The organism is Ochrobactrum sp. AP1BH01-1 (assembly GCF_018066705.1).
Taxonomy (GTDB): domain Bacteria; phylum Pseudomonadota; class Alphaproteobacteria; order Rhizobiales; family Rhizobiaceae; genus Brucella.
Genome location: NZ_JAGPOU010000006.1, coordinates 170,389 through 228,059, shown reverse-complemented (window position 1 = coordinate 228,059; position 57,671 = coordinate 170,389). Strand labels below are relative to the sequence as shown.

The following is a 57,671-nucleotide window of genomic DNA, read 5'->3' as shown; positions in this document are numbered from 1 at the left end:
TTCTGGTGCGGCCCGACGATGCGCTCGCATCGGTGCGCAGCGCCGTGCTTCTCGGCGCCGTCGTGCCCGAAATGCGCGAGCAGGTGGAAGAGCTGACCGGCGATCTGAAAGACATGCAGCAGGTCACGGCTTCCATCCACCAGGAGCAGGAAAAGCTGAAGACGACGCGCACCGACCAGGCCGAAGAACAGAAACGGCAATCACTTCTTCTTGAGGAGAAGAAGAAATTGCAGGCGCAATCGGAACAGGAAATCGAGGCGCAGCGCAAGCGTTCGGAAGAACTGGCGGCCAAGGCAGGCAGCCTGAAAGACCTTATCGACGGGCTCGACAAGCAGATGGCAGGCGTGCGCGACGCTGCCGAAGCGGCCCGCAAGGCGGAAGCCGATCGCCTTGCCGCAGCACGGGAAAAGGCCGGGGAAACCACGCCCGACGACAATCACCTGCGCCCGCAGATCGACTTTGCCGCCTTGCAGGGCAAGCTCGCCCTGCCCGCGCCGGGCAGGACGGTGCGCCGCTACGGCGAGAAGGACGGCATTGGCGGTTCGATGATGGGGCAGGTGGTCGAAACCTTGCCCTCTGCCACGATTACGTCACCTTCCGATGGCGTGATACTTTACGCGGGCACATTCCGTTCCTACGGGCAGCTCTTGATACTCGATGCGGGCAATGGATATCATGTCGTGATGGCTGGCATGGGTCGAATCGACGTATCGCAAGGCCAATTTGTACTTGCGGGAGAGCCGGTCGGCGCAATGGGAGAAAAACTTCTCGCAAGTGTTGCACCGATAGAGGTGGGCAATGGCGCGCCATTGCTTTACATTGAATTTCGAAAGGATGGAAAACCCGTCGATCCCGCTCCGTGGTGGACCGAACGGCTTTCTGGAAGGACGTGAAAATGATGCGTAAACTGTCGCTGCTGTTCGCCGGGGCCCTTCTGGGGGCGTCAGCCATGGTGATGGTCCAGGGCGCGCCGGCTTCCACTGCTTTCGCGGCAGGGAAAGATAGCGATGTCTACAAGGAACTGGCCCTTTTCGGCGATATTTTCGAGCGTGTGCGCGCACAATATGTGACGCCGCCCGACGACAAGAAGCTGACCGAAAGCGCGATCAACGGCATGTTGACCTCGCTCGATCCCCATTCGTCCTATCTCAATCCGGAAGCCGCGCAGGACATGCGCGCGCAGACCAAGGGCGAGTTCGGCGGTCTCGGCATCGAAGTGACGATGGACAACGATCTCGTCAAGGTCATCGCGCCGATCGACGATACGCCCGCTTCCAAGGCCGGTGTGCTGGCAGGCGACCTCATCACCAAGATCGACGGGCAGGAAGTTCGCGGCCTTTCGCTGAACGACGCCGTGGACAAGATGCGCGGTGAAGTGGGTTCGCAGATCGAACTGACAATTGAGCGTCAGGGCGCCGACAAGCCGATCACGCTGAAGATCGCCCGCGCGGTCATCAAGGTGAAGGCCGTTCGCTACCGCGTCGAGAACGATGTGGGTTATCTGCGCGTTATCTCGTTTACCGAACAGACGTCCGATGACCTGAAGAAGGCGATCAAGGATATTCAGGACAAGATTCCCGGCGACAAGCTCAAGGGCTTCGTGCTGGATCTGCGCCTCAACCCGGGTGGCCTGCTCGATCAGGCGGTCGCTGTTTCCGATGCCTTCCTCGACAAGGGCGAGGTCGTCTCGACCCGGGGCCGCGATCCGCAGGACGTGACCCGCTTCGATGCGCGCAAGGGCGACCTGACCGACGGCAAGCCGGTTATCGTCCTGATCAACGGCGGCTCGGCCAGCGCGTCGGAAATCGTTGCCGGTGCCCTGCAGGATCATCGCCGCGCCACGGTGCTCGGTACGCAGTCCTTCGGCAAGGGGTCGGTGCAGACGATCATCCCGCTTGGCGAAAACGGCTCGCTGCGTCTGACGACGGCGCTTTATTACACGCCGTCGGGCAAGTCGATCCAGGGCAAGGGCATCACGCCTGACATCAAGGTCGACCAGCCCTTGCCGCCGGAACTGAAGGGTGAGGACGTCGTTCGCGGCGAATCCGAACTCAAGGGCCACATCAAGGGTAATGCCGAGGATGATAATGGCTCCGGTTCGTCGGCCTATGTCCCGGCCGATCCGAAGGACGACATCCAGCTCAACGAAGCCATCAAGCTCTTGCGCGGCGAGGTGGCCAATGCCGCCTTCCCGCCGGACCCGAAGAAGGGCGTGTTGAACTGATCGCTCCATGCTGGATCTGAACAGCCCGTTAGGACTGGACAAGAAACCGCAAGAGCGCGGGGGCTTACGCTCCCGCGCTTTTCGTTCGTCCGTGAAGGGTCTGGCCGTGGTGGCCGGGCTATGCCTTGCCGGGGGCGCGGTTTTCGCCATCTGGCAGACCAATCAGGCAGGTTTCCGCAAGACGGAAACCGCCGCGCTGGAACCGGTGCAACCCGAAGCGTCCGCCGTCAAGCCTGACGTGAAGCCCGCGACCGGCAACACGCCGCCGCCCGGCAGTGCGCTGCGCGGGGCGAGCGGCCAGCCGGGACCGGCCATCATCAAGGTCACGCCGGACATGCCGCCCGGCATGCCAAATGTCTCTGCGGGTGCGGAAGGCAATGTGGTCGTGGTGCAGAACACGCATCGTTCTGGGCAGGATCAGCGCGTCGCGCATTTGCCGGAACCGGCGCTGGTCGAGCAGGGCCCGACCGGGCCGCTGCCTGTACGCGGCGCGGATGGCCTGCGTCCGATGGATGCCTATGCGGTCGGATGGTCCGGTGCGCGCGGCGCGCGGATCGCGCTTGTCATTGGCGGTCTTGGGCTGTCGCAGACCGGCAGCATGGAGGCGGTCGACAAGCTGCCGCCGGAAGTCACGCTCGGTTTTGCGCCGCAGGGCAACAGTTTGCAGCGCTGGATGCAGGCAGCCCGGCAAAACGGTCATGAACTTGTGCTGCAATTGCCGATGGAGCCTTTCGATTATCCGCGCGTCAATCCCGGCCGCAATACGCTGACGGTGGATGACGGGGCGAAGAAGAATGAGGCTTCCTTGCTGTGGGCGCTGTCGCGCATGACGAATTATGCCGGGGTGATGAACTATATGGGTGCGCGTTTCACATCCGAGACGGAAGCCTTTTCGCCGGTGCTGGGCGAGATCGGCAGGCGCGGCCTCTATTATCTCGATGACGGCACCTCGGCGCGCAGCCAGGCCGACCGGATCGCCGAAAGCGACGCGGTGCCTTTCGCGGCAGCCGATGTGCTGATCGATGCGGCGCAGGAGCGCGGCGCGATCCTCGACCGTCTCGATGAACTGGAGCGGATAGCGCGCGCCAATGGCAGCGCCATCGGCACCGGTTCGGCTTTCGCCGTGACCGTCGATGCAGTTGCCGAATGGGCCGATGAGGTCAAGAAGCGCGGCATTGAAATCGTGCCGGTTTCGGCGCTGGTGCGCGATCCCGAGCGGCAATAGAGCATTTCCAGCAAAAGTGCGAAGCGATTTTGCGTAGGATAATGCGTAAAAACAAAGAGATAGAGCATTTCCAATGGTTCGGTTTAAACTGGAAATGCTTTATGTTTGCATATCAAGGAGAATGTCATGTCGAAGCATAATGCTTCAGCCGGTCATCCGGTCGATCCTGAAAGCCTGCCTTACCGCCCCTGCGTCGGGCTGATGGTGTTGAACAGGGCCGGTCTGGTCTGGGCAGGGCGGCGCATCGTCATTCCGGGCGATGAGATGGATGGCGCAACGCAGCTCTGGCAGATGCCGCAGGGCGGCATCGACAAGGGCGAGGATCCAGTCGAAGCGGCGGTGCGCGAGCTTTACGAGGAAACCGGCATGAAGTCGGTCTCGCTGCTTGAGGAAGCATCGGACTGGATCAATTACGATCTGCCGCCGCATCTGGTCGGCATCGCGCTCAAGGGCAAGTATCGCGGCCAGACGCAAAAGTGGTTTGCCTATCGTTTCGAGGGCGACGAGAGCGAAATCGCCATCAATCCACCGCCGGGCGGACATACCGCCGAATTCGACCGCTGGGAATGGAAGCCGATGGCCGAGCTGCCGGGCCTGATCGTTCCCTTCAAGCGCAAGGTCTATGAGGAAGTGGTTGCGGCCTTCAGGCATCTGGCACCCTGATTCAACGGGGGAGGTGTTCGCGCCCCCTTGTGCCTTCCGCCAACATATAGTCAACTCGGATCAGGCGCGCCGGACGGCGCGTTTTGAGAGGGAGAAAAACGCATGGATGTTGGAAGTCTTCTCGTATTTCTTTTTGTGGGTCTTATCGCCGGCTGGCTGGCTGGCAAGGTCGTGCAGGGCGGCGGTTTTGGCCTGATCGGCAATATTATCGTCGGCGTGATCGGCGCTTTTTTTGCGGGCTGGCTGCTGCCGCGTCTCGGATTTTCCATCGGCGGAGGAATTATCGCCGCAATCGTCAACGCCTTTATCGGCGCGGCCATCCTTCTGGTCATCCTGCGCATCATAAAACGCGCCTGACCGGGAGCTTGAGGCCCGGCCGTTCAAGCCGGGCTGTCTGCTGTCTCGAAATCCAATGAAATGACACCGAATTCCAAACTGTCTCTCGGTCTGATTCTCACCGCATCGGCCGGTTTCGTCGATGCGATCGCCTTTCTGCAGCTCGGCGGTTTCTTCGCCTCCTTCATGAGCGGCAACACCACCCAGCTCGGCGTCGGGCTGGCGGGACAGCCCGGCGTGCAGGGCATGGTGCTGGTCTGGTTTCCCGCAATCCTGATCGTTTTGTTCTTTGCCGGTGCCTTTTTCGGCACGCTGACGGTGCGGGCTTACGGGCGCTGGGGCAGTCTCTATGTGATGGCAAGCGTGGTGGCGATATTGCTGATGGTTGGCGTGCTGCGGCGCGAGGGTGCGATGCTCATTCAGCCGGTTCTGCTGCTTGCCGCTGCCATGGGCGCGCAGAATGCGGCGGTTCAGCCGATCGGTGCCGCGCGTCTCGGCGTGACCTATGTGACCGGCACGCTTTTCAACGCTGCCGCCGATCTTGCCTGTTCGTTGCGTGGCGAAACCCCGAAATGGCGCTGGCTGCAGCATGTCGCCGTCTGGCTGTCCTTGATGCTGGGCGCTGTCGGCGGCGGTCTCAGCCACTATTTCATCGGCCTCGATGCCCTGTTCGTTCCGGCTGCGATGATTGTGGGCGTCATGATCGCCTATCTACGGGTTAGCTAAACAGCGATTTTTCGCTTTCCACCAGTTCGGAAATCAGCGCCGAAACTGCCGTCACGCGCCGCAATGTGCGAGCGGATTCGTGATAGGCGAGCCAGTAGGCGCGGCGAATGATCCGGTCCGGCAGGACAGGCACGAGATCAGGATCGGCGCGGGCGATGAATGCGTGAAGAATGCCGATGCCCGCACCGGCCCGCACGGCCTCGACCTGTCCGAGAGCGCTCGACACCTCGAAAGCCGGTTTCCAGTCGCGGGAAATTTCCGGCGCATAGGCGAGCGACGGGTTGATGACGAGATCCTCGACATAGCCGATGAGCCGATGCCGGGCGAGGTCTTCCGGGCTTTCCGGCGTGCCGTTTTCTTGCAGATAGCGGCGGTGCGCATAGAGGCCCAGCGTATAATCGACGAGCCTGCGCGCAATCAGCCTGCCTTGTTCCGGGCGTTCGACCGTGATGGCGATATCCGCCTCGCGTCGTGACAGCGAAAAGGAGCGCGGCACCGGCACGAGCTGGATGGTGAGGTCGGGATATTTCTGTGTCAGCCGTGCCAGCCGGGGCGCCAGGAAATTGACGCCGAACCCGTCGGGCGCGCCGATTCGCACCGTGCCCGACACAGCGATGTCGGCATTGCCGACCTGGGAGCGGGCGGCGAGCATTTCGGCTTCCATGCGTTCAGCCGCCAGCAGAAACTCCTCCCCCGCCTGTGTCAGCGTCGAGCCGTTGGTGCGCCGCGTCAAAAGCGTGGTGGAAAGTGCCGTTTCAAGCGCGGTGAGCCGCCGCGCCACGGTGGTGTGGTTGAGGCCGAGCCTCTTCGCCGCGCCCAGAATCTGGCCGGAGCGGGCAACGGCGAGAAAAATGCGGATATCGTCCCAGTTCATGGCGGCACACTAGCATAAAAATGCACAACGGATACGCTTTTCAACGCCTTGCAATCAGGAATTTGCAGAGTCAAGATGAGGGCAACGATGGGGCCTTTGCGCCCGTCAAAGCGATCATCAGGGAGGTTCTTCGATGCGCAATATCGGACATTTCATCGGCGGCAAGCATGTGGCAGGCAAGAGCGGCCGCACGGCGGACGTCTTCCAGCCGCTCGACGGCTCGGTGCAGGCCAAGGTGGCGCTTGCCACCAAGGAAGAAGTGCGCGCCGCTGTCGAAAACGCCAAGGCCGCGCAGCCAGCCTGGGCCGCGACCAACCCGCAGCGCCGCGTGCGCATCCTGCGCAAGTTCATCGAACTGGTCGAAGCCGAATATGACAGCCTGGCCGAACTGCTGGCGCGCGAACACGGCAAGACCATTGCCGACGCCAAGGGCGACATTCAGCGCGGCCTCGAAGTGGTGGAAGTCTGCCTCGGCGCAGCGCATATGCTGAAAGGCGAGTTCACCGACAATGCCGGCACTGGCATCGACACCTATTCCATGCGCCAGCCGCTCGGCGTCGTGGCAGGCATCACGCCATTCAACTTCCCGGCCATGATCCCGCTGTGGAAGGCCGGTCCGGCGATTGCCTGCGGCAATGCCTTCGTTCTGAAGCCGTCCGAACGCGATCCGGGCGTGCCGATGCGCCTTGCCGAACTCTTCATGGAAGCCGGGCTTCCGGCAGGCATCTTCAACGTCGTCAATGGCGACAAGGAATCGGTCGATGCGCTGCTCGACGATCCGGACGTGCAGGCCATCGGCTTTGTCGGCTCCACGCCGATTGCCCAGTACATCTATGGCCGCGGCTGCTCCAACGGCAAGCGCGTGCAGTGCTTCGGCGGTGCGAAGAACCATCTTCTCATCATGCCGGATGCCGACATGGACCAGACCGTCGATGCGCTGATCGGCGCGGGCTACGGTTCGGCTGGCGAACGCTGCATGGCGATCTCGGTTGCGGTTCCGGTCGGTGAAGACACCGCCAACCGCCTGATGGAAAAGCTCATTCCACGCGTCGAAGCGCTGAAGATCGGCACCTCCACCGACAATTCCGCCGATTACGGCCCGCTGGTCACCAAGGCAGCGCTCGACCGCGTGCGCGGCTATGTCGATCTCGGTGTCGAAGAAGGCGCGAAGCTCGTCGTCGATGGCCGTAACTTCAAGATGCAGGGCTATGAAGACGGTTTCTACATGGGCGGCTGCCTGTTCGATCATGTGACCAAGGACATGCGCATCTACAAGGAAGAAATTTTCGGCCCGGTTCTCTCGGTCGTGCGCGCCAAGAACTACGAGGAAGCGCTGGCCCTGCCGAACGACCATGAATATGGCAACGGCGTTGCGATCTTCACCCGTGACGGCGATGCGGCCCGCGATTTCGCCAGCCGCGTGCAGGTCGGCATGGTCGGAATCAATGTGCCGATCCCGGTTCCGATTGCCTACTACACCTTCGGCGGCTGGAAGGCTTCCGGCTTCGGCGATCTCAACCAGCATGGCCCGGATGCATTCCGCTTCTACACCAAGACCAAGACCGTCACCTCGCGCTGGCCGTCCGGGGTTAAGGATGGGGCAGAGTTCGTCATCCCGACGATGAAGTGACCCCGGACGATTCTTTGCTTGCGCGTCCTCGCTTTGCTGCGGGCGCGCGGCTGGGGTTAAGGATGGTGCGGAGTTCGTCATCCCGACGATGAAGTAAGCATTGCACCGATCACCTCATCCTGAGTTCATCGAAGGATCGAAGGACGAGGTGATGGCGATTGGCTGATTGCCTGATCAGGGATGCAGGGGCGGAAAGCCATGCCGTTCGGTTAGGGCGGCCAAAATCTTGTGCGGGTCGCTAATCAGCGAACGCCCTTCATGCATACCGGTCTCAAATTCGGAGCTGTCGCCATCCTTCAATATCAGCAAGGGGAGGCTCTGGTTGTCTTCGCCAGCCAGCGCTATCACGTCCTTGCGCGGGCGCTGCCATTCGATGCGCTCGATGTCCAGACCGCTCCCCAGTGTCGGAAATGAAGCCAGCACGCCTTCGATGAGCGCGCAGTGCCAGCAATAGAATGTCTGGCCGGGATAGGCCGGATCTTCAAAACCCGGTTTCAAGAGAAAAAGCTTGTCCTGTTTCATGCTGTCATCCCAAGCTGTGCTGCAAAAAGGCGATGTGTGGCGCAATTTCTCTGGCTTCGGAGCGCGCATTCCGCAAACCGTTTCACACTTTTCGGGATGCGATTTGGAACAGCTTTCCAAGCCAGGCGTTCACAACGGATGTATAGCTTGATCCCGCTTGCAAGAGATCAACTTTTTTGCATCCTGACCCTAAATAGCAAGGCTCGTTGCCCGATCATCAGGAGTTCCGTCCATGAGCGCAAAGATCAATCGCCGCATCGTGCTGGCATCGCGCCCCGAAGGCCGTCCCACCGCGGAAAATTTCCGGCTTGAGCAAGCGTCGATCCCCAACCCCGGTGACGGTGAGGTTCTGCTGCGGCTGCGCTATCTGTCGCTCGATCCCTATATGCGCGGTCGCATGAGCGCCGCAAAATCCTATGCGGCGCCGGTCGCCATCGGCGACGTCATGGAGGGCGGCACGGTCGGCGAAGTCGTTGAAAGCAGGAGCGCGGGCTTTGCTCCGGGCGATTTCGTGCTTTCCCATTCTGGCTGGCAGGATTATGCGGTGGCCGATGCATCGAGCCTGCGCAAGCTCGACCCGAAGGAAGCCCCGGTAACGACCGCGCTCGGCGTTCTCGGCATGCCGGGTTTTACCGCCTATTCGGGCCTCCTCACCATCGGCCAGCCGAAATCGGGCGAGACCGTGGTGGTTGCGGCGGCAACCGGTCCGGTCGGTTCCGCTGTCGGGCAGATCGCCCGGATGAAGGGCGCGCGCGCTGTCGGCATTGCGGGCGGGGCGGATAAATGCAAGGCGTTGATCGATGAGTTCGGTTTCGATGCGGCTATCGATCATCGCAGCCCGAATTTCGCGCAGGAACTGGCTGACGCCTGCCCAAAGGGCATCGATGTCTATTTCGAAAATGTCGGCGGCAAGGTCTTCGATGCGGTGTTTCCGCTCTTGAATCAGTTTGCGCGCGTGCCGGTCTGCGGGCTCATCGCGCAGTATAATCAGAGCGGGCCGTTCGACGGGCCTGACCGCCTGCCTTTGGTGATGCGGGACATCCTGTCGAAAAGCCTGACCATTCGCGGCTTTATCCAGCGCGATTTTGCAGATCAGCGGCCGACATTCTATCACGACATGGCAAAGTGGATTGCCGATGGACAGGTGCGTTATCGGGAAGACATTGTCGACGGGCTGGAGAATGCGCCGAAAGCGTTCATTTCCCTGCTTGAAGGCGGCAATTTCGGGAAACTCATCGTAAAGCTCTATTGAACTCGCAATATTCTGCTTGCAGAACGGGGCCTGGAGCGTGATGCTGTGCCTGTTTCCTCGGTGGGAAACTTGAGTCATCGCAAAGGGCAGAGCATGGGCGAGCGCCAGCAGGCGGGCATAGGGGAAGGCGGGCCGGGACGCGAGCGTCAGGAAGAGGCCCGGCGCATTCTCGACCGGCTCGAACGCGAGCAGGCCGGGGCCGAAGGCATTGTGCGGCGTGGGTTTACCCGCACGGCGCACCATCTTTCCGCAGCCGACGCCCCTGAAAATGATCCCATCGAACTATGGGCCACACGTGTCGGGCGCGGGCTCGGCTTCCTCATCACGTTGGCGATCATCGCCTGGCTCATTTTCTATCTCATGCAAAGCTAGGTACAAAATGACGCTTTCTGCGCCTTCGGATGCGACAACCGTTATTGTCATCTCAAGCCATGTCGTGCGCGGATCGGTCGGCAATCGGGCCGCCGTCTTCGCATTGGAAACGCTGGGTTTTCCCGTCTGGGCCGTGCCGACGGTGGTGTTGCCATGGCATCCGGGGCACGGGGTTCCAGGCGCTCCGGCAGGGCGCATCGTGCCGCCGGCGGAAGAGTTTTCGCGGCTGATGCAGGATCTGCAGCGGGCGCCATGGCTTGGCGAAGTGGGCGCCGTCCTGACCGGCTATCTGGGCCATCCCGAACAGGCGGCAGCCGTTGCCGAACTGGTGAAGACCGTGAAGGCGAAAAATCCGCAAGCCGTCTATCTCTGCGATCCGGTCATCGGTGACGAAAAGGGGCTTTATGTTCCCGAAGCGACGGCAAACGGCATTCGCGACAAGCTTCTGCCGCTCGCCGATATTGCGACGCCCAACCGGTTCGAGCTTTCCTGGCTGACGGGCGTGCCGCTCGAAGACAATACCGCCCTGATGGAAGCAGCGCTCGAGGCTGGTCCGGCAACCATGCTGGTCACATCGGCCTTTCCGCTGATGAGCGGCAGCATCGGCAATATTCTGCTGACGCCGACCATGGCGCTGATGGCCGAGCATCGCCGTGTCGATGGCCCGACCAACGGGCTTGGCGATCTGACCTCCGCCGTGTTTCTGGCGCGGCGTCTTTCCGGCATGACCGAGGAAAAGACGCTGCAAAGCACCACGGCGGCGGTGTTCGAGATCATGGCGCGTTCGGCAAAGCGCGGGGCGGATGAACTGATGTTGGAGGCCGATGCGTCGAGCCTTGCCACGCCGATGGCCATGGTTCAGACACGGCGGCTGATGCATCCGACCAAGGGGTTCCGCGCTTGATGCAAGCCGTGCTTGCCGGAGTGGACGGCTGTCCCCGGCTGGATCGCGGTGATCGGCGAAGGCGGGAGCTTGCGGGCCGAGGTGTTCGCAAGTTTTTCCGCCTTGGCGGCATCGCTGCCGGACATGGCGATCATTGCCGTGGATATGCCGATCGGACTGCCCGAAAAGGGCGTGCGCTCGGCGGAGCGGGCCGCGCGGGCCCATCTTGGCGAAAGACAGTCGAGCCTTTTTTCCATTCCGCCGCGCGCCGCCGTCCATGCCGGGGATTACCGCGAGAGCTGTTCCCTGTCGCTGGAGCGGACCGATCCGCCGCGCAAGGTTTCCAGGCAGGCTTTCGGGCTTTTCCCGAAAATCTGCGAACTCGATGTCCTGTTGCGCCGCGATGCCGGACTTGCAATGCGCGTCATCGAATCGCATCCCGAACTGGCTTTTGCGGCGCTGAACGGCATGAAGGCCATGTCCCTGCCCAAGAAGATCAAGGGCCGCGTAAACCCGGAAGGGCTGGCCGAGCGCCGGGCATTGTTGCAGCGTTGCGGACTGCCGGAGGATTTTTTAAAAAGTCTCGTTCCGCGCGGCGCGAAGGAGGATGACTTTCTCGATGCCTGCGCCATGTATCTCGTGGCCCGTCGCCATGCACGTGGCGAGGCGCGTCCGTATCCCGACCGTGTGGAACGCGACGATTTCGGTCTCCGCATGGCGATATGGGCTTGAGAAACATGCGTGAATGCGAACGGAATCCTGCGTCCAATTCGACGCAGCCCGTTCAGTGCATTTCGATTGATCTCGGTTTTCGATAGGGATATTGGAAAAATATGGTTGATCTTCCAGACTCACTTCTCGCCGGTTATCGAACCTTCATGCGCGAGCATTTTGCCCACGAAACCTCACGATATCGCCATCTGGCCGACAAGGGACAATCACCGGAAACGCTGGTTATCGCTTGTTGTGATTCCCGTGCGGCCCCCGAAACCATCTTCAACGCGGCGCCCGGCGAAATCTTCGTCCTGCGCAATGTTGCCAACCTCATCCCGCCCTACGAACCCGATGGCGAATATCATGCGGCTTCGGCGGCACTGGAATTCGCGGTTCAGAGCCTGAAGGTGAAGAATATCGTCGTGATGGGCCATGGCCGCTGCGGCGGCATCAAGGCTGCGCTCGACACCGAAAGCGCGCCGCTTTCGCCGGGTGACTTCATCGGCAAGTGGATGAGCCTGATCGCCCCCGCCGCCGAAGCTGTCAGCGGCAACCAGCTCATGACACAGAGCGAACGCCAGACCGCGCTGGAGCGCATCTCGATCCGCTACTCCATCAACAATCTGCGCACATTCCCCTGCGTCGATATTCTGGAGAAGAAGGGCAAGCTGACCCTGCATGGCGCGTGGTTCGATATTTCGACCGGCGAGCTGTGGGTGATGGATCACCAGACGGGCGATTTCAAGCGGCCCGATCCAGCCTGATCTGGCCTTCGGAAAAGAGCTTCCAGAAGCGGCTCCTTTCGGATCGAGAGGGGCCGTTTTGTTTATTTGGAAGAGCGAAAAATCGGCTGTTTTGTTTCCCAAACGCGAAAAATCGCAGCAAAAGATGCAAAAATAGCCCCAAACTTTGGGGCTATTTTGTGAAGTCTACGGCTTTTCTGTGGCAATTTCGAAGCGAAATTGCGATTTTCGGCATAAGAGCGGGAAATTGAATCTTCTTCCCGCTCCAAATTTTTAGTTGAGCACGACTTTGTCCGAAAGCGGTTCCCGCTTTTCGGGATCATGCTCTACTTGCCGTCGATGGCCTGGCCCATCACGGCGATGGCGCGCTGGTAAACCGAAGCTGCATTCCAGCCCTGGATCGCACCGTAGTTCGGTTCGCCCGGCTGATAGCCCGCACCGCGCCGCCAGCCGTGGCCGACGAGGAAGTTCGCGGTCGAATGAAGCGCGTCCGCCTTGTTGCGCAGGTCGAAATGGGCGCTGCCCGAACCGCTGACGCCATACTTCAGGACGTTTGCCGGCATGAACTGGGTCTGGCCGACTTCACCGTGCATCGCGCCTACGGCCTGCGGGCTGAGGTCGCCCTGATCCACGAGCTTGAGAGCGGCATAGAGCTGGTCGGTGAAGTAATCGGAACGGCGGCAGTCATACGCCAGCGTTGCGACAGCCGACAGCGTGTGCTGCTTGCCGAGATAGGAGCCGAAACCGGTTTCCATGCCCCAGATGGCGATCAGCGGGCCGGCCGGGACGCCATAGCGCTTCTCGATTGCAGCGAAGAGAGCGGCGTTCTGCTGCTTCTGGACGCGGCCGCGCTTGATGATCGTATCGGCGCCGCGCTTCTTCATGAAGTCTTCAAAGGAGAGCTTGAAGCTCTTCTGATTGCGGTCGGCATTGATGGTGGCCTGCGCATATTTGGTGTTGGCCAGCGCGTTGAGACCCGCCTTGCCAACGCCGCGCGACGGCGCTTCCTTCAGGGTCTGCTGGAGCCAGGCATTATAACCGGCGGCGTTGTTGCCGCACTGGGCTGCCTCGGCAATGCCCGTTCCCGTCATCATGCCCATTGCAAGAACTGCTGCTGCCGTCCAAGTCCGGCCCTTGGCAACCAATGCCATTCGTTTCTCCTTTGGAGTTGATTCGACCTCAGCGCGAATTTGCCATTCCTTACACCAAATGTCATGCGGCAACGGCAAAGCGGGCAGAGGCATGTGCGAAATGCCGCGTTTACAAACATTTTTGCATCAAAACAGCAAGCGTTTGTTGGCTCCCAAATCAGGGGTGAAATTTTTCGCTTGGAAGCTGTGGCTTTCATACCTATTGCTTATAGCGGGACTGGTAAAGAATATTTACCACCCCAGATACAATTGATTTTCAAGATTCGTGACATTGACGAGGGAGGACGCCACATGTCGAACGGATTTCTTGCGCTATTTGCGTTTCTGCCAATTCTCGTAGCCGGTGTAATGCTGGTTGGATTTCGTATTCAGGCCCGCATCGCGATGCCGGTGACCTATGTGCTGACCGTGGTCATCGCCATGGCGGTCTGGGGCATGAGCGGCAACCGGGTCATCGCTTCGACCCTTCAGGGGCTGATCCAGACGGCGGGCCTGCTCTGGATCATTTTCGGAGCGATACTGCTTCTCAACACACTTAAATATTCCGGCGGCATTTCGGCAATCCGGTCCGGCTTTGCCCAGATCAGCCCGGACCGCCGCATCCAGGTGTTCCTGATTGCCTGGCTGTTCGGCTCGTTCATCGAAGGCGCTTCCGGTTTCGGCACGCCTGCCGCCGTCGTGGCGCCGCTGATGGTGGCTGTCGGGTTTCCGGCCCTTGCCGCCGTTACTTTCGGACTGATGATCCAGTCCACGCCGGTCTCGTTCGGTGCCGTCGGCACGCCGCTCATCGTCGGCGTTCAGTCAGGTCTCAATCGCGAGGCATTGACGGCGCAATTGCAGGGCGTCGGGTCGGGCTGGGAACAGTTCTTCCATATCATCACATCGGAAGTGGCGATCCTGCATGCGCTATGCGGCACGTTCATGCCGCTGTTTCTCGTGGTCATCATGACCCGCTTCTTCGGGCGCAACCGCTCGTGGACGGAAGGCCTTGCCATCCTGCCTTTTGCGCTGTTCGCGGCTTTCGCGTTCACCATTCCCTATGTGTTGAGCGCGGTTTTCCTCGGCGCAGAATTTCCGTCCATGATCGGCGGTCTCGTCGGTCTGGCGCTTGCGACATTCGCAGCACGCGCCGGTTTTCTCATGCCCAAGGAAAAATGGGAGTTTCCGCCCGCATCGGAATGGCCTGCGAGCTGGCTCGGCAGCGTCGAAATCAAGCTCGATGAGTTGACGTCGAAGAAAATTCCGCTGGCATTGGCATGGACGCCCTATGTGCTTCTGGCGATTTTTCTTGTCGTCAGCCGCGTGTTCCCGTCGGTGGGCAATGCGCTGAAGTCGATCACCTTCGTTGCCAAGGACATCATGGGTGAAACCGGGATCGGCGGCGATTTCACGCCGCTTTTCCTGCCGGGCGGTCTTCTGGTCATCGTCTGCCTGATCACCTTCTTCCTACATCGCATGAATGGCGGGCAGTTTGCCAAGGCTTTCGGGGAAAGCACCAAGACGCTGGTGGGGGCGGGCTTCGTGCTGCTGTTCACCGTGCCGATGGTGCGCGTCATGATCAATTCCGGCGTCAACGGCAAGGAACTGGTCAGCATGCCGCTGATGGTGGCCGACTGGGTGGCCACTGAAGTCGGAAACGTCTATCCGTTCTTCGCCCCGTCAGTCGGTGCGCTGGGTGCATTCCTTGCAGGCTCCAATACGGTTTCGAACCTCATGCTCAGCCAGTTCCAATATGGCGTGGCGGAAGGGCTCGGCATTTCCGGTGCGCTGATGGTTGCCGGCCAGTCGGTCGGTGCTGCGGCGGGCAACATGATCGCGATCCACAACGTGGTCGCGGCTTCGGCGACCGTCGGCTTGCTGGGGCGTGAAGGCACAACGCTGCGCATGACCATCATTCCCACGATCTATTACGTGGTGCTGGCGGGAACGCTGCTCATGATCGGCCTCTATGTGCTGGGCATCGGTGATCCGCTGGCCGGTGTGGCGGCACAATAAACGCAATCGAAAGCGAAACCGGCCCGGTTTCTCCTGGGCGCATCCTGTCCGAAAACCGTTTCACACTTTTCGGGATGCGCCCCTGAAACAACCAGGGCCGGTTTCAGTGTATTTAGGGCCTTTTGCTTGACATTGCGGGCTGATCGCCTTAAAGCCAGCTCCAATCTATCCGCGATCTTCAGAACGCGAGCCACCGACCGGGACCCATCATGGTATAAAGCGATCCCGGAGGTCCACATCCGACAGCGCGATGCGCCCTCGGGTGCTGTACCGCTTTGGTTGCTTCTTGAACTGGCAGACACACGGGACGATTTATCCCTGACGATGCATAAGCCTCTTCTCGGATTAAAAGGAAATTCGATGTTTGAATCACTTCAGGAGCGTCTTGGCTCCATCCTGAACGGCCTTACCGGACGCGGCGCTCTTTCTGAAGCCGACGTGACGGCGGCGCTGCGCGAAGTGCGCCGCGCGCTGATTGAGGCCGACGTTTCGCTGGAAGTGGTTCGCTCCTTCACCGACAAGGTGCGGGAAAAGGCCGTTGGCGCCGAAATCCTGAAAAGCATCAAGCCCGGCCAGATGGTCGTCAAGATCGTCCATGACGAGCTTGTCGAAATGCTTGGCACCGAGGGCGTTTCGATCGACCTCAACGCGCCAGCGCCTGTCGTCATCATGATGGTGGGCTTGCAGGGGTCGGGCAAGACGACGACGACGGGCAAGATCGCCAAGCGCCTGACCGAGCGCCAGCGCAAGAAAGTGCTGATGGCCTCGCTCGATACGCGCCGCCCGGCAGCGCAGGAACAGCTTCGCCAGCTTGGCATCCAGACCGGCGTCGACACGCTGCCGATCATTGCCGGCCAGTCGCCGGTGGAAATCGCAAAACGCGCCGTACAGGCTGCAAAGCTTGGCGCGCACGATGTCGTCATTCTCGATACCGCAGGCCGCACGCATATTGACGAGCCGCTGATGGTGGAAATGGCGGATATCCGCAAGGCCGCCAATCCGCATGAAATCCTGCTCGTTGCCGACAGCCTGACCGGTCAGGACGCCGTCAACCTGGCGCGCAATTTCGATGAGCGTGTCGGCATTACGGGCATAGTGCTCACCCGCATGGACGGCGACGGTCGCGGCGGTGCGGCGCTTTCGATGCGCGCCATCACCGGCAAGCCGATCAAGTTGATCGCCACCGGCGAAAAGATGGATGCGCTGGAGGAATTTTATCCGAAGCGCATTGCAGACCGTATTCTCGGCATGGGCGACATTGTTTCGCTGGTCGAAAAAGCTGCGGAAAACATCGACGCGGAAAAAGCCGCTGCGATGGCCAAGAAGATGCAGTCGGGCAAGTTCGATCTCAACGATCTTGCCGATCAGCTGGGCCAGATGAAAAAGCTCGGCGGCATGGGCGGCATCATGGGCATGATGCCCGGCATGGGCGGGATGAAGGACAAGGTGGCGGCTGCCGGTCTCGACGACAAGGTGTTTGACCGCCAGCTCGCCATCATCGGTTCGATGACCAAGGCCGAGCGCGCCAATCCCGATATTCTCAAGCACAGCCGCAAGCAGCGCATCGCCAAGGGTTCCGGCACCACTGCGGCCGACATCAACAAGCTTCTCAAGATGCATCGCCAGATGGCCGACATGATGAAAGTCATGGGCAAGGGCAAGGGCGGAATGATGAAGCAGATGATGGGCGGCCTTGCCAGCAAGATGGGGCTGGGCGGTCTGGGTGGAGGAATGGGTATGCCCGATCTCTCCAAGATGGACCCCAAGCAGCTTGAAGCGCTTGCCAAGCAGGCAGAAGCAGCGGGTCTGACGAAGGGCGGCTTGCCGGGGCTTCCCGGCGGCGGTCTTCCGGGCGGCTTGCCCGGTCTGGGCGGACCCAAGCTTCCCGGTCTTGGTGGCGGACTCCCCGGCCTGCCGAAGAAGAAGTGAGCATCATGAGCGACGAACAGAATACTGTCCCGGCTGAACTTCTGGCGCTGCGCGCCTCCATCGACAATATCGATGCGGCGCTGATCCACATGCTGGCCGAACGTTTTCGCTGCACCAAGGCTGTCGGCGTGCTCAAGGCCGAACGCGGCCTCGCACCGGCTGACCCGGCCCGCGAAAAGCGTCAGGTGGAGCGTCTGCGCGCGCTGGCAGTCGATGCCCATCTCGATCCCGATTTCGCCGAGAAATTCCTGAACTTCATCGTGAAGGAAGTCATTCGGCATCATGAGCATACCGCCGCCAATCACGGCGGGAAACAATAGCTATATCGATAGCTTAACCCGTTTTGTCCCGGCCATCCCCGGGCGAAGCAATTGTCTAAAGGAAAGAAAAAATGTCTCTGAAGATTCGTCTGGCCCGCGCTGGCTCCAAGAAGCGTCCTTACTACCACATCGTCGTTGCCGACGTCCGCAGCCCGCGTGACGGCCGCTTCATCGAAACCGTTGGCGCATGGAACCCGATGCTGGCCAAGGACGCTGAACGCGTGAAGCTTGACGCCGACCGCATCCAGCATTGGATCGCACAGGGCGCGCAGCCGACCGACCGCGTTCTGCGCTTCCTCGACCAGGCTGGCCTTGCCAAGCGTCCGGCCCGCAGCAACCCGACCAAGGGTGAGCCGGGCAAGAAGGCCCAGGAACGTCTGGCCATGGCCAAGCAGGCTGAAGAAGAAGCCGCTGCAAAGGCTGCTGAAGCTGCCGCAGCCGCCGCAGAAGCCGCTGCCGCTCCTGCTGAAGAAGCTGCAAGCGAATAATTTTCGCATAAGCGCGTTATGAGAAAGCGGCGGAGCAATCCGCCGCTTTTTGTTTTTAACCGTCATTTTGAATGGGCTGGACGCGCCGCCAAAATCGCTTATCTTATTGATTTGACGGCTCGCATTTGCGTAAACGCATAAATGCGGGTGTTGAATTTGTTTCCCCGGTGCTTGGCAGAGCGCCTTTTTCAGGAGAAATCCATGTCGGGTACGACGGTTGCCACTTCTCTTTCTTTCCGCCGTATTTTCATCGCTCTTGGTCTCATCGTTCTGGTTCCGCTGCTTTCCGCATGCGGTTTCAACACGATCCCGACCAATGAGGAACGGGCGAAGGCCGCCTGGGGCGAGGTGCAGAACCAGTACCAGCGGCGCGCCGATCTCGTGCCCAATCTGGTCGAGACCGTGAAGGGCTATGCCGCCCACGAAAAGGAAACCCTGCAAGCCGTGATCGATGCGCGCGCCAAGGCAACGCAGGTGCAGATCACGCCTGAAACGCTGAACAATCCCGAACTGTTCAAGCAGTTTCAGGATAATCAGGCCAACCTGACCAGTGCGCTGTCGCGCCTGATGGTGGTGGTCGAGCGCTATCCGGACCTGAAAGCCAACCAGAACTTCCTTGCTTTGCAGTCGCAGCTTGAAGGAACCGAAAACCGCATCGCCGTCGCCCGCCGCGACTATATCGAGGCGGTACGCGTCTATAACACGTCGCTGCGCACCATGCCGACCATGATCTGGACCTGGATCTGGTATCGCGATGCGCAGCCCATGCAGAGCTTCAGTGCCGATGCAGGCAGCCAGGCCGCGCCCAAAGTCAACTTCAACTGACGGCCAGATTTATGGCGGGTGCGGCACTCTTGCGTGATCGTTGCGGCCTTGGCTGGCCGCGACATCTGCTTGCGCTTGCATTCCTGCTGATTTCTGCGGCGCTGACGCTGCATACGGCAGCGCTTGCGCAGGATGCGGCGAAGCCGGCGCAGGCCCTGACCGGCCGTGTGGTGGATGCGGCGGGGATCATCGACCCCGCAGAGCGCCAGCAACTGACGCAGAAGCTCGCCGATTTCGAAGCCAAATCGTCGGATCAGGTGGTCGTGGTGACGGTGCCGAGCCTCAATGGCGAGGACATCGAAACCTATTCCAACCGTCTGTTCCGCGCCTGGGCGCTTGGGCAGAAGCAGGAAAACAACGGCATATTGCTGGTGGTTGCGCCCAATGACCGCAAGGTGCGCATCGAGGTCGGCTACGGTCTCGAAGGCGTGATGACCGACGCGCTTTCAAGCGTCATCATCAACGGCACCATTATCCCCGAGTTCCGCACCGGCGATTATTCGAAAGGCATCGTGCAGGGCGTGGACGGCATTCTTTCAGTGCTTTCCGGCGATGCGGCGGAGCTTGAGGCGCGGGCGAAACGCAATGTCCAGTCGAGTTCGGATGATGTCGACTGGGTGTTCGTCGTCTTCATTGCCTTCTGGTGCCTGATCTTCTTCGGCGGTTTCGGCATGGCGATCCTTACGCCGGTTTTCGGTCGCAAGATCGGGCCGGGCCGCTATCAGTGGCTCGGCATGGTCGTGGATTATAATAATCGCGGCGGCGGCTCCGGTGGCAGGGGTGGCGGAAGCTGGGGCGGCGGCGGTGGCTGGTCGTCCGGCGGGGGAGGCGGCGGTTTCTCCGGCGGTGGCGGTTCATCGGGTGGCGGCGGCGCCTCGGGCAGCTGGTAGGGAGACGCAACGATGAAGCATCACACGCTGATTGGCGCCGAGGACCATGCCCGCATTGCCGAGGCAATCCGCAAGGCGGAAGCCGAAACCAGCGGCGAAATCTATGCGGTTCTGGCGCGCTCCAGCGACGATTATTTCTTTGCGGCGGGTTTTGTCGCGACCTGCGGCATCCTGATCGCTTCGGTTGTCGCGGCGTTTCTCGCGCACTGGTACTGGTTCGATATTCGCCTGCCCATGTTCGGGCTTGCGGTTCTGGCGGCATTTCTGACGGCGATGCTGGTGCTGTGGTTCTTTCCGGCCATCCGCATGGCTCTGGTGCCGCGCCGCATCCGCTACAAGCGGGCCCACCTCAATGCGCTGCAGCAGTTTCTGGCGCGCAATGTCCATATCACCGAGCACCGCACCGGCATCCTGCTCTTCGTCTCCATGGCCGAACATTATGCCGAGGTGATCGCCGATGCGGGCATCAATGCGCGCGTAGAACAGGACGAATGGAACGCGATCGTCGCGACGCTCATCCATCATGCATCGCGGGCGCAGGTGGCAGAGGGTTTCGTGCTGGCCATCGGTCAGGCCGGGCTTTTGCTGGAGAAGCATTTCCCGGCTGGACCGGACAATGTGAACGAGCTGGACGATCACCTGATCGAGCTGTGAGAGCCGTTCAGTTCCGTCAGAATCATCTGCGACTTTAGTCTCAAACAGAGCAAAACCGGCCTGCTGTTTCGCCTTTTCGGCAGGCTGTGGAGAAATCCACTGGCATAATCCGAAATTTCGCGGGAAGTTTTCGAAGTTTTGTTCCAAATTAAATGGATTAAATACGGCCTTTCTGACTTTCCAGGAAATTTTTCGTTATTTTCAACGAATTGCCATCGAATCCGGTGCCTAATCTGCTAGTTTGGCGCGCATTGCCATCATGACAGGAGTATCCGACGTGACTGCAAAGCAGGATCGGTCGAGCAAGGTTAAGAGTTCAAAGGCAGGCAAGGAGGAGAAGAAGGGAGGAAAGTCGAAGGCGCTTACGGCCTTCTCGCAGCTTCTCTTCGAATGGGCGCCGCCAGAAGATCTGGCCGCTTACGATGCCGCCGCTCTCGACAGTTCGGCCCGTCACGGCTATGCCGCCCTCGACTCCTGGCGCAAGGGCAAGAGCATCATCAGCGTCGATAACGGTATCGAGCGCCACGGTCGCCCGGTGAGCGTCATCACCATCGTCAACGACAATATGCCGTTCCTGCTCGACTCCATCATGGGTGAGCTGAACGATCATGCCAGCCAGATTTTCATGGTCGTGCATCCGGTTCTGGATATTGCGCGCGAGAAGGACGAACTCGTCATTCTGGGCGAGGCATCGCAGCTTGCGCCTGCCAAGGGCGTCGAGCGCGTCAGCCTGGTGCAGATCCATCTTCCGGCCCTCGACAAGCAGGCCAAGGCCGACCTGACCGCCGCGATCAAGCGTGTGCTTGGACAGGTTCGCGCCGCCGTCAGCGACTGGAAGCCGATGCTGAAGCGCCTCGATGGGGCCATCGCCGATTACAAGCGCGTGCACGAAATGACGGGCGACCCGGCGATGCCGGAAGCGATCGCGTTTCTCGAATGGCTGCGCGATGACCGTTTCATCTTCCTCGGCCTTCGCGAACTGACCTTCAAGGGCAAGGGCGACAAGCGCGAACTGGTTCCGGTCAAGGAAACGCTCGGCATCCTCAACGATCACGAGGTCCGCGTTCTGCGCAAGGATGGCGACGACACGGTGACGCCGCGCGAAGTGACCGATTTCCTCGACAGCAGCGAGCCGCTGATCGTCACCAAGGCGAACTCGCTTTCGCTGGTGCATCGCCGCTCCTATCTCGATTATGTCGGCGTGAAGATTTTCGGACCGAAGGGCGAGGCCGTCGGCGAATTGCGCCTGGTCGGCCTCTTCACCTCGGTCGCCTATACGAGCTCGGTCGCGGGCATCCCGTTCATCCGTTCCAAGGCCGATGCGGTCATCAAGCATCTCGGTTTCAACCGCGAGGACCATTCAGGCAAGGCGCTCATCAACGTGCTGGAAGAATATCCGCGCGACGAGCTGTTCCAGATCGATGTGGAAAGCCTGACGGCCAATGCCGAACTGATTCTGGCGCTTGGCGAACGTCCGCGGGTGCGCGCCGTTCCGCGTCTCGACCGTTTTGGCCGTTTCGCCACCGTGCTGGTCTATATCCCGCGTGACCGCTACGACTCGGTCGTGCGCGAAAAGATCGGCCATTATCTGGTCGACGTCTATGGCGGCGACAGTTTCGAGTTCCATCCGGTCTTCCTGCAGAATGGCCTGACCCGCGTTCAGTTCGTCATCCGCCGTCATGAGCGCTCCACGCCGCATGTCGACCGGGAAGCTCTGGAAGCCGAAGTGCGCGCCATCGTGCGCACCTGGGACGACGCTGTGCGCGAAAGCTCGGACAGCGCCGACGCAAAGACCGTCGCGCTTGCCGCAAGCTTCCCGCCATCCTATCGCGAAATCTTCACGGCGCCGGAAGCGCTGGTCGATGCGGAACGCATTGCCGGCCTCAGCGCAGAGGCTCCGCTTTTTGTGGACTTCTATCGTTACCGCACCGATGGTCCCGATGCTGTTTCGCTGAAGATCTATCATCACGGCGCGCCGGTCGTGCTGTCGCAGCGCGTGCCGCTTCTGGAAAACATGGGCTTCCGCGTCGTCAGCGAACAGACCATTGACTTGCCGCAGGCTGGCAAGGACGGCGCGACCGTCTACCTGCACGACATGCAGCTGGTGAATGCCTATGGCGCGCCGGTCGATCTTTCCGACGATGGCGAGATGCTGGAAGACGTGTTCCGCAATGTATGGGACGGTCTGGCCGATAATGACGGCTATAACGCGCTGGTGCAGACGGCACGCCTGACGGCACGCCAGATCATGATCCTGCGTTCCTATGGCCGTTATCTGCAGCAGGCAGGCATCGCCTATTCGCAGGGCTTCATCGCGGCAGCGCTGAACCGCTATCCGGAAATCGCCAGCGACCTCTATTCGCTGTTCGACCTGCGTTTCAACCCGTCGGCAAAGCGCCGCGATGCGGCTGAAAAGAAGCTGGTCGATGGTATCGAAACCGCGCTGCTTGGGGTTCCGAGCATCGATGACGACCAGATTCTGCGCCGTTTCCGCAATCTGATCGAAGCGACGCTGCGCACCAACGCCTATCAGCCGGATGCCGAGGGCAAGCCGCGCGTCACCTTCGCCTACAAGCTCAATCCGCGCCTCGTCGACGGCCTGCCGGACCCGCGCCCCTATCGCGAAATCTTCGTCTACGGGCCGGAAGTGGAAGGCGTGCACCTGCGCTTCGGCGCGGTCGCCCGTGGCGGCCTGCGCTGGTCGGACCGTGCGCAGGATTATCGCACAGAAGTGCTGGGGCTGGTGAAGGCGCAGCAGGTCAAGAATGCGGTGATCGTGCCGGTCGGCGCCAAGGGCGGTTTCTATCCGAAGCGCCTGCCGGTCGGCGGCGATCGCAATGCGGTGTTTGAAGCCGGCCGCGATGCCTACAAGGTCTTCATTTCCACGCTTCTCTCCGTCACCGACAATATCGAGGACAATCATGTCGTGCCGCCGGCGGAAGTCGTGCGTCATGACAATGACGATCCTTATTTCGTCGTTGCCGCCGACAAGGGCACGGCCACTTTCTCCGATACGGCCAATGCCATCAGCCAGGCTCATGATTTCTGGCTGGACGATGCCTTCGCATCGGGCGGTTCCGCCGGTTACGACCACAAGGGCATGGGCATCACCGCGCGCGGCGCGTGGGAGGCCGTGAAGCGGCATTTCCGCGAACTCGACATGGATATCCAGAACGAGCCTTTCACGGTTGCGGGCGTGGGCGACATGTCTGGCGACGTGTTCGGCAACGGCATGCTGCTTTCCGAACAGATCCGTCTGGTGGCGGCGTTCGACCATCGCGATATCTTCATCGATCCGAACCCCGTTCCGGCGGATGGTTTTGCAGAGCGCAAGCGCCTGTTCGAACTGCCGCGTTCAAGCTGGCAGGACTATGACCGCTCCAAGCTTTCGGCTGGCGGCGGCATCTACAGCCGCAGCCAGAAGACGATCACGCTCTCGCCGGAAGCGGCTGCGGCCATCGGCCTTGGCAAGATCTCCGGAACGCCGCAGGAAATCATGACGGCGATCCTGAAGTCGAAGGTGGACCTGCTCTGGTTCGGCGGCATTGGCACCTATATCCGCGCGTCCAGCGAGACAGACGCGCAGGTGGGCGACCGCGCCAATGATGCGATCCGCATCACCGGCTCGGAAGTGGGCGCACGGGTGATCGGCGAAGGCGCGAACCTTGGCGTGACCCAGCGCGGGCGCATCGAATATGCGCTGTCAGGTGGTCGCGGCAACACGGACGCCATCGACAATTCGGCGGGCGTCAACTGCTCGGACGTCGAGGTCAACATCAAGATCGCGCTGGCTGCCGCCATGCGTTCGGGCAAGCTCAAGCGCCCGGCGCGCGACAAGCTTCTCACCAGCATGACCGACGATGTGTCGGCGCTCGTTCTGCGCAACAACTATCTGCAACCGCTGGCGCTTTCGCTCAGTGAACGTCAGGGACTGGCGGAACTGCCCTATCAGGCACGTTTCATGGCGGAGCTTGAAAACCGCAAGCTTCTCGACCGCAAGGTGGAAAATCTGCCATCCGACGCGCTTCTGGCCGAACGCCAGAAGGCAGGCCAGCCGCTCACCCGCCCGGAACTGGCGGTTCTGCTGGCCTATGCGAAGCTGTCGCTGTCGGACGATCTGGTGGCCAGCAAGCTCCCGGATGAGCCTTACTTCCAGTCGCTGCTGATGGGCTATTTCCCGAAGCGCATGGTGAAGACCTATGCCGAGGAAATTTCCAACCATCGTCTGCGCCGTGAAATCGTCGCCACTTTGCTGGCAAACGATATCATCAATCGCGGCGGCATCACCTTCATCAGCCGTCTGGCCGATACGACCGGCAAGTCGCCGGCCGATATCGTCCGCGCTTATGTGGCGGTGCGCGACGGCTTCGATATCGACACGATCTATGACGCCATCGATGCGCTCGACAACAAGGTGCCGGGCGATGTGCAGAACCAGTTCTACCATCTCGTCGGCGAAATGCTGCAGGCGACGACGGCATGGGTGCTGCGCAACGACACGACGCGCGCCAACCTGACGGAGCTGGTGGATACGATCACCAGGGCGCGCGCCGAACTGGAGCCGCGTTTCGACGGCTTGATGCCGGAATATCTGAAAAGCGCACTTCAGGCCGACAAGAGCGCGTTCGTGGAAATGGGCGCGCCGGAAAAGCTGGCACAGCGTCTTGCCAATCTCCAGCTTGCAGGCATCATGCCGGACATTGCGCTGATCGCGCATCTGGCCGGTGCCGACCGGGTGGTTACCGCCAAGACCTATTTCGGCGTTTCGGAAGCCTTCCGCATCGGTCGCATCGAGGAAGCCGCGCGCTCCATCCCCGTCACGGATTATTATGACGGGCTGGCGCTGTCGCGTGCGAGCGATACGATCACGCAGGCCGCACGCGGCATCACCATCGCGGCGCTCAAGCGCTTCGCCAAGGACAAGGACCCGGCGGCAGCCTGGTTCGCAGCCGATGGCGCGCGCATCGAGCAGGTGCAGAACCGCATGGTTGCGCTGACGGAAGGTGGTGATCTGACCGTTTCGCGACTGGCGGTTGCAGCCGGCCTGATGTCCGATCTGGCGCAGTAAGAAAACACGAAATCTGATGCAGAAGGGCGGCCCCGGCCGCCCTTTTCGGTTCTTTCCAGTGCGGATTTCGGTTATAAGCTCTCGCTAATATGATTTGGGCCTGAAATTCATCCCCGCACCTCGGAGGATTGAAGCAGCCGATTGGCTCGGTCGGCCCGCGCATCGTTGCCCCCCGCGTCTAAAGGATGCGTGGTGCTTTGGAGGTCGGGAGCCATCAGCTTCCGGCGTTGGGGGGAAGGAAAGAGCAATTGAACGATCAGCATGCGGTTGCCCGCAGCCATGCCTCGCGGCGTGGCGTATGGGGCTGGATATTTTTCGACTGGGCGGCGCAGCCGTTCTTTACGGTCGTTGTAACCTTCATTTTCGGCCCGTATTTCATCTCCCGCATGGCCGACACACCGGAGGCCGGGCAGATCGCCTGGGGATACGGTTTTGCCGCCGCGGGGTTCGTGATCGCCATCCTGTCGCCCGTTCTAGGGGCAATTGCCGACAAGACCGGCTCGCGCAAGCCATGGATCGGCTTTTTCGCCGTCCTTAAGATCGCGGGCCTGTTGACGCTGTGGTTCGCGGTGCCGGGCGCGAACCTGTTCTGGGTGCTTCTGGCTTTCAGCATCGCGATGATCTCGGCGGAGTTTTCCATTGTTTTCAACGATTCCATGATGCCGCGGCTCGTCCCCGCCGGGGAGATCGGCAAGGTGTCCAATCTGGCCTGGGGGCTCGGCTATCTGGGCGGGGTTCTGGTGCTGATCTTCGTCGTGGTCTTTCTGGCGGCATCGCCAGAGACGGGCAAGACGCTGATCGGGCTTCCGCCGCTCTTCGGCCTTGATCCCGCCAACGGCGAAGATGCCCGCATCACCGGACCCATTGCGGCGCTGTGGTATCTCGTTTTCATCATGCCGATGTTCCTGTTCACGCCCGATCAGGCGCGCGGGCAGCCGCTGCGCAAGGCGGTCGGCAGCGGTCTGGCGGAATTGAGGTCGACACTCGGGGAAGTGCGGAAGCGTCCCGGCATAGCCCGCTTTCTTGCCGCCCGCCTTGTCTATCAGGATGGGCTCAATGCCATTGTCGCGCTCGGCGCCGGCTATGCCGCTTCACTGTTTCACTGGAGCATCAACGAGATCGGCCTCTTCGGCATGATCACCAATGTGTCGGCAATCCTGAGCTGCCTTATCGCCGCTCGCCTCGATGCAAGGCTCGGCTCGAAAGCCATCGTCCTCGGATCGCTGGTGCTTCTGCTCATCGCTTCCTTCGGCATTGTTTCCACCGGAACGCATCATCTCTTGTTTGGCCTTGTGCCGATCAGTTATCCAGAAGCAAAAGGATTGTTCTCGACAGCTGCCGAGGACGCCTTTCTCGTCTACGGACTGATGATCGGCGCCGCTCTGGGACCGGTGCAGGCGTCCGCCCGTTCGTGGTTTGCGCGCAGTATCAGGCCGGAGGAATCGGGCCGCTATTTCGGCATCTATGCGCTGGCAGGCCGCGCGACAGGCTTTCTCGGACCGTTTCTGGTCGCGACGATCACCGCTCTCAGTGGCAGCGCGGCACTGGGCATGTCGGTGCTGCTGCTGTTTTTCGCCGTGGGGCTCTTTCTGACGGCGATAACGCCCTATCCAGCCGACAGGCTGCTTGCATCCGGCCCGCATTGAGGGGCCGGAACGCGCTATCAGAGCGCGTTTCGATCTGATCGAATCAGATCGGCGCTCCAATCATTTTTTAACGCGCATCCCGAAAACCGTTTCACACTTTTCGGGATGCGCTCTATTCGATCCAGCCCATTGAACGCTGCACGGCCTTTTCCCACGAGCGGAACAGGCGCGTGCTTTCCTCCGCCGGCATTCGCGGATGCCAGCGGTGGCCGACCTGCCAGTTTTCCACGATGTCCTGCGTCGATTTCCAGTAGCCGACGGCAAGCCCCGCCGCATAGGCAGCGCCCAGCGCCGTCGTCTCGATGATTTTCGGGCGCACGACCGGCACGTCCAGAATGTCGGACTGGAACTGCATAAGCAGTTGATTGACCGTCATGCCGCCATCGGCGCGCAATTCCGTGATCTCGACGCCGGAATCCTTCACCATTGCATCCAGCACTTCGCGCACCTGATAGGCGCTCGCCTCCAGCGCGGCGCGTGCGATGTGGCCCTTGTTGGCGAAGCGGGTGAGACCGGCGATGATGCCGCGCGCTGAATCCTGCCAGTGCGGCGCATAGAGACCGGAGAAAGCCGGAACGAAATAGACATCGCCATTGTCTTCGACAGTGCGCGCCAGCGTTTCGATGTCGCTGCTGTGCTTGATGAGGCCGAGATTGTCGCGCAGCCATTGCACCAGAGCACCGGTGATCGCGATTGACCCCTCCAGCGCATAGACCGGCTTGGCGCCGTCGAGCTTGTAGGCAACCGTGGTCAGCAGACCGTAGCCGGAGGGAACCAGTTTCTCGCCGGTATTCATCAACATGAAGCAGCCGGTGCCATAGGTGTTCTTGGCTTCGCCCGGTTCCAGACAGGCCTGGCCGAAGAGCGCCGCCTGCTGGTCGCCCAGAATGCCTGCAAGCTTGACGCCGGAAAGCGTGGGCAGGGTGATCTCGCCATAGACTTCGCTCGAGGAGCGGATTTCCGGCAGGCAGGCCGATGGAATATCGAACAGGCGGAGAATATCCTCATCCCATTTCAATGTCGAAATATCCATCAACTGGGTGCGGGACGCATTGGTCACATCGGTGATGTGGATGCCGCCATCGGTGCCGCCGGTCAGATTCCAGACCAGCCATGTGTCGATGGTGCCGAAAAGTGCGTCGCCCGCTTCTGCCTTTTCGCGCGCTCCCGGAACGTGATCGAGTATCCAGCGCAGCTTGAGGCCGGAAAAATAGGTCGAGATGGGTAGCCCCGTCTTTTCGCGCAGGCGGTCCGCGCCGCCCTCCTTCGTGTAACGGGCGACCAGCTCGTCGGTGCGCGTATCCATCCAGACGACCGCATTATAAAGCGGGGCACCGGTTTTCCTGTCCCAGAGCAGGGTGGTTTCGCGCTGGTTGGTAATGCCGACGGAAGCTATGTCGGCTGCCTTCAAGTTTGCCTTCTTCAGTGCGGCGGCAATGACATGCTGCGTGTTGCGCCAGATTTCCACCGGATTGTGTTCGACCCAGCCCGCTTTGGGGTAAATCTGCTCGTGTTCACGCTGGTCGCTCGCGACGATATCGCCCTGCCTGTCGAAAATGATGAAACGCGAACTCGTGGTTCCCTGGTCGATGGAACCGATAAACTGCGTCATGGGCGGGCTCCTCCTGATCTGTTCAAAACGAATGTAAACGAAACAATGTGAAACTCAACGTAAACGAAAGCCCCGGAACGGTTGGTTCCGGGGCCCCGATAAATGCTTATTCTATAAAATGTTAGTGCCGGAAGTGGCGCATTCCCGTCATGACCATGGCAATGCCATGTTCGTCGGCAGCGGCAATCACTTCGTCGTCGCGCATGGAGCCGCCCGGCTGGATGACGGCGGTTGCACCGGCCTGAACGGCGGACAGCAGACCGTCTGCAAACGGGAAGAACGCATCGGAGGCGACAACGCAGCCCTTGGTGAGCGGCTCTGCAAGACCGGCTGCTTCGGCTGCATCTTCGGCCTTGCGGGCTGCGATGCGAGCCGAATCCACGCGGCTCATCTGGCCTGCGCCTATGCCGACCGTCGCGCCGTCCTTCACATAGACGATGGCGTTCGACTTCACGTGCTTGCCGACGCGGAAGGCGAATTTCAGATCGTTCAGCTCGGCTTCGGTCGGGGTACGCTTGGTAACGACTTTAAGGTCGAGATCGTCGACGACGCCATTGTCGCGCGACTGGACCAGCAGGCCACCGGCAACCGTCTTGGCGGCTATGCCCTTGGCGCGCGGGTCCGGCAGACCGCCGGTCACGAGCAGGCGCAGGTTCTTCTTGGCTGCGACGATGGCCTGTGCACCTTCGGTGGCATCCGGTGCAATGATGACTTCGGTGAAGATTTTCACGATCTCTTCGGCTGCTTCTTCGTCGAGCGTCTTGTTGAGCGCAACGATGCCGCCAAAGGCCGAAACCGGATCGCAGGCGAGCGCCTTGAGATAGGCTTCCTTGATCGTGGAGGCTTCCGCGACGCCGCACGGATTGGCGTGCTTGATGATGGCGACGGCTGCGGTGCGGGCCGGATCGAACTCCGCCACCAGCTCGAAAGCCGCATCGGTGTCGTTGATGTTGTTGTAGGAAAGCTGCTTGCCCTGAAGCTGGGTCGCGGTGGCGACGCCGGGGCGTTTTTCGCCCGTCAGGTAAAAGCCTGCCGTCTGGTGCGGATTTTCACCGTAGCGCATCACGGAATGCAGCTTGCCGGCGACCGAGCGATATACCGGGGTTTCTTCCTCGATCGCTTCGGCAAACCAGTTGGAAATGGCTGCATCATAGGCAGCGGTGCGCGAAAATGCCTTGGCGGCAAGCTTCTTGCGGAAGGCAAGCGGCAGGGAACCGGCATGCTTTTCCAGTTCTGCCACCACGTCGGCATAGTCGGCAGGATCGACGACCGTTGCGACATAGGCATGGTTCTTGGCCGAAGCGCGGATCATCGCCGGGCCGCCAATGTCGATGTTTTCGACGGTGGTGTCGTAGTCGCCGCCCTTGAAGCGGACTTCCTCGAACGGATAGAGATTGATGACGGCAAGATCGATGCCGCCAATGCCGTGTGCTTCCATGGCCGCGACGTGTTCCGGGTCATTGCGCACGGCGAGCAGGCCACCATGGACTGCCGGATGCAGCGTCTTGACGCGCCCGTCCATGATTTCCGGGAAGCCGGTGACTTCGGACACGTCCTTCACTGGAATGCCTTCTGCGGCAATCGACTTGGCGGTGCCGCCGGTCGAGAGGATTTCGACGCCTTGCGCATGAAGCGCCCTGGCGAAATCGATCAGGCCGGTCTTGTCGGAAACGGAAAGGAGGGCGCGGCGCACCCGATGAAGATCGGGAGCGGGAATATGCTTGGAGCTGACAGCCATAGGGAGTTGGTCTCTTCGTTGCTGAAACGGATGCGTTCAGGAAAGTGGACGGCTCGCCGTAACACAGGCGCGCCAAGAATCCTACCGCAAAAGACCAATTTGAACTTTATACCAAGTCTCGTTGAGTTTGACGCATCGGGACTTGGTTAAGCCCGTGCGGCGATTGAGCATTTTCAGGGCTTGGATAGCGTTAGCATCTTAGCGCCCTGCTATTATACGTAACTGCCGAGTGCGACGCGGCTGAACTGCCAGTTCACTTCCGGCAATTCGGACGCCGGGAAAGACAGCACGATCTGCTTCGACGTCACGGGGCCGCGGAAGCCCGCAAAGAAGATCGAATCCTCCAGCTGCGGCGCAACTTCAAAGCAGGAAAAGACCCAGGTGTCGTCGCGGTCTGCCGACAGGACGATCAACCCGTTCTCATCGAAGGAAATATCGACCGAGGGATGCAGATGGAAGCGCACCGCAATATTGTCGCGTCCGTTTGCCTTCAGCGGACGGCCATCGCCGCGATAGAAACGGTCGGCGCCCTGGATGACGCTGCCATTATGCGACAGCACAAGGCGGCGTTCGTGATAGATGCCGAACAGGCGCGCATAGCCGTCATGGCTGGCGACGAAGCCTTGCCGTCCCATTTCCTCGATCCGGTCGCGCTGCACGCGGGTGGGGCCGGCAATGATCGGCGTGCCGATCATGTTGGAAAGACCCGCATTGAGGCTGAAACGGCACGAGGACGTGTCATTGATGGTGGCGGTGGAATGCGCAGCCGTCGAACGGCCCAATGGACGAAATTCCGGCGGGCCGAAACGGTCGATGCCGGAATTGACGATATAGCGCTGGCGTCCGGAGGACATTTCAAAGGCGAGGCAGCCGGCATGGGCGTCCCGCGATGCGGTGACCGGCGGGGGCAGTCCGGTATCGGCGATGATCGTGGTCGAGCCCATCGAGAGCCGTTCATAACCGGAATAAGGCGCATGGGTCAGCGGCGATCCCGCGGTCTCATCATGCCGCAGAACCGAGATGATGCGTTCCGGCATGGTGGGACCGACGCCGTTGAAAAGCGCAAGGCTGCCATCCTGATGACGGAAGAAGCGCAGCGCGGGCAGCATGCGCTCGACGGCTTCGATCAGCGCCTTGGGCGGTGATTCCGTGCCGTTGGCATAGGTCTGGCGGAGCGGCAGAAGATCGGCCAGAAGTTCCAGCACCGTAACGGGATTGCGCGAGATATGCCCGCCATCGGGCAGGATCTGGCGTTTCAGCTCATATTCCAGATTGCGCCGCGCGGCGCGGGCTGTCGGTGGCGAAACGGGCAGGGCAAGCGCTGCAAAGGCAAGAGCGATGCGGGCGCGCAAGCGTTCCTCGCCGTCATCCATGGCGGCAGCGACGGTGCGAAGATAACGCACCTGCATGGCGAGCGAACGCATGAACTTGCGATAGGCGGGAAGTTCCGCGCCCGACAGAATGAGATTGGAATGCTGCAGCCAGGCAATGATGCGCTGGGCGGTGACTTCAGGCGACCAGGCAAGACCGCCGATGCGCCTGCCGAACATGCGCATCCAGTCATCGACGAGCGCGCGCGCATTGGCGGTCGCCAGTTCGCTGTTGGCGCTTTTGAGATGCCGCAGCCAGCCGAAACTCTGAAGTGCCGCTTCCCATTCTGGGGTGGGTGGTTCGACGGCGAAAGGCGACAGTCCGCCGGTTTCGACAAGACGTCCGGCGAGCGCAAAGCGACCGTGATAGAATTCCTGCGCCAGTTGCGGGTCAGCGACGCGCAGGTCGGGCGGTGCGATCAGGATACGGTCGGGGGTAAAGCCGGTGAAGCGCCAGCGATAAAGCGGCCCCATGCGAAGGCGGCGGCTGAACTTGCGCCACGCCTGTGCAACGGCCAGTCCCCACAGGTGCGGGGTTTCGCTGAGAGCGACTGCCACCCGGTCTTTCTCCGTATCGTTTGTCATTATCCTGCGGCCAATGTTCGGCCTGATCCTTTGCAGGGCACGTCTTTCGGATTCGTGCCTTTATAGAATTCTATAGAATGGTGAATCGAGTGTTAACCATACTGGACGGAAATGCGCCCGGTATGTGAAAACACTTGTTTAGCGGTTTTATACGCGCCTGAAGCGAGCGGCGAAGAAGCCGTCCATGCCAGCCATGTGCGGATTGCCGTCGAAACGGTCGGGCGGCAGGTCTGCCGGAGTGGACCGCAAAAAGCCTTCTGACGTCACAAGCCCGTTCAGGCCGGGACAATTCCGCTCTGTGATCGGATAGGGTTCCAGCAGCGGATTTTCTGCCGCCTTGCGCGCCATTTCCTCGCCTTCAAGCGGGTGGAGCGAGCAATTGGAAAAGACGATCACACCGCCGGGTTTGACCAGAGTGGCCGCGTGCGCCAGAAGCTTGCCCTGAAGTTCGGCAAGCTTTGCAATGTCCTGCGGCGTCTTGGTCCACGGCACGTCCGGGTGACGGCGCACCGTACCGGTGGAGGAGCAGGGCGCATCCAGAAGCACGGCGTCAAACAGTTCGTCCGGCTGGAAATCCATCAGATTGGTGGCGACGGTCTTCGCCTTGAAACCGAGACGTTCCAGATTGCCGTTAAGCCGCTTGAGTCTGTTTTCGGAAAGGTCGAGCGCGGTCACATCCGCGCCTTGAAGCACAAGCTGCGCCGTCTTGCCGCCCGGCGCGGCGCAGAGGTCTGCAACCCGTTTGCCCTTGATATCGCCCATCAGGCGGGCAGGCAGGCTTGCCGCCACATCCTGCACCCACCAGTCGCCTTCGGCAAAGCCGGGCAGGTCGGTGAGATTGCCTTCGACCGTTTGCAGGCGCACCGAACCGTTGGGCAGCGCCACGCCACCCAGCTTTTCGGCCCATGCCTTCGCATCGCCCTTCACCGTGAAATCGATCGGCGGCTCATAGGCGTGCATCGCGAGAATGGTCGCGGCCTTTTCAGCGCCATAGGCGTCGGTGATGCTTTTAGCAAACCACTCCGGCACGTTGGTTTCCGGTTCAAGCGTGTGGGCGAGTGCGCGTTCCTTGTTGCGCGACAGCCTGCGCAGCAGCGCATTGACAAGACCGGCATATTTGCGGTTGCGCGGGTCATTGTTCGCCGCTTCCACTGCCAGATCGACCGCCGAATGGTCGGGCAGGTCGAGATAGAAAATCTGCGCGATGGCGACATGCAGAAGATGCTTCAACGCCACCGCATTTTCCGGCAAGGGCCGGTCGAGCCGCTTGTTGATGGCGCGCTCGATGCTGCCGCGATTGCGCAGCGCAGAACCCAGAATGGCGCGAACCAGCGCACGGTCGCGCGGCTCCAGCGCCAGATATTGCGGATGACCGTTGGTATTGTCGGTCAGGCCGTCGAGCGAAGTGTTCTTTTCGATCACCGCGCCCAGAAGGCGTGCCGCACACAAACGCGCCGCCAGACCGGGGCGCAGGTCTGCGGCGCTGTTGTTGGTTTGCGGCTTCTTATTTCCACGCTTCGGCGCGGGTTTTTTATCGTTCACGCTGTTCTGCTTTTATTAGATGATTTTCAAGACCACGGTCCACGATATCCCCGATAACCGGGATCGTCACCGTTATCTCCGCCTGCATTACCCCATGGACCGGTGCTTTGGGAAGGGGCAGCGGCACGCGGTGCCATTCCGCCAGAGCGGATGCCCATTTCAGCAGCCATCTGTTCAAGGGCGGCAATGCGATTGTCGGTATCCGGGTGGGTCGAGAAAAGATTGTCCGCGCCGCGCCCGCTCAGTGGATTGATGATGAACATATGCGCGGTTGCCGGATTGTGTTCGGCTTCCTCGTTCGGGATGATTTTGGCGCTGCGTGCAATCTTGCCCAGCGCCGAGGAGAGCCACAGCGGATTGCCGCAGATTTCCGCGCCGCGCCTGTCGGCGGCATATTCGCGGGTGCGGCTCACCGCCATCTGCACGATCATGGCGGCGAAGGGCGCGACGATCATGGCAAGGATCGTGCCGACGACGCCCATGATGCCGTTGCCGTTTTCACGGTTACCGCCCAGGAAGAAGGCGAAATTGCCGAGCATGGATATGGCACCGGCAAGCGTTGCGACGATGGTCATGGTCAGCGTGTCGCGGTTTTGCACGTGCGCCAGCTCATGCGCCATCGCGCCCGCTACTTCTTCCGGTGAAAGCCGGTTGAGGAGGCCGGTCGTCGCGGCAACGGCGGCGTTTTCGGGGTTGCGACCCGTGGCGAAGGCATTGGGCTGGTCCTCATGAATGATGTAGACCTTCGGCATGGGAAGGCCCGCATTGGCGGCAAGGCCGCTCACCATGCGGTAATAGTCGGGTGCGCTGCGCTCATCCACTTCCTGCGCATTGTACATGCGCAGCACCATTTTGTCGGAATTCCAGTAACCGAACAGGTTCATGGCGACGGCGATCACAAGCGCGATCATCATGCCGCCCCCGCCGCCCAGCAAATAGCCGATGCTCATGAACATGACCGTCATGAGGGCGATCAGCATGGCAGTTTTCGTCATATTCATCCGTGGCGGTCTCCAAATCTTGAGCCGTGCGCCCTCGCAAGGGTTTTGCACGGCAAGCCTTTCTGCCTATATGATGGGTATGAACAGGCTTCGCTTCAATAATGGGAGCTGACGCAGCCAACAGGAACGTGACCGATGAGCGAGAAAACCGACGCAACCGAAAGCCCGGAAAACGTGGACAAGCGCACGTTCGAAGACCTGCCGCCTGCGGCTCAGCGCGCCTTGAAGGAAGCCGAAGCGCGCCGCGCGGCCGAAAAGGCAAACGAAGCGCCCCGCGAGATCGGCGGTCGCGGCGGGAAAGACCCTGCACGCTTCGGCGATTGGGAGATCAAGGGTAGGTCGATCGACTTCTGAAAAGTTTGGGATATTGCCGCCCTGCTGGCCTGCAAATCGCGCTCTTTTGCGCTTTTGCCTGCCTTCTCAGGCGGTGTTGCTAAAAAGTCCCGGCGCAAACCGAGGCTCAGTAATGAAAAAACCCGCCGAAGCGGGGTTTGGCTCTAAATGATATGCCATTAGGATAAAAAAATTCGATTTTTGGATAGAAACTTTCTGAATTTCTGGAAATCAGGATTCCTGTGTGCTATATATAAATCACGCTCGGGAGCCTGACATTCATAGGCGCTGAGGCTACGGCCTCACCCGGCGTCTTTTTTTGTGGCCTTCTTGGGATCAAATGTACCGTTGGGGTGGTGGATCAACCCGTATCCCACAAACTTCCCGTCGCGATTTCTTATCTTTTTCTTCAATTGTGCGGCATACTCGCCGTCTCCCACCGCATAAGCACGATGGATTGCTCCTGCCACATAATCTGCAACTTGAATGCCAATGGACATGCATGAGTCTTGCAAGAAAAGACCCTCTATCAAACGGTCGTATTTAGAGATCGTTTTGCCATTTGACCCTACAAGGGTTTGGTGATGAGCGCGAAACATGCGGTCATTGTCGTGGCTCCTGTGGTCAGCGACAACGATTCCAAGATCTTTCTTTTCCTGAAGGAAGTACTGAAACCTTTCAGTAATCGGCTTGTAAGCGAAGTGATAAAGGTCTTGTTGTCCGTTTACGCTGTTGTATTGGAATGCTGCGTCAACATCAGTTATGGAAGCGATGATTGTAATTGGTGCTTTGCAAAGCAGCTGGTTGAACTGTCTGCTTAAGGCTTTCCTTTCCCCCGCATCCTTGCCAAGTAGTGGATTTCCTTTGTCGGAGTTATGTGGCGAAAAATATCGCCATTTTAACTCGCCGTGAATTTTGTTTTGAACACGAAAGCCGTGTACATTCTTGTGAAGAATTGGCCAGTCGGCGCAGTTTATAATCACCGCGCCTAATGTGAAGTATGGCTTGTTTAGGTTGGGTTTGGATGGCGCCGTACCGCTCTCGTCTACAAAGCAGAAATACATAAATTAGTCCCAGCAATGACTCGACAATTGATCATCACTTAAAGCTCTGGAGAAAAGCAAGCCTCCCCCATACCCATAATTGTGATTCCTGAGGAAGACGGCCAATGTGTCTTGGCGCTGGTAAATAGGGGCAATCAGCGCCCACTCCGTATCACTAAGATCGCTTGCATAACGTTGACCGCTTCGGGTATGTTGTTTGCGTGTGATTTCAGTCCAAGCCATCGCGATCGCCAGTGTGGCTTCGTAAACCACATTTGAATCACAACTAACTGAAATCACCCAACTTTTTTTCGGTCAGACTCTAAGCCCCGGTTTCCCGGGGCTTTCTGTCATTTCTTGTTCTGGCGATTTTCGATCAGGTCGTCCACGACGCCCGGATCGGCCAGCGTCGAGGTGTCGCCCAGTGCGCTGAATTCGTCTTCGGCGATCTTGCGCAGGATACGGCGCATGATCTTGCCCGAGCGGGTTTTCGGCAGGCCCGGCGCGAACTGGATCTTGTCTGGTGTCGCGATGGGGCCGATTTCCTTGCGCACGTGCTGGGTCAACTCCTTGCGCAGGGCGTCTTCGTCATGGACGGTCTCGCCGGTCATCAGCGTGACATAGCAGTAGATGCCCTGTCCCTTGATCGGATGCGGATAGCCCACGACGGCGGCTTCCGAAACCGAGTGATGCGAGACGAGCGCCGATTCGATTTCCGCCGTGCCGAGACGGTGACCGGAAATGTTCAAGACGTCATCGACGCGGCCGGTGATCCAGTAGTAACCGTCCTCGTCGCGACGGCAGCCGTCGCCGGTGAAGTACTTGCCCTTATAGGTCGAGAAGTAGGCATCGATGAAGCGCTTGTGGTCGCCGTAAAGCGTGCGCATCTGGCCCGGCCATGAATCGATGATGCAGAGGTTGCCGTCTGCAGCACCCTCGACGACCGCGCCCTCATTATCGACCAGTTGCGGCTTGATGCCGAAGAACGGACGCGTTGCCGAGCCGGGCTTCAGGTCCGTTGCGCCTGGCAGCGGGGTGATGAGAATGCCGCCGGTTTCCGTCTGCCACCACGTATCCACAATCGGGGAGCGCTGGTCGCCAACCACGTTGTAATACCATTCCCAGGCTTCCGGGTTGATCGGCTCGCCGACCGAGCCGAGCAGGCGTAGCGTCGAGCGCGACGAACGGGTGACGAATTCATCGCCGGCGCCCATCAGGGCGCGGATGGCCGTCGGCGCGGTATAGAAGATGTTGACGTGATGCTTGTCGATGACTTCCCAGAAACGTCCCTGATCGGGGAAGTTGGGCACGCCTTCGAACATGAGCGTCGTCGCGCCGTTGGCAAGCGGACCGTAGACGATATAGGAATGGCCCGTCACCCAGCCCACATCCGCCGTGCACCAGTAGATGTCGCCGTCGTGATAGTCGAAGACATATTGATGTGTCATCGATGCATAGACGAGATAGCCGGCCGTGGTGTGCAGTACGCCCTTCGGCTTGCCGGTGGAGCCGGACGTGTAGAGGATGAAGAGCGGGTCTTCCGCATTCATAGGTTCCGGGTCGCAGGTCGGTTCGACGCTTGCGACTTCCTGATGGTACCAGAGATCACGGCCCGGTCCCCAGCTCACCTTGCCCCCGGTGCGGCGCACGGTGAGAACCTTGTTGACCATCACATACTGCTTGGCGGCGATGTCGATGGCGGTATCGGTGTTTTCCTTCAGCGGCACCGGCTTGCCGCCGCGCACGCCTTCATCGGCGGTGATGACGAAGGTGGATTCACAGTCGACGATACGGCCGGCAAGCGCCTCCGGCGAGAAACCGGCGAAGACGACCGAGTGCACCGCGCCGATGCGCGCACAGGCCAGCATCGCATAGGCCGCTTCCGGGATCATCGGCAGGTAGATGGTGACGCGGTCGCCCTTCTTGACGCCGTGCTTCTTCAGCACATTGGCCAGGCGGCAGACGTTTTCGTGAAGCTCGCGATAGGTGATCTTCTTGTCGATATAGGGATTATCGCCTTCCCAGATGATGGCGACCTGATCGCCGCGGCTCTTGAGGTGGCGGTCGATGCAGTTATAGGAAATGTTGGTGACGCCGTCCTCATACCACTTGATGGAGACGTCGCCCTCGAAGCTGGTGTTCTTGACCTTGGTGAAGGGCTTGAACCAGTCGATGCGCCGTCCGTGCTTTGCCCAGAAGCCGTCCGGATCGCTCACGCTCTCCTGATACCATTCGAGATAGGTTGCGTTGTCGATGAGCGTGTTTCTCTTTGCCTCGGCAAGAACCGGGTAAAGCTTTTCCGACATGATTTCCTCCTTCAGCATTCCGCGAACCAGACAGCCATCCCGCTCGCATAATGCACCCAAAACTGCCCGGCACCTCCCGCCGGATGAGACGGCCCGCCGTGAAAGCAGGACCCTCGGGTGCCCTGTCTACCTTCCATTGCGGGCAAGGTAAATTAGACAATCGGCGCGTCCATGATCCACAATGACGCATCGCCGGGAAGGGCGACTGGCAGCACTCATTGCGGACTGTTGCTAATGTATTGTTTTTACAGTTTAAAAACCATTTGGAGTGATTATCTTCTAATCAGGAGCCTTGCAATAAGGCTCTTCACAAAAAGGGGAAATCGCCATGACGACGTCCGCTTTGAACGCAAAGTCCGCCTTTGAACTCCAACTCGCCGGTTATGGCCTGACGACGGCGAAAGTTTTCTATCACCTGCCCGATCATCCGCATCTGCTTCAGCTATTCGTCTGGCAGGATTATGATCTTGCGCCCGATTTTCCGGTGCTCAATCATTTCATCGAATTCTGGAATCGGGAAATCGACGGGCCGCTGCATTCGGTCAGCTATACGCATTTCCGGCTGCTCGGCCCCTCGGACTGGAGGAATGTGCAGGGCGAGATCGTCCTGCACTAATATAGGTGCTGAGCATAGGAATCAGGCGGGGTTGGTATAGCTCCGCCCGCCGAAGATGGCCGAGCCGACCCGCACGGACGTCGCGCCGAAGCTGATGGCGGTTTCATAATCGCCCGACATGCCCATCGAAAGCTTTTCGACCTGCGCCTCGCGGGCGAGCTTTTCCAGAAGCGCGAAATGCGGACCGGGATTCTCCTCCGCAGGCGGGATGCACATCAGACCCTCGATTGCGAGGCCATGTTCCTTGCGGCAGCGCTCCACAAAGGCAACGGCTTCCCTGGGCGCAATGCCGGCCTTCTGTTCTTCCAGCCCGGTGTTCACCTGAACATAGAGCTTCGGCGTCTTATCCTGCTTCTTGATTTCAGCGGCCAGGGCGGCGGCGATCTTTTCGCGGTCGACGGTTTCGATGACATCGAAAAGGGCGACGGCATCGGCGGCTTTGTTGGATTGCAGCGGGCCGATGAGATGCAGCTCGATGCCGGAATAATTCTCGCGCAACTGCGGCCATTTGCCTTGCGCTTCCTGCACGCGGTTTTCGCCGAAGACGCGCTGGCCTGCATCAAGGGCCGGGCGGATGGCATCCGCGTCGAAAGTCTTCGACACCGCGACAAGCGTAACGGAGCCTTTATCGCGCTGTGCTTCCTTTTCGGCATTGGCGATTGCGGCCTTGACCGTGTTCAGGTTCGCTACGATATCTGACATGAAACTCTCGCTTTCAGGCTTTTCATCCGCAAAAGGTTGACGCTTTCGCCAATACGTGGTGAAGGTCGCCATTAAATATCGACTCTCCTTATTGCATCACCTTCGTACGAGTAAATACGGTCATGGCAGCCGAACGTTATAATCCGCGCGTGGCGGAAGCTCATTGGCAGAAAGTCTGGGAAGAAGACCGGACCTTCGAAACCGACAATGGCGACAGCCGCGAGAAATATTATGTGCTCGAGATGTTCCCCTATCCGTCGGGGCGCATCCATATGGGCCATGTACGCAACTATGCGATGGGTGATGTTGTTGCCCGTTACAAGCGCGCCAAAGGTTTCAACGTGCTTCATCCGATGGGATGGGACGCGTTCGGCATGCCTGCGGAAAATGCTGCAATGCAGAACAAGGTTCATCCGAAGGAATGGACCTATCAGAACATTGCCACCATGCGCAGCCAGCTGAAATCGATGGGGCTTTCGCTCGACTGGTCGCGCGAGTTCGCGACCTGCGACGTGGAATATTATCATCGCCAGCAGATGCTGTTCATCGACCTTTTTGAAAAGGGTCTGGTGACGCGCAAGACCTCCAAGGTCAACTGGGACCCTGTCGACAACACCGTGCTTGCCAATGAGCAGGTGGTGGACGGTCGCGGCTGGCGTTCGGGTGCGCTGGTCGAACAGCGCGAACTGACGCAATGGTTCTTCAAGATCACCGATTTCAGCGAGGAATTGCTGGCCGGTCTCGATACGCTGGACCAGTGGCCGGAAAAGGTCCGCCTGATGCAGCGCAACTGGATCGGCAAGTCGGAAGGCTTGCAGGTTCGCTTCGCGCTCGACGGCAAGACCGCGCCGGAAGGTTTCTCCGAAGTTGAAGTCTATACGACCCGCCCGGATACGCTGTTCGGTGCAGCTTTCGTTGCGATTTCCGCCGATCACCCTCTGGCGAAGAAGCTGGCCGAAGGCAATGCTGCGCTTGCGGGCTTCATCGATGAATGCCACCATCATGGCACCTCGCTGGCGGCGCTGGAAACAGCCGAGAAGAAGGGCTTCGATACCGGCGTGAAGGTAAGGCACCCGTTCGACGAGAACTGGGAACTGCCGGTCTATGTCGCCAATTTCGTCCTGATGGAATATGGCACGGGCGCTGTGTTCGGCTGTCCGGCGCACGATCAGCGCGACCTGGATTTCGCCAACAAGTACAAGCTGAAGGTTACGCCTGTCGTTCTGCCGAAGGGCGAGGATGCGGCGACGTTCAGCATTGGCGACACGGCCTATACGGATGACGGCGTGATGATCAATTCGCGCTTCCTCGACGGCATGACGCCGGAAGCAGCCTTCAATGAGGTCGCCAATCGTCTGGAAAAGACCACGCTCGGCAATCATCCGCAGGCAGCGCGCAAGGTTCAGTTCCGCCTGCGCGACTGGGGCATTTCCCGCCAGCGCTATTGGGGCTGCCCGATCCCGATGATCCATTGCGAGGCTTGCGGCGTCAATCCTGTGCCGCGCGCCGACCTGCCGGTCAAGCTGCCCGATGATGTCGAGTTCGACCGTCCGGGTAATCCGCTCGACCGTCATGCGACATGGCGTCATGTGAAGTGCCCGAAATGCGGCGGCGATGCACGCCGCGAGACCGATACGATGGACACGTTCGTCGATTCGTCCTGGTACTATGCGCGCTTCACCGCCCCGTGGGAAAATGAGCCCACGGATCGCAAGGCTGCCGATCGCTGGCTGCCGGTCGACCAGTATATCGGCGGCATCGAACACGCGATCCTGCATCTGCTCTATTCGCGGTTCTTCACCCGCGCGATGAAGGTCGCCGGTCATGTCGGCATCGACGAGCCGTTCAAGGGCCTGTTCACGCAGGGCATGGTCGTGCATGAAACCTACAAGGCCAATGGCCAGTGGGTGGCGCCTGCCGACATTCGCATTGAGGAAAGCGATGGCAAGCGCGTGGCGACCCTGCTTTCGACGGGCGAGCCGGTGGAAATCGGTTCCATCGAGAAGATGTCGAAGTCGAAGAAGAACGTTGTCGATCCGGATGACATCATTGCTTCCTACGGTGCCGACACGGCGCGCTGGTTCATGCTGTCCGATTCGCCGCCCGAGCGGGACGTGATCTGGACGGAAGCCGGTGCCGAAGGCGCTCATCGCTTCGTGCAGCGCGTGTGGCGTCTGATCTCGGAGGCTGCGGACGCGCTGAAGGACGTTGCGCCCAAGACCGGGACGCAGGGCGAAGCCCTCGTCGTTTCCAAGGCCGCGCACAAGGCGGTCAAGGCTGTCGGCGACGATATCGAGAAGCTCGCCTTCAACCGTGGCGTTGCCCGTCTTTACGAGCTGGTCAACACGGTGGCAGGACCCTTGCAGCAGGTTGCCGCTGGCAATGCGGATGACGCGTTGAAGAGCGCCGTCCGTGACGCCACGGAAAAGCTCATCCTGATGCTGGCGCCGATGATGCCGCATCTGGCCGAACAGTGCCTCTCGGTGCTGGGCGGCAAGATTGCCGGCCGCGAAACGCTGGTTGCCCGCAGCGCCTGGCCGATCTTCGATCCGGCTTTGGTGGTGGAAAACGAGGTCGTTCTGCCGGTTCAGATCAACGGCAAGAAGCGTGGGGATTTGACAATCGCCCGCGACGCTGATCAATCTAGCATCCAGCAGGCGGTGCTCGAACTTGACTTCGTCAAGGCTGCGCTCAATGGAGGCTCGCCGAAGAAGGTTATCGTGGTGCCGCAAAGGATCGTCAATGTCGTTGCCTGACCGCTTTTTCTCCGCAATCAAAGCCTTCCGCGTTGCGTTTTTCGCATTGGGGGCTGCGGTTCTGATGGCTGGATGCACGGTGCAGCCGCTTTATTCGTCCGGCGCAGGCGGGGCGATAGGCGGCAGCGTGACGCCGGACATGCGCACCAAGCTTGCTTCGGTGGCGATCGATCCGGCTGGCGATGTGTTCCAGCAGCAGGTCCGCAATCGCCTGATCTTCCTGCTCGGCGGCGGTGCCGGCGAGCCGGCCAATCCGACCTATCGGCTTGGCCTTGGCCTGAGCAGCTATACGCTTGCGGCGGTGAGCGTGGACATTGGCGACCGGACGGACCGCACTGGCCGTCCATCGTCCGGTATTGTCAAGGCTACGTCGAATTTTGTGCTGCGTGACAAGGACGGCAAGCCGCTTGCCGCCGGCACTCGCACGGTGGGCGCTTCCTTCGACCGCCCGCGTCAGGAATTTGCGAACCTGCGCGCCGAGCGCGATGCGCGCAAGCGCGCCGCGGAAGAACTGGCCGAACAGGTCTTCCTCGCTCTTGCGCAAAAATTGTCGAAGCTTTGATCGGGTCTTGATCCGGCATTGAAAGGCGGTGCCGCAAGGCGCCGCTTTTTTTGTTTTTACGTATCGCAAAAACTGCAGTGAAATCAGCAAGGTAACATTGCTGTGCCTTGCCAACATTGATGTGTCTCCTTGTTTTTCATGACGTGATTGGCAACCTCAATGCTCCTGCGAGCGCATGATGCGCCCGCTGGCTCAAACCAGTCAGTACAGGAGTAGTTGGATGAAGCGGTTTTCCAAGGTGATAGGTCTTGCGGTTTTGGCCGGGTTGGCAGTTATGGGCCACGCGACAGCGCAGGAAAATACGGCACCGTTGCAATGGCAGTATTTTCAGGCGGATGAGAACGGCTTTCTGCGCACGCCTGTCCTTTTGACCGGAGACAAGGAGGCGATCCTGCTCGATGGCGGCTTCACGCTTTCGGACGGCAAGGCGGTCGCCGAAAAGATCAGCGAAACGGGCAAGAAACTGACCACGATCTATGTCAGCCAGAGCGACCCGGATTACTATTTCAGCCTTGGCCCGATCAAAGCCGCTTTCCCCGATGCGCGCATCATCGCGGCGCCGGAAACGGTCGAGGCGATCAAAGGCAATATCGATAACAAGCTGAAAGTCTGGGGGCCGCAGCTCAAGGACAACGGCCCGCAGACACTGTCGGATGTCGTGATACCCGAAGCTTCTGATGTGAAGACGCTCAAGCTTGAGGGCAATGAGATCGAAATCGTTCCCGCCGAAGGCATGAAGAACAGGCGTTACCTCTGGGTGCCTTCGCTGAAGGCGGTTTTCGGCGGCGTTCTGATAACGGCGGGCCAACACGTGTGGCTTGCCGATACGCCCGATCTGGCCCAGCGCGAGGCATGGATCAGAAATCTTGATGCCATCGCTGCGCGCAATCCTGCCATTGTCGTTCCGGCGCACATGGCCCCCGGTTCACCAACGGATGTTTCGGCGATCAGGTTCACGCGCGATTATATCGCGGCTTTCGATGAGGAAGCAGCAAAAGCAAAGGATAGCGGCGAACTGATTGCTGCGATGAAGAAGCGCTATCCGGGTCTCGGCGGCGAAAGCAGCCTGGAGCTCGGCGCAAAGGTGATCAAGGGCGAGATGAAGTGGGAATAAGCTGGCCTCAAAATGACGGTCGGCTATAAAGGCGGTGTGGATTTCACACCGCCTTTTCATTGATGGGCTGATCAAACCATGCGTCTCGTCTCATTTTCCGCCAAAGGCTATCGTTCCTTGCGCTCCGTCCGCTTCGATCTCGGGCAGGTAACGGTTTTTGTCGGCGAAAATGGTGCCGGAAAATCCAATCTCTATCGCGCCCTGCAACTGGTGAAGGCTGCCGCCGTGGGTAATTTTTCAACGGAAATCGTGCGTGAAGGCGGAATGCAATCGGCCATGTGGGGCGGGAGCCGCCGCAAGAGCGAACCGGCGCGCATCATTCTGGAAGCCCATTTCGAGGATGAAAGGCTGGCATCGCGACTTGCCTATAGTGTCGAGGCGGGATTGCCGCCGCCGGTTTCGGGCGCCTTTCGTTTTGAACCACAGATCAAGGAAGAGACGCTCAGCCTCGATACGGGGCGCCGTCCGGTCGATCTGATGGACCGGCGCGGTCCCGCCGTTTTTGCGCGCGACGGCGAGGGGCGGCGCATGGAGCATCCGTCACGCCTGCTGAGTTCGGAAAGCGCGCTGGCGGTGCTTGGGCAGTCCGGTCACTATCCCGAGATCGGCGATCTTGCCGCGCAGATGCGAAGCTGGCGCTTTTATCATGGCTTCAGAAGCGACCGGGATGCGCCGACGCGTCAGCCTGCTATTGCCGCGACCGCCGCCATGCTCGATGAGGATGGCGGCAATCTTGCTGCGGTTTTCGCGACGCTCGCCCATATTCGTCAGGATACGGTCGATCTCGACCGGCTGATAGGCGAGGCTCTGGAGGGAGCGGCGTTGGATGTTCCGGAACCAGGCGAAACAGCCAGTTTCGGCCTGAACTTTCCCGCCTTTCCGCAACGAATATTCCGGCCCGGAGAACTATCGGACGGGCAAATCCGCCTGCTGGCGCTCGCCGGGGCGCTGCTTTCCTATCGCCTGCCGCCGCTGATCGCGCTCAATGAGCCGGAGGCGAGCCTGCATCCCGACATGCTTCCTTCGCTTGCCCGCATGATTGCCAAGGCATCCGAGAGCAGCCAGATATGGGTGGTGACCCATTCCGCCATCCTTGCAAGCGCCATTGCCGAGCAATGCGGCGCGCGGCCGATCCGGGTAAGCAAGCAGGACGGGGAAACCGTGCTGGAATGAAAAAAGCGGGCCGATGGCCCGCTTTCACACAGTTGTGCAAATCGCCGATCAGACGATCTTCTGGCCGGTCTTCGCCCAGTCGGCGAGGAAGGCTTCGAGGCCCTTGTCGGTCAGCGGATGCTTGACGAGCGCCTTCAGCGTTGCCGGCGGGACGGTCGCGACGTCAGCGCCGATGAGCGCTGCTTCCTTGACATGGTTGACCGTGCGGATCGAGGCAGCAAGGATTTCCGTGCGGAAATCGTAGTTGTCATAGATCGTGCGGATTTCGGCGATCAGTTCCATGCCATTGATGCCCATGTCGTCGATGCGGCCGATGAAGGGCGAGATGTAGGTCGCGCCCGCCTTTGCGGCGAGCAATGCCTGATTTGCCGAGAAGCACAGCGTCACATTGGTCTTGTGACCTTCCGACGTCAGCTTCTTGCAGGCCTTGAGGCCGTCGAGCGTCAGCGGCAGCTTGATGCAGATATTGTCGGCAATCTTGGCCAGAACGGCTGCTTCCTTGATCATGCCGTCATAGTCGGTGGCGGTGACTTCGGCTGAAACCGGGCCCTGGACGATGCCGCAGATTTCCTTGGTGACTTCGAGGATGTCGCGGCCCGACTTTGCGATCAGGGATGGATTGGTGGTCACGCCATCGAGCAGACCGAGGTCGTTGAGCTCGCGGATTTCCTTGACGTCCGCAGTGTCCACGAAAAACTTCATAACAGCGTTCCTCCATAATGAGCGCGGGTGGATTTGAGGAATCTAAAACCATTTAATTCCTGGAAGGTGGCTTTTCTTTAGCGCAAAGCCGCGCCAAGGTCACGCGATCATGTCGAAAGATTCGCACGATATTTCCAGTCTGTTTCCGGAGCTCGCGCCACGGGTAGTTCCCGTGCTTGTGCCCATGCCCGCGGAGCGGCCTTATTCTTATATGGTTCCGCCGGGCATGAACGTCCAGCCCGGATCGATCGTGCGCGTGCCGCTTGGACCTCGTGAGGTGGCGGGAATCGTCTGCGAGGGCGAAACTGATGCGGTCGATGCCAGAAAATTGCGGGAAATTTCGGAGGTTTTCGATTGTCCGCCGGTTGGCGGCGATATGCTGCGTTTCATGCGCTGGGCAGCCGACTACACGCTGTCGCCGCCCGGCATGGTGGCGCGCATGGTCCTGCGCGTGCCTGCCGCCTTTGATCCCGAGCCATCGGTGCCGGGGCTACGCTATCGCGGCGGTGAGCCGGAACGCATGACGGACGCCCGGGCGCGGGTGATGGAGCTTGCCCGCGACGGGCTTGCCTGGACCAGATCCGGCCTTGCCCATGCGGCGGGCGTCTCGATGACGGTCGTCGACGGTCTGAAGGCGCAAGGCGTTTTCGAGGAAGTCATGCTGCCGCCGCCAGCCGTGGTGGCAAGGCCCGATATCGACTATGCGCGGGCCACGCTTTCGGAAGACCAGCAGGCCGCAGCCGAAATGCTGTCGGAAGCGGTCGAAGCCGGCGGTTTTTCGGTTTCGCTGCTCGACGGCGTGACCGGCTCGGGAAAAACGGAAGTTTACTTCGAAGCGGTCGCCAAGGCGATCGAGCAGGGCAGGCAGGTGCTGATTCTCCTGCCCGAAATCGCGCTGACGCAGCAGTTTCTCGACCGGTTCCATGACCGGTTCGGGGCAAAGCCCGCCGAATGGCATTCCGATCTTGCGCCGCGCACCCGCGAGCGGGTCTGGCGGCAGATAGCGGAAGGCACGGTGCGGGTCGTGGCAGGGGCGCGGTCGGCGCTTTTCCTGCCGTTCAAGGAACTGGGGCTGATCGTCGTCGACGAAGAACATGACCCGGCTTACAAACAGGAAGACCGGGTTTTCTACAATGCGCGCGACATGGCGGTGGTGCGCGGCCATATCAGCGGCTTTCCGGTGGTGCTGGCATCGGCCACACCGTCCATCGAAAGCCAGGTCAATGCGGAGCAGGGGCGTTACAAGCGAATCAAGCTTTACGGACGCTATGCGGAAGCCGCGCTTCCCGATCTGAAGACCATCGACATGCGGCGTTCGCCGCCGCCGCCGGGCCGGTTTCTGTCGCCCGCATTGACCGAAGCTGTCGGCAAGACGGTGGAACGCGGCGAACAGGCGCTTCTGTTCCTCAACCGGCGCGGCTATGCGCCCCTGACGCTGTGTCGCGTCTGCGGCCATCGCTTCCAGTGTCCCCAATGTTCAAGCTGGCTGGTGGAGCACCGCTTTCGCGGGCAGCTCATGTGCCATCAGTGCGGCTATCACGAGCCTGTGCCGGAAGCCTGTCCCGAATGCGGCACGCTCGATCATCTGGTCGCCTGCGGCCCCGGCGTGGAGCGCATCGCCGAGGAAGTGGCGGCGACCTTCGATAAGGCGCGAATCATAGTTCTTTCGTCTGATATGGCGGGCGGCGTGAAGCGGCTGCGGCTGGAACTCGACGCTATCGCAAAAGGCGAAGCGGATATCGTCATCGGCACGCAGCTTGTCGCCAAGGGGCACAATTTTCCCAACATGACGCTGGTGGGCGTCGTGGATGCCGATCTGGGGCTTGCCAATGGAGATCCGCGCGCGGCTGAACGCACCTTTCAGCTGCTCAATCAGGTGACGGGACGCGCGGGGCGAACCGGCCGCAAGAGTCTCGGGCTGCTCCAGACCTACCAGCCCGATCATCCGGTGATGCGGGCAATCGTCAGCGGCGACGCCGATGCATTCTATGCCCGCGAGATAGAGGAACGCGAGCGCAGCGCGCTACCGCCTTTCGGGCGGCTTGCGGCCCTGATCATCTCCGCCGACAATCGCCCGGACGCTGAAAATCATGCGCGGGCGCTACGCCGCGCCGCACCTTCCTCGCGTGAGATTTCCGTGCTCGGGCCTGCCGAAGCGCCGCTGGCGCTGATGCGCGGACGCCACCGCTTCCGCATTCTGGTGCATGGGACAAAACGCGCCGATATTCAGGGGTTTATCCGCGCCTTGCTCGCCAACGGACCGAAGGAAAAGGGCTCCATCAGGGTGCAGGTGGATATAGATCCGCAAAGCTTCCTGTAGGCTGTTGATATTCAGGCTCTGCCACCCTGCAAATAGCATCTTTGTGCGCTTCCGGTGCCCACGTACTTCAAGTACGCTCCGCTCCGGTTCCCCAAAGCCACTATTTTCGGCGCGGCATTGCCAGAATCCGAACAGGCTACACAGGATGGAACGTGGTGCCAAATTCCGCTATATGGCCTGAAGCGACGAGGGTGCCGAAAGGGGAAATGCGATGGAATTCTATCTTCCTGCCACGACCGGAGAATGGCTTGCCTGGGGCTCTGCGGCCGTGACGGCGCTGGCCGGTCTTGTCATGCTTTTTGCGCCCGGCATAACCCTGAAGCTCTTGCGCCTCCAGCCGATCAATGGCCGTCCCGAAGGCTACGGTTCCATCCGCGCGACGCTTGCCGGCCCCTATCTTGGCGTGGGGTTCGGGTGCCTCATCTTTGCCCAGCCATTCCTCTGGGTCGTGCTGGGGGCGGTATGGGGATTTGCGCTGTTCGGGCGCTTTATTTCGATGATGTCGGATGCCGGCGGACGCAAGGGCGGACCGAGCGGCGGGCGCTTCTATGGCAGCCTGGCGGCGCTTGTCGAATTCGTGCTGGCAGCGGGACCTCTGCTCTACGCATTCGGCTTCATTTCCTGACCGGAAGCGGGCGGTTTTGCACGTCACGCGTGCAGCTCATGTAACGGAAAGCAGCATTGCCTGAGCAGATGCGACTTTTTTGACCGCGAAAGGCGGCAAATCTTACACAAAAGTGCCGGATTCGCGTGTTGCGAGTCCTGTTCGTCTATGCTAGACGGCAATCACATTTCGGTGTTGATGTGCTCGCGCGTCAGTGGTTTTCCGGAAACATTCAATAAAATCATCGGCTTGGCGTCCTGAGCAAGATTGGACCCCAAAAGGATGGTTTCAACGTAGAGAGCAGGTTGTTCGTGGCTGAAACGTCTTCGCTCATTTCAGGTGTCGCACAGCGTTACGCCGGATCTCTTTTCGAGCTCGCGCTCGACGCGAAATCCGTTGCAGCTGTGGAAAAAGATCTTGACCGTTTCGAGGCGCTTCTGAGCGGAAGCGAAGACCTCAAGCGACTGATCTCCAGTCCGGTATTTTCCTCGGAAGATCAGCTTCACGCCATCGGCTCTCTCGCCGACAAGGCGGGCATCAAGGGTCTGGTCGGAAATTTCCTGCGCGTCGTCGCGCGGAACCGCCGCCTCTTCGCCCTGCCGGGCATCATTGCCGCTTTCCGCAAGGTTGCTGCCGAGCATCGCGGCGAAGTCTCCGCCGATGTCATCTCCGCGCACGAACTGAGTGCCGCGCAGCAGAACGAATTGAAGGCAACGCTGAAGGGCGTGGCCGGCAAGGACGTGACGATCAATGTCACCGTCGATCCGTCGATCCTCGGCGGTCTTATCGTCAAGATGGGTTCGCGTCAGATCGACACGTCCCTTCGCACTAAACTTTCTTCTCTCAAGCTTGCACTGAAAGAGGTCGGCTGATGGACATCCGCGCCGCGGAAATTTCCGCTATCCTGAAAGAGCAAATCAAGAACTTCGGCAAGGAGGCTGAGGTCTCCGAGGTCGGTCAGGTTCTGTCCGTTGGCGACGGTATCGCCCGCGTCTATGGTCTGGACAATGTTCAGGCCGGTGAAATGGTCGAATTCCCCGGTGGCATTCGCGGCATGGCGCTGAACCTTGAAAGCGACAATGTCGGCGTCGTTATCTTCGGTGCCGACCGCGACATCAAGGAAGGCGATGTCGTCAAGCGTACCGGCGCCATCGTTGATGTTCCTGTCGGTCCGGAACTGCTCGGCCGCGTCGTCGACGCTCTCGGCAATCCGATCGACGGCAAGGGCCCGATCAAGGCCAAGGAACGCCGCCGCGTCGACGTCAAGGCGCCTGGCATCATCCCGCGCAAGTCGGTTCACGAGCCGATGTCGACCGGCCTCAAGGCTGTTGACGCCCTGATCCCGGTTGGCCGTGGCCAGCGCGAGCTGGTGATCGGTGACCGTCAGACCGGCAAGACCGCCATCATTCTCGACACCTTCCTGAACCAGAAGCCGATTCACGACAACGGCCCGGACAGCGAAAAGCTTTATTGCGTTTACGTTGCTATCGGCCAGAAGCGTTCGACTGTTGCTCAGTTCGTCAAGGTTCTCGAAGAACGCGGCGCTCTCGAATATTCCATCGTTATCGCCGCGACGGCTTCCGATCCGGCTCCGATGCAGTACCTTGCTCCGTTCGCAGGCTGCGCGATGGGCGAATACTTCCGCGACAACGGTCAGCACGCCCTCATCGGTTACGACGATCTGTCCAAGCAGGCCGTTGCTTACCGTCAGATGTCGCTTCTGCTTCGCCGTCCTCCGGGCCGTGAAGCTTATCCGGGCGACGTTTTCTACCTGCACTCCCGTCTTCTCGAACGCGCTGCAAAGCTCAACGACGAAAACGGCGCTGGCTCGCTGACGGCTCTGCCGGTCATCGAAACGCAGGGCAATGACGTTTCCGCCTTCATTCCGACCAACGTGATCTCGATCACCGACGGCCAGATCTTCCTCGAAACCAACCTGTTCTATCAGGGTATCCGTCCGGCTGTTAACGTCGGTCTCTCGGTTTCACGCGTTGGTTCTTCGGCTCAGATCAAGGCCATGAAGCAGGTTGCCGGTTCGATCAAGGGTGAGCTTGCCCAGTATCGTGAAATGGCCGCCTTTGCGCAGTTCGGTTCGGATCTCGATGCCTCGACCCAGCGTTTGCTGAACCGTGGCGCTCGTCTGACCGAGCTTCTCAAGCAGCCGCAATTCTCGCCGCTCAAGACGGAAGAACAGGTTGCCGTGATTTATGCCGGCGTGAATGGTTATCTCGACAAGATCGCCGTCAACCAGGTTGGCAAGTTCGAAGCAGGTCTTCTTTCTTCGCTGCGCACCGAGCACAAGGACGTGCTGGATGCGATTCGCGACGAAAAGGCGCTCACCGACAACATCAAAGCAAAGCTCAAGGCAGCGGTCGACGCGTTCGCCAAGTCTTTCGCTTGAATTTTGTGACGGGATGAACGGATGCCTTCACTAAAGGATCTGAGAAACCGTATCGCCTCGGTCAAGGCGACGCAGAAAATCACCAAGGCGATGCAGATGGTCGCCGCGGCGAAGCTGCGGCGTGCCCAGGAAGCCGCGGAAGCCGCAAGGCCTTATTCGCAGCGCATGGGCGCCGTTCTCGCGAATATCGCGCAGAATGTCAGCGGCGAAGATGCACCGGCATTGATGGCCGGTACGGGCAAGGACGACGTGCATCTGCTCGTCGTCTGCACCGCGGAACGCGGCCTTTGCGGCGGTTTCAATTCGCAGATCGCACGCCTGGCGCGCGATCATGCCCGCAAGCTCCTCGCTGAAGGCAAGACGGTCAAGATCATTACGGTCGGCAAGAAGGGCGCGGATATCCTGCGTCGCGAGTTTGCCGCGCTGATCATCGACCACGTCAATTTGCGCGAAGTCAAGCAGCTCGCTTTTGTGCATGCCGACCAGATCGGCCACAAGGTGATCGAGCTGTTCGAACAAGGCGCATTTGATGTCTGCACCCTGTTCTATTCCGAATTCAAATCGGTGATTGCACAGATCCCAACTGCGCAGCAGATCATTCCGGCCTCGGCTGGCGATGTTGCGCAGGCGGACACTGCAGGCGATGCGATTTATGAGTACGAACCTGATCCTGCGGCGATCCTGAGCACGCTGATCCCACGTAATATTTCGGTCCAGATTTTCCGCGCTCTCTTGGAAAATGTGGCGGGCGAAATGGGCGCGAAGATGAGCGCGATGGACAATGCGACGCGTAATGCCGGTGACATGATCAACAAGCTGTCGATCACGTATAACCGTCAGCGTCAGGCTCAGATCACCAAAGAACTGATCGAAATCATTTCGGGCGCGGAAGCGCTCTAGGGTTTACCGCATGGTCTTATCCGGAAAGTCTGCAACTTTTCGGGACCGTGCTAACGGAAGGTAAGGATCGATGGCAAAAGCAGCGACCCCGAAAACTACCGCCGCGGCCGAAGCAAAGCCGGCAGCGGCCAAGAAGGCTCCAGCCAAGGCTACACAAGCCAAGTCGCCCGCAGCTCCCAAGGCTGCAACGACCGGTGCAGTAGGCAAGATCACCCAGGTCATCGGCGCTGTTGTCGACGTACAGTTCGAAGATGGTCAGTTGCCGCTGATCCTCAACGCTCTGGAAACCGACAATCTGGGCAATCGCCTGGTTCTCGAAGTTGCGCAGCATCTGGGCGAAAACACCGTTCGCACCATTGCCATGGACTCGACCGAAGGTCTGGTTCGCGGTCACGAAGTGCGCGACACCGGCAACCCGATCATGGTTCCGGTCGGTGAAGAAACGCTCGGCCGCATCATGAACGTCATCGGCGAGCCGGTTGACGAAGCTGGTCCGATCAAGACCACAGCCCGTCGCGCGATCCACCAGGAAGCCCCTGAGTATATCGAACAGTCGACCGAAGCTGAAATCCTCGTAACGGGCATCAAGGTCGTTGACCTTCTGGCTCCTTACGCCAAGGGTGGTAAGATCGGCCTGTTCGGCGGTGCCGGCGTCGGCAAGACCGTTCTCATCATGGAACTGATCAACAACGTCGCCAAGGCGCACGGCGGTTACTCGGTATTCGCAGGCGTTGGTGAACGTACCCGTGAAGGTAACGATCTTTACCACGAAATGATCGAATCGGGCGTGAACAAGCCCGGTGGCGGTGAAGGCTCCAAGGCCGCACTCGTTTACGGTCAGATGAACGAGCCTCCGGGTGCGCGCGCCCGCGTTGCCCTGTCGGGTCTGACTGTTGCTGAAAACTTCCGTGACAAGGGCCAGGACGTTCTGTTCTTCGTGGACAACATCTTCCGCTTCACGCAGGCTGGTTCGGAACTCTCGGCTCTTCTCGGCCGTATTCCTTCCGCTGTGGGTTATCAGCCGACGCTGGCAACCGACATGGGCGCGATGCAGGAACGCATCACCACGACGACCAAGGGTTCGATTACTTCGGTTCAGGCAATTTACGTTCCTGCCGACGATTTGACCGACCCTGCACCGGCAACGTCGTTCGCCCACCTGGACGCGACCACCACGCTGAACCGTTCCATCGCTGAAAAGGGTATTTACCCGGCTGTGGATCCGCTGGAATCCACGTCGCGTATGCTTGACCCGATGATCGTTGGTGAAGAGCACTACGCTGTCGCCCGTCAGGTTCAGGCGATCCTGCAGCGCTACAAGGCCCTTCAGGACATCATCGCCATCCTCGGCATGGACGAACTGTCGGAAGACGACAAGCTGACTGTTGCGCGTGCTCGTAAGATCGAACGCTTCCTGTCGCAGCCCTTCTTCGTGGCTGAAGTCTTCACCGGTTCGCCGGGCAAGCTCGTTGCGCTCGAAGACACCATCAAGGGCTTCAAGGGCCTTTGCGCCGGTGAATACGATCATCTTCCAGAACCGGCTTTCTATATGGTCGGCTCGATTGAAGAAGCGATTGAAAAGGCCAAGAAGCTGGCAGCGGAAGCTGCCTGATGAATTGAATTTCCCGGTGGGCCGCAAGGCCCGCCGTGAAAGCCAATCATTTTGTTTAAGCATGACCTTTTCCGAAAACCGGTTTAATTTTCGGAACCGTGCTTTTGAATTCAAGTGAGAACCATGGCTCAAGCTTTCCAATTCGAACTCGTGTCGCCTGAACGGCTCCTGCTTTCCGCGCAGGTGACGGAAGTCGTCATTCCGGGTAGCGAAGGCTATCTGACGGCTCTCGCCGGTCATTCGCCGCTGATGACGACGATCATGCCGGGTGTCGTTTCGGTGAAGCTTGCCGACGGCAAGTCCGACGCCTACGTGGTCTTCGGCGGTTTCGCCGATATTACCCCGCAGGGCTGCACCGTTCTGGCCGAATCGGCGACCCATGTGGACGATATCAACCCGGCAGACATTCAGCGTCGCATCGAGGAAGCCCGCAAGCATCTGGAAGATGCCTCGACCAACGAGCATCGCACCAAGGCGGAAATCTTCCTGCACCAGCTGATGACCTTGCAGGGAACGATCATGCCAGCCTGATCGGCAGGACTCCATCGTGTTTCGGGAAAGCGGGCTTAGGCCCGCTTTTTCTTTTTCAGATTACCGTGCGGCAGTGAATTTGTTCGCAGAACTGTCATATTGGCGCCAAATCCCATCACGCTTGCGTGAGTTCATGAAGTTCGCTTGAAAATGGTTCGGCTGCGATTTATCCAAGACCTCAATCATTAGTTTACTAATATATAAGGCGATTGGCATGGATACGGCGGACCTCAGAGCTGAAATGATTGATGCCATGGCGAAGGTCAATCGCAGGCTTCGCACTGTTTTCGACGCACGTGTGAAGGAGCGCGGCCTGACACTGGCGCGGGCGCGCACCCTGCTTGCGCTGATAGAACAGGAAGGCCTTTACCAGAAGGAACTGGCGGAGGCGCTTGAAATCGAGAATGCGACCATGGTGCGTCTGCTTGACGGTCTGGAGCGGCAGTCCTTCATCGAACGACAGACGGTCCAAGGCGACCGCCGCGCCAAGCGCGTCGTCATGACGGCGGAAGGCAAGATTCTGGCTGAACAGGTCGTGAAGCTCGCCGGCGATGTGCGCGAAGATCTCCTTGAAGGCGTAAGCGACGAGGAGCTGAACATCGCGCTCAATGTGCTTCGCAAGATGTCGGACTCGATGAACAAGTCCCATTGACCGGTCGCCAGTCTCAACAATGACCAGAAGCCGAAGCGACAGCTTCGGCTTTTTCTTTGATCGATTACGGTTTCGTGAGGTGGGGTCTCGAAATTGAACCTGCCACGCCATCTTTCCGTCGCAGCCGAACGGTCCACTGGCCAATGGTCAATCGTGGAAAGTGGGATGGGAGCATTTGAGATGCGTCATTCGTCTCAGGCTGTCGTCGGTTTGTGCGCCATACTTTCGATTGTTGCGGTGCAGGCAAAGGATATGGCGCGTGGGACACGGCATGCCTATGCGCAAGCCTTGAATGGCGTCAATACCGATGATGGGCTGATCTTTGATACGACACCGGCAGCCATCGTGGGTGTTCGAAACAATGAGCGTTCACGCCGGTCTTCGCGGGCGCGCTGAGCCTGGCCAGGCGCCGAAACTCAGGGCGCGAGCGTCCGCAAATAGGCCATGAGTTCGCTCGCCGTATCGCTGGCCCGTTCCGGCTGGCGGGAAATGATCGCCTCGATCAGCGTTGCGTGCGCATTGGCCGAACCGGCTATGCCGCTGGACGGACGGAGCCGGAACCAGAAGCGGCGGCTATGGCTCTGCAACGGCGCCGCGATACGGGCAGCGAAGGGATTGCTCGCAGCCGTCCCCAGAACAATGTCAAACGCCTTGTCGGCGTCCAGAAACAGCGCCACATCCTCGTCGGGAATGGCCTGCCGCATGGCGGCGGCGGCGGCTTCAAGCCGTTCAAAGTCGCGCGGGCTGCCGAAGCGCGCCGCATCACGCGCCAGAACGCGCTCGACGCCTTCGCGCGCATCCAGAACCTTGATGAAATCGGTCGGATCGATGGCCGCGATGGCGATGCCGGAGCGCGGGCGGACTTCCACGAGGCCCTCCCACGCAAGCCGTTGAATGGCCTCGCGCATCGGCGTGCGGCCCATGCCGGTCAGTTCGATCAGCGTGCGTTCGTTGACGACAGTCCCCGGTTCCAGTTCCAGCGTGACGATGGAGCGTTCCAGAATACGATAAGCCTGCTCGGCGAGGCTTTCGCTAGCCCAGCTGTCCATGGTCGCCAGCGGCATGTTTGCCGGGCTCCGCGTCAGCCTGTCTCGAACGTTCGTTTCTTCCATGCCGTCCATGCCTTGTGGTTACGACGATTGACATAGTTCAATCCTACAGATATATCTCTGATATATCAATAAGAGGCAGTTTAAGTCTGTCGATCCCTAACTTGGCCTTTGTGGCTTTTTCAAGCGATGGCAAACTTTCGGCACAGCGTCATTCCGAAAAATCGATGGACAGAAATGGCGTGCTGGCGTTGAACATGGCGATTGCCGATTGCCCGAAGCGTCGGTCCGGGCTGGTTCTTCGGCAAGGCTTAAGGCAAAATTGAATCCGGTGGGGAGCCGTACACGATGAAATCTGATCCGCAGGGTCAGCAGGATATTCTCATTATCGGTGGCGGTATCGTCGGTGTTGCCACTGCCGCCTTGCTTGCCGAGGCGGGTCGCCAGGTTCTTGTTATCGACAGGACCGGCATTTGCGAGGAAACCAGCGCGGGCAACGCGGCGGCGCTCGCTTTCTCCGATATTCTGCCGCTGGCCTCCAAGGGCGTCATGCGCAAGGTGCCGGGCTGGCTGATGGACCCGCTCGGACCGTTTACGATCCGTCCGTCCTATTTTCCGAAGATGGTGCCCTGGCTTTACCGGTTCTGGCGTGCGAGCAGCGCGGATGCGCTGGCGAAAACCGCGATTGCGCAGGCCGATATCATGCGGCTTGCCGGACGCGAGATGATGGGGCTGATCGACAGGGCGGGCTTGCGCGACCGTTTGCGCGAGAACGGCAATCTGGAACTCTACGAGAGCGAAGCCGAGCTTGCAGCCTCTCAGCCGGGCTGGGATGTCCGCGAAAATGCAGGAATTGCCTATGAACACGTGCGTGGCGATCGGCTTGCCGAATTGCAGCCGGGGCTAAGCCCGCGTTTCGTTGCGGGAACCTTCGTTCCCGGCTGGAAGAATGTCAGCGATCCGAAACTGTTCGGCAAGGCCATCTGGGCCTATGCGGAAAGCAGGGGCGCCCGCTTCCTGCAGGCCAAGGTTGCCACTGCAAGTCCGGGCAATGGCGGGGCAAGCGTTCGTCTTGCGGACGGGACTGAAATCAATGCTGCGCACCTCGTCCTGATGGCCGGTGCGTGGTCGCGCGATCTTGCCAAAGGCTTTGGCGATGCCGTGCCGCTCGATACGGAACGCGGTTATAATACGACGCTGCCGGTCGGCAGTTTCGATGTGAAGCGCCAGTTGACTTTCCCCGGCCACGGTTTCGTCATCACGCCGATGGAAACAGGCCTGCGTGTCGGCGGGGCCGTGGAATTCGGCGGGCTCGAC

Annotated in this window: 49 protein-coding genes and 2 pseudogenes (2 of these 51 only partly in view); 37 read left to right on the top strand and 14 right to left on the bottom strand. The window is 60.0% G+C overall.

Annotated features, from left to right (window positions below; all coding sequences use genetic code 11):
* The 6 genes from J9800_RS20830 to J9800_RS20805 form a co-directional block, all read left to right on the top strand.
* Nucleotides 1-893 carry the 3' portion of a murein hydrolase activator EnvC family protein gene (locus tag J9800_RS20830; protein WP_210845919.1) on the top strand. Its footprint begins 430 nt before the window's first position, so only the last 893 of its 1,323 coding nucleotides appear in the window; the start codon falls outside the window, past its left edge; it ends in the stop codon at nt 891-893.
* A gap of 2 nt (nt 894-895) precedes the next feature.
* Nucleotides 896-2,224 (top strand): S41 family peptidase, encoded by a 1,329-nt coding sequence (locus J9800_RS20825; RefSeq protein WP_112592986.1) that lies wholly within the window; start codon nt 896-898, stop codon nt 2,222-2,224.
* Between the two features lie 7 nt (nt 2,225-2,231).
* On the top strand, nt 2,232-3,449 hold the full coding sequence (locus J9800_RS20820; protein ID WP_114216967.1) for a divergent polysaccharide deacetylase family protein: 1,218 nt from the start codon (nt 2,232-2,234) through the stop codon (nt 3,447-3,449).
* A gap of 126 nt (nt 3,450-3,575) precedes the next feature.
* Nucleotides 3,576-4,112: an RNA pyrophosphohydrolase gene (locus tag J9800_RS20815; protein ID WP_114216966.1), complete on the top strand. Its 537-nt coding sequence runs from the start codon at nt 3,576-3,578 to the stop codon at nt 4,110-4,112.
* Between the two features lie 102 nt (nt 4,113-4,214).
* Complete coding sequence (locus tag J9800_RS20810; RefSeq protein WP_114216965.1) at nt 4,215-4,469, top strand: GlsB/YeaQ/YmgE family stress response membrane protein; 255 nt, start codon at nt 4,215-4,217, stop codon at nt 4,467-4,469.
* 60 nt (nt 4,470-4,529) lie between these two features.
* A complete protein-coding gene (locus J9800_RS20805; RefSeq protein ID WP_112592992.1) occupies nt 4,530-5,174 on the top strand; it encodes a YoaK family protein in 645 nt (214 codons plus the stop codon).
* On the opposite strand, the gene J9800_RS20800 is transcribed toward J9800_RS20805, so the two are convergent.
* Nucleotides 5,167-6,048, bottom strand: coding sequence for a LysR family transcriptional regulator (locus J9800_RS20800; RefSeq protein ID WP_114216964.1), 882 nt, complete (start codon nt 6,046-6,048; stop codon nt 5,167-5,169). The two genes, J9800_RS20805 and J9800_RS20800, sit on opposite strands and share 8 nt — an antisense overlap.
* Nucleotides 6,049-6,181: 133 nt before the next feature.
* Between J9800_RS20800 and J9800_RS20795 the strand changes: the two genes are divergently transcribed.
* The gene (locus J9800_RS20795; protein ID WP_114216963.1) at nt 6,182-7,678 is read left to right on the top strand and encodes a CoA-acylating methylmalonate-semialdehyde dehydrogenase; all 1,497 of its coding nucleotides are present in this window, start codon (nt 6,182-6,184) and stop codon (nt 7,676-7,678) included.
* Between the two features lie 174 nt (nt 7,679-7,852).
* Here the strand turns inward: J9800_RS20795 and J9800_RS20790 are convergent, their stop codons facing one another.
* Entirely contained in the window at nt 7,853-8,200 is a 348-nt protein-coding gene (locus J9800_RS20790; RefSeq protein WP_114216962.1) for a DUF3088 domain-containing protein, read from the bottom strand.
* A 232-nt stretch (nt 8,201-8,432) separates the two neighbouring features.
* Between J9800_RS20790 and curA the strand changes: the two genes are divergently transcribed.
* From curA to J9800_RS20765, 5 genes and pseudogenes are all read left to right on the top strand, one after another.
* Entirely contained in the window at nt 8,433-9,452 is a 1,020-nt protein-coding gene (gene curA, locus J9800_RS20785) for an NADPH-dependent curcumin/dihydrocurcumin reductase (RefSeq protein WP_114216961.1), read from the top strand.
* A gap of 93 nt (nt 9,453-9,545) precedes the next feature.
* Nucleotides 9,546-9,824, top strand: coding sequence for a hypothetical protein (locus tag J9800_RS20780; protein WP_114216960.1), 279 nt, complete (start codon nt 9,546-9,548; stop codon nt 9,822-9,824).
* A 7-nt stretch (nt 9,825-9,831) separates the two neighbouring features.
* Nucleotides 9,832-10,728 carry a pyridoxal kinase PdxY gene (gene pdxY / locus J9800_RS20775; RefSeq protein WP_114216959.1) on the top strand — a complete coding sequence of 299 codons (897 nt, stop codon included), beginning with the start codon at nt 9,832-9,834 and terminating at the stop codon, nt 10,726-10,728.
* A pseudogene (locus J9800_RS20770) lies at nt 10,728-11,439 on the top strand (DUF429 domain-containing protein). Before pdxY ends, J9800_RS20770 begins: the two are co-directional and overlap by 1 nt.
* Nucleotides 11,440-11,540: 101 nt before the next feature.
* Complete coding sequence (locus tag J9800_RS20765; RefSeq protein ID WP_112593004.1) at nt 11,541-12,185, top strand: carbonic anhydrase; 645 nt, start codon at nt 11,541-11,543, stop codon at nt 12,183-12,185.
* A 305-nt stretch (nt 12,186-12,490) separates the two neighbouring features.
* Here the strand turns inward: J9800_RS20765 and J9800_RS20760 are convergent, their stop codons facing one another.
* The gene (locus J9800_RS20760) at nt 12,491-13,315 is read right to left on the bottom strand and encodes a lytic murein transglycosylase (RefSeq protein ID WP_114216958.1); all 825 of its coding nucleotides are present in this window, start codon (nt 13,313-13,315) and stop codon (nt 12,491-12,493) included.
* A gap of 291 nt (nt 13,316-13,606) precedes the next feature.
* Here J9800_RS20760 and J9800_RS20755 point away from each other — a divergent pair, with 291 nt between their 5' ends.
* From J9800_RS20755 to J9800_RS20715, 9 genes are all read left to right on the top strand, one after another.
* On the top strand, nt 13,607-15,310 hold the full coding sequence (locus J9800_RS20755; RefSeq protein ID WP_112593008.1) for an L-lactate permease: 1,704 nt from the start codon (nt 13,607-13,609) through the stop codon (nt 15,308-15,310).
* Nucleotides 15,311-15,670: 360 nt separating this feature from the next.
* Complete coding sequence (ffh, locus tag J9800_RS20750) at nt 15,671-17,239, top strand: signal recognition particle protein (protein WP_114216956.1); 1,569 nt, start codon at nt 15,671-15,673, stop codon at nt 17,237-17,239.
* 5 nt (nt 17,240-17,244) lie between these two features.
* Nucleotides 17,245-17,559 carry a chorismate mutase gene (locus tag J9800_RS20745; RefSeq protein ID WP_112593011.1) on the top strand — a complete coding sequence of 105 codons (315 nt, stop codon included), beginning with the start codon at nt 17,245-17,247 and terminating at the stop codon, nt 17,557-17,559.
* A gap of 71 nt (nt 17,560-17,630) precedes the next feature.
* Nucleotides 17,631-18,047, top strand: a complete 417-nt coding sequence (gene rpsP, locus J9800_RS20740) for a 30S ribosomal protein S16 (protein WP_021588087.1) — start codon at nt 17,631-17,633, stop codon at nt 18,045-18,047.
* A 201-nt stretch (nt 18,048-18,248) separates the two neighbouring features.
* Nucleotides 18,249-18,872, top strand: a complete 624-nt coding sequence (locus J9800_RS20735) for a LemA family protein (protein WP_114216955.1) — start codon at nt 18,249-18,251, stop codon at nt 18,870-18,872.
* An 11-nt stretch (nt 18,873-18,883) separates the two neighbouring features.
* Complete coding sequence (locus tag J9800_RS20730) at nt 18,884-19,762, top strand: TPM domain-containing protein (RefSeq protein WP_114216954.1); 879 nt, start codon at nt 18,884-18,886, stop codon at nt 19,760-19,762.
* A gap of 12 nt (nt 19,763-19,774) precedes the next feature.
* Nucleotides 19,775-20,416, top strand: coding sequence for a TPM domain-containing protein (locus J9800_RS20725; protein WP_114216953.1), 642 nt, complete (start codon nt 19,775-19,777; stop codon nt 20,414-20,416).
* 277 nt (nt 20,417-20,693) lie between these two features.
* Nucleotides 20,694-25,484 (top strand): NAD-glutamate dehydrogenase, encoded by a 4,791-nt coding sequence (locus J9800_RS20720; RefSeq protein WP_114216952.1) that lies wholly within the window; start codon nt 20,694-20,696, stop codon nt 25,482-25,484.
* A gap of 248 nt (nt 25,485-25,732) precedes the next feature.
* A complete protein-coding gene (locus J9800_RS20715; RefSeq protein WP_114216951.1) occupies nt 25,733-27,130 on the top strand; it encodes an MFS transporter in 1,398 nt (465 codons plus the stop codon).
* 112 nt (nt 27,131-27,242) lie between these two features.
* Here the strand turns inward: J9800_RS20715 and glpK are convergent, their stop codons facing one another.
* The 5 genes from glpK to htpX all read right to left on the bottom strand — a co-directional run bounded on the left by glpK (nt 27,243) and on the right by htpX (nt 34,978).
* On the bottom strand, nt 27,243-28,742 hold the full coding sequence (gene glpK, locus J9800_RS20710) for a glycerol kinase GlpK (RefSeq protein ID WP_114216950.1): 1,500 nt from the start codon (nt 28,740-28,742) through the stop codon (nt 27,243-27,245).
* Between the two features lie 121 nt (nt 28,743-28,863).
* On the bottom strand, nt 28,864-30,480 hold the full coding sequence (gene purH / locus J9800_RS20705; RefSeq protein ID WP_114216949.1) for a bifunctional phosphoribosylaminoimidazolecarboxamide formyltransferase/IMP cyclohydrolase: 1,617 nt from the start codon (nt 30,478-30,480) through the stop codon (nt 28,864-28,866).
* 212 nt (nt 30,481-30,692) lie between these two features.
* A complete protein-coding gene (locus J9800_RS20700; RefSeq protein WP_114216948.1) occupies nt 30,693-32,435 on the bottom strand; it encodes a heparinase II/III family protein in 1,743 nt (580 codons plus the stop codon).
* A gap of 147 nt (nt 32,436-32,582) precedes the next feature.
* A complete protein-coding gene (locus J9800_RS20695) occupies nt 32,583-33,977 on the bottom strand; it encodes an RsmB/NOP family class I SAM-dependent RNA methyltransferase (protein ID WP_114216947.1) in 1,395 nt (464 codons plus the stop codon).
* Between the two features lie 26 nt (nt 33,978-34,003).
* Nucleotides 34,004-34,978 carry a zinc metalloprotease HtpX gene (htpX, locus tag J9800_RS20690; protein WP_114216946.1) on the bottom strand — a complete coding sequence of 325 codons (975 nt, stop codon included), beginning with the start codon at nt 34,976-34,978 and terminating at the stop codon, nt 34,004-34,006.
* A gap of 135 nt (nt 34,979-35,113) precedes the next feature.
* Between htpX and J9800_RS20685 the strand changes: the two genes are divergently transcribed.
* On the top strand, nt 35,114-35,332 hold the full coding sequence (locus J9800_RS20685) for a DUF1674 domain-containing protein (protein WP_114216945.1): 219 nt from the start codon (nt 35,114-35,116) through the stop codon (nt 35,330-35,332).
* A 281-nt stretch (nt 35,333-35,613) separates the two neighbouring features.
* On the opposite strand, the gene J9800_RS20680 is transcribed toward J9800_RS20685, so the two are convergent.
* From J9800_RS20680 to acs, 3 genes and pseudogenes are all read right to left on the bottom strand, one after another.
* Entirely contained in the window at nt 35,614-36,375 is a 762-nt protein-coding gene (locus J9800_RS20680; RefSeq protein ID WP_114216944.1) for a DUF3800 domain-containing protein, read from the bottom strand.
* Between the two features lie 129 nt (nt 36,376-36,504).
* Nucleotides 36,505-36,597 (bottom strand): annotated as a pseudogene (locus J9800_RS20675) (IS5/IS1182 family transposase); the annotation flags it as partial.
* A 107-nt stretch (nt 36,598-36,704) separates the two neighbouring features.
* Entirely contained in the window at nt 36,705-38,660 is a 1,956-nt protein-coding gene (gene acs / locus J9800_RS20670) for an acetate--CoA ligase (RefSeq protein ID WP_114217000.1), read from the bottom strand.
* 328 nt (nt 38,661-38,988) lie between these two features.
* Between acs and J9800_RS20665 the strand changes: the two genes are divergently transcribed.
* The gene (locus J9800_RS20665) at nt 38,989-39,276 is read left to right on the top strand and encodes an usg protein (RefSeq protein WP_006471250.1); all 288 of its coding nucleotides are present in this window, start codon (nt 38,989-38,991) and stop codon (nt 39,274-39,276) included.
* Nucleotides 39,277-39,297: 21 nt separating this feature from the next.
* On the opposite strand, the gene J9800_RS20660 is transcribed toward J9800_RS20665, so the two are convergent.
* Nucleotides 39,298-39,978 carry a YggS family pyridoxal phosphate-dependent enzyme gene (locus J9800_RS20660; protein WP_114216999.1) on the bottom strand — a complete coding sequence of 227 codons (681 nt, stop codon included), beginning with the start codon at nt 39,976-39,978 and terminating at the stop codon, nt 39,298-39,300.
* A gap of 122 nt (nt 39,979-40,100) precedes the next feature.
* Between J9800_RS20660 and leuS the strand changes: the two genes are divergently transcribed.
* The 4 genes from leuS to J9800_RS20640 all read left to right on the top strand — a co-directional run bounded on the left by leuS (nt 40,101) and on the right by J9800_RS20640 (nt 45,583).
* Complete coding sequence (gene leuS / locus J9800_RS20655; RefSeq protein WP_114216943.1) at nt 40,101-42,734, top strand: leucine--tRNA ligase; 2,634 nt, start codon at nt 40,101-40,103, stop codon at nt 42,732-42,734.
* Nucleotides 42,721-43,296 carry an LPS assembly lipoprotein LptE gene (lptE, locus tag J9800_RS20650; protein WP_112591262.1) on the top strand — a complete coding sequence of 192 codons (576 nt, stop codon included), beginning with the start codon at nt 42,721-42,723 and terminating at the stop codon, nt 43,294-43,296. The genes leuS and lptE overlap by 14 nt, the downstream gene beginning before the upstream one ends.
* 220 nt (nt 43,297-43,516) lie before the next feature.
* Complete coding sequence (locus tag J9800_RS20645) at nt 43,517-44,410, top strand: MBL fold metallo-hydrolase (RefSeq protein WP_114216942.1); 894 nt, start codon at nt 43,517-43,519, stop codon at nt 44,408-44,410.
* A 78-nt stretch (nt 44,411-44,488) separates the two neighbouring features.
* Complete coding sequence (locus tag J9800_RS20640) at nt 44,489-45,583, top strand: AAA family ATPase (protein ID WP_114216941.1); 1,095 nt, start codon at nt 44,489-44,491, stop codon at nt 45,581-45,583.
* Nucleotides 45,584-45,631: 48 nt separating this feature from the next.
* Here J9800_RS20640 and fsa read toward each other — a convergent pair whose 3' ends face one another.
* Nucleotides 45,632-46,285, bottom strand: coding sequence for a fructose-6-phosphate aldolase (gene fsa / locus J9800_RS20635; RefSeq protein ID WP_112591268.1), 654 nt, complete (start codon nt 46,283-46,285; stop codon nt 45,632-45,634).
* Between the two features lie 109 nt (nt 46,286-46,394).
* On the opposite strand from fsa, the gene J9800_RS20630 reads away from it, so the two are divergent.
* The 9 genes from J9800_RS20630 (at nt 46,395) to J9800_RS20590 (ending at nt 55,701) form a co-directional block, all read left to right on the top strand.
* Nucleotides 46,395-48,605: a primosomal protein N' gene (locus tag J9800_RS20630; protein WP_114216940.1), complete on the top strand. Its 2,211-nt coding sequence runs from the start codon at nt 46,395-46,397 to the stop codon at nt 48,603-48,605.
* Between the two features lie 211 nt (nt 48,606-48,816).
* On the top strand, nt 48,817-49,230 hold the full coding sequence (locus J9800_RS20625) for an AGROH133_08824 family phage infection protein (protein WP_114216939.1): 414 nt from the start codon (nt 48,817-48,819) through the stop codon (nt 49,228-49,230).
* A gap of 290 nt (nt 49,231-49,520) precedes the next feature.
* Nucleotides 49,521-50,081 (top strand): F0F1 ATP synthase subunit delta, encoded by a 561-nt coding sequence (locus tag J9800_RS20620; RefSeq protein ID WP_114216998.1) that lies wholly within the window; start codon nt 49,521-49,523, stop codon nt 50,079-50,081.
* Entirely contained in the window at nt 50,081-51,610 is a 1,530-nt protein-coding gene (atpA, locus tag J9800_RS20615) for a F0F1 ATP synthase subunit alpha (protein WP_112591274.1), read from the top strand. The genes J9800_RS20620 and atpA overlap by 1 nt, the downstream gene beginning before the upstream one ends.
* A 21-nt stretch (nt 51,611-51,631) precedes the next feature.
* On the top strand, nt 51,632-52,510 hold the full coding sequence (locus tag J9800_RS20610; protein WP_112591276.1) for a F0F1 ATP synthase subunit gamma: 879 nt from the start codon (nt 51,632-51,634) through the stop codon (nt 52,508-52,510).
* Between the two features lie 70 nt (nt 52,511-52,580).
* Complete coding sequence (gene atpD, locus J9800_RS20605) at nt 52,581-54,122, top strand: F0F1 ATP synthase subunit beta (protein WP_112591278.1); 1,542 nt, start codon at nt 52,581-52,583, stop codon at nt 54,120-54,122.
* A 123-nt stretch (nt 54,123-54,245) separates the two neighbouring features.
* Nucleotides 54,246-54,653: a F0F1 ATP synthase subunit epsilon gene (locus J9800_RS20600; protein ID WP_112591280.1), complete on the top strand. Its 408-nt coding sequence runs from the start codon at nt 54,246-54,248 to the stop codon at nt 54,651-54,653.
* A 214-nt stretch (nt 54,654-54,867) separates the two neighbouring features.
* Nucleotides 54,868-55,305 carry a MarR family winged helix-turn-helix transcriptional regulator gene (locus J9800_RS20595; RefSeq protein WP_112591282.1) on the top strand — a complete coding sequence of 146 codons (438 nt, stop codon included), beginning with the start codon at nt 54,868-54,870 and terminating at the stop codon, nt 55,303-55,305.
* A gap of 180 nt (nt 55,306-55,485) precedes the next feature.
* Nucleotides 55,486-55,701: a hypothetical protein gene (locus tag J9800_RS20590; RefSeq protein WP_286167634.1), complete on the top strand. Its 216-nt coding sequence runs from the start codon at nt 55,486-55,488 to the stop codon at nt 55,699-55,701.
* 20 nt (nt 55,702-55,721) lie between these two features.
* On the opposite strand, the gene J9800_RS20585 is transcribed toward J9800_RS20590, so the two are convergent.
* The gene (locus tag J9800_RS20585; protein WP_114216997.1) at nt 55,722-56,417 is read right to left on the bottom strand and encodes a GntR family transcriptional regulator; all 696 of its coding nucleotides are present in this window, start codon (nt 56,415-56,417) and stop codon (nt 55,722-55,724) included.
* A gap of 285 nt (nt 56,418-56,702) precedes the next feature.
* On the opposite strand from J9800_RS20585, the gene J9800_RS20580 reads away from it, so the two are divergent.
* On the top strand, nt 56,703-57,671 hold the 5' portion of the coding sequence (locus tag J9800_RS20580) for an NAD(P)/FAD-dependent oxidoreductase (protein ID WP_114216937.1). It continues 294 nt past the right edge of the window; the window shows 969 of its 1,263 coding nt (coding positions 1-969); the start codon lies at nt 56,703-56,705; its stop codon lies off the right edge, out of view.

What these genes read in the sequence shown, in the direction of transcription:
- J9800_RS20780 (WP_114216960.1), top strand. Translation starts at nt 9,546, where the DNA reads ATGGGCGAGCGCCAGCAGGCGGGCATAGGGGAAGGCGGGCCGGGACGC.
- acs (WP_114217000.1), bottom strand. Translation starts at nt 38,660, where the DNA reads ATGTCGGAAAAGCTTTACCCGGTTCTTGCCGAGGCAAAGAGAAACACG.
- ffh (WP_114216956.1), top strand. Translation starts at nt 15,671, where the DNA reads ATGTTTGAATCACTTCAGGAGCGTCTTGGCTCCATCCTGAACGGCCTT.
- J9800_RS20765 (WP_112593004.1), top strand. Translation starts at nt 11,541, where the DNA reads ATGGTTGATCTTCCAGACTCACTTCTCGCCGGTTATCGAACCTTCATG.
- J9800_RS20665 (WP_006471250.1), top strand. Translation starts at nt 38,989, where the DNA reads ATGACGACGTCCGCTTTGAACGCAAAGTCCGCCTTTGAACTCCAACTC.
- htpX (WP_114216946.1), bottom strand. Translation starts at nt 34,978, where the DNA reads ATGAATATGACGAAAACTGCCATGCTGATCGCCCTCATGACGGTCATG.
- J9800_RS20745 (WP_112593011.1), top strand. Translation starts at nt 17,245, where the DNA reads ATGAGCGACGAACAGAATACTGTCCCGGCTGAACTTCTGGCGCTGCGC.
- J9800_RS20795 (WP_114216963.1), top strand. Translation starts at nt 6,182, where the DNA reads ATGCGCAATATCGGACATTTCATCGGCGGCAAGCATGTGGCAGGCAAG.
- J9800_RS20660 (WP_114216999.1), bottom strand. Translation starts at nt 39,978, where the DNA reads ATGTCAGATATCGTAGCGAACCTGAACACGGTCAAGGCCGCAATCGCC.
- atpD (WP_112591278.1), top strand. Translation starts at nt 52,581, where the DNA reads ATGGCAAAAGCAGCGACCCCGAAAACTACCGCCGCGGCCGAAGCAAAG.
- J9800_RS20600 (WP_112591280.1), top strand. Translation starts at nt 54,246, where the DNA reads ATGGCTCAAGCTTTCCAATTCGAACTCGTGTCGCCTGAACGGCTCCTG.
- J9800_RS20685 (WP_114216945.1), top strand. Translation starts at nt 35,114, where the DNA reads ATGAGCGAGAAAACCGACGCAACCGAAAGCCCGGAAAACGTGGACAAG.
- J9800_RS20790 (WP_114216962.1), bottom strand. Translation starts at nt 8,200, where the DNA reads ATGAAACAGGACAAGCTTTTTCTCTTGAAACCGGGTTTTGAAGATCCG.
- atpA (WP_112591274.1), top strand. Translation starts at nt 50,081, where the DNA reads ATGGACATCCGCGCCGCGGAAATTTCCGCTATCCTGAAAGAGCAAATC.
- J9800_RS20585 (WP_114216997.1), bottom strand. Translation starts at nt 56,417, where the DNA reads ATGGAAGAAACGAACGTTCGAGACAGGCTGACGCGGAGCCCGGCAAAC.
- J9800_RS20625 (WP_114216939.1), top strand. Translation starts at nt 48,817, where the DNA reads ATGGAATTCTATCTTCCTGCCACGACCGGAGAATGGCTTGCCTGGGGC.
- J9800_RS20755 (WP_112593008.1), top strand. Translation starts at nt 13,607, where the DNA reads ATGTCGAACGGATTTCTTGCGCTATTTGCGTTTCTGCCAATTCTCGTA.
- fsa (WP_112591268.1), bottom strand. Translation starts at nt 46,285, where the DNA reads ATGAAGTTTTTCGTGGACACTGCGGACGTCAAGGAAATCCGCGAGCTC.
- J9800_RS20730 (WP_114216954.1), top strand. Translation starts at nt 18,884, where the DNA reads ATGGCGGGTGCGGCACTCTTGCGTGATCGTTGCGGCCTTGGCTGGCCG.
- J9800_RS20630 (WP_114216940.1), top strand. Translation starts at nt 46,395, where the DNA reads ATGTCGAAAGATTCGCACGATATTTCCAGTCTGTTTCCGGAGCTCGCG.
- J9800_RS20610 (WP_112591276.1), top strand. Translation starts at nt 51,632, where the DNA reads ATGCCTTCACTAAAGGATCTGAGAAACCGTATCGCCTCGGTCAAGGCG.
- lptE (WP_112591262.1), top strand. Translation starts at nt 42,721, where the DNA reads ATGTCGTTGCCTGACCGCTTTTTCTCCGCAATCAAAGCCTTCCGCGTT.
- J9800_RS20760 (WP_114216958.1), bottom strand. Translation starts at nt 13,315, where the DNA reads ATGGCATTGGTTGCCAAGGGCCGGACTTGGACGGCAGCAGCAGTTCTT.
- J9800_RS20725 (WP_114216953.1), top strand. Translation starts at nt 19,775, where the DNA reads ATGAAGCATCACACGCTGATTGGCGCCGAGGACCATGCCCGCATTGCC.
- J9800_RS20645 (WP_114216942.1), top strand. Translation starts at nt 43,517, where the DNA reads ATGAAGCGGTTTTCCAAGGTGATAGGTCTTGCGGTTTTGGCCGGGTTG.
- glpK (WP_114216950.1), bottom strand. Translation starts at nt 28,742, where the DNA reads ATGACGCAGTTTATCGGTTCCATCGACCAGGGAACCACGAGTTCGCGT.
- J9800_RS20815 (WP_114216966.1), top strand. Translation starts at nt 3,576, where the DNA reads ATGTCGAAGCATAATGCTTCAGCCGGTCATCCGGTCGATCCTGAAAGC.
- leuS (WP_114216943.1), top strand. Translation starts at nt 40,101, where the DNA reads ATGGCAGCCGAACGTTATAATCCGCGCGTGGCGGAAGCTCATTGGCAG.
- purH (WP_114216949.1), bottom strand. Translation starts at nt 30,480, where the DNA reads ATGGCTGTCAGCTCCAAGCATATTCCCGCTCCCGATCTTCATCGGGTG.
- J9800_RS20590 (WP_286167634.1), top strand. Translation starts at nt 55,486, where the DNA reads ATGCGTCATTCGTCTCAGGCTGTCGTCGGTTTGTGCGCCATACTTTCG.
- pdxY (WP_114216959.1), top strand. Translation starts at nt 9,832, where the DNA reads ATGACGCTTTCTGCGCCTTCGGATGCGACAACCGTTATTGTCATCTCA.
- J9800_RS20825 (WP_112592986.1), top strand. Translation starts at nt 896, where the DNA reads ATGATGCGTAAACTGTCGCTGCTGTTCGCCGGGGCCCTTCTGGGGGCG.
- J9800_RS20680 (WP_114216944.1), bottom strand. Translation starts at nt 36,375, where the DNA reads ATGTATTTCTGCTTTGTAGACGAGAGCGGTACGGCGCCATCCAAACCC.
- J9800_RS20810 (WP_114216965.1), top strand. Translation starts at nt 4,215, where the DNA reads ATGGATGTTGGAAGTCTTCTCGTATTTCTTTTTGTGGGTCTTATCGCC.
- curA (WP_114216961.1), top strand. Translation starts at nt 8,433, where the DNA reads ATGAGCGCAAAGATCAATCGCCGCATCGTGCTGGCATCGCGCCCCGAA.
- J9800_RS20640 (WP_114216941.1), top strand. Translation starts at nt 44,489, where the DNA reads ATGCGTCTCGTCTCATTTTCCGCCAAAGGCTATCGTTCCTTGCGCTCC.
- J9800_RS20805 (WP_112592992.1), top strand. Translation starts at nt 4,530, where the DNA reads ATGACACCGAATTCCAAACTGTCTCTCGGTCTGATTCTCACCGCATCG.
- J9800_RS20700 (WP_114216948.1), bottom strand. Translation starts at nt 32,435, where the DNA reads ATGACAAACGATACGGAGAAAGACCGGGTGGCAGTCGCTCTCAGCGAA.
- J9800_RS20820 (WP_114216967.1), top strand. Translation starts at nt 2,232, where the DNA reads ATGCTGGATCTGAACAGCCCGTTAGGACTGGACAAGAAACCGCAAGAG.
- J9800_RS20735 (WP_114216955.1), top strand. Translation starts at nt 18,249, where the DNA reads ATGTCGGGTACGACGGTTGCCACTTCTCTTTCTTTCCGCCGTATTTTC.
- rpsP (WP_021588087.1), top strand. Translation starts at nt 17,631, where the DNA reads ATGTCTCTGAAGATTCGTCTGGCCCGCGCTGGCTCCAAGAAGCGTCCT.
- J9800_RS20800 (WP_114216964.1), bottom strand. Translation starts at nt 6,048, where the DNA reads ATGAACTGGGACGATATCCGCATTTTTCTCGCCGTTGCCCGCTCCGGC.
- J9800_RS20595 (WP_112591282.1), top strand. Translation starts at nt 54,868, where the DNA reads ATGGATACGGCGGACCTCAGAGCTGAAATGATTGATGCCATGGCGAAG.